Origin of the sequence: Stutzerimonas stutzeri (assembly GCF_000952685.1) — a bacterium.
Taxonomy (GTDB): domain Bacteria; phylum Pseudomonadota; class Gammaproteobacteria; order Pseudomonadales; family Pseudomonadaceae; genus Stutzerimonas; species Stutzerimonas stutzeri_E.
The window spans coordinates 68,979-111,996 of record NZ_JYHV01000024.1 but is presented as its reverse complement, the minus strand read 5'-3'; the positions used below and the strand labels follow the sequence as shown (position 1 = coordinate 111,996).

The following is a 43,018-nucleotide window of genomic DNA, read 5'->3' as shown; positions in this document are numbered from 1 at the left end:
ACCGAGCCGGCGTGATCAGGCGTGCTCAACATCATTCGGCCCGGGGTCGGGCCTCCCACAGAGTGACGCAGGAAGCCGCTTTTGTGGGAGCCGCGCCCCCGCGGCGAATTCGGTTGGCGCGAATTCGAGGCCTGGGGTGATCCGGTCAGGCGTGCTCAACATCATTCGGCCCTAGGTCGGGTTTCCCACAGAGGTGGGCTGAACGCCGCTTTTGGCTGGGCTATTCGCCCATCACTACGCCTTCGCGCCTTGGGTCGGCGCCGCCGAACCAACCGCTGCTGGTGCGCTGTATCGCCTGCAATCCGCTGGTCATCTCGACTTCGTTGACCTGATGCCCGCGGGCCTCAAGCGACTCCACCGTGGCTTCAGGGAAACGTCCGGCTTCGAGCACGGTGGGCCCGTTGAAACTGCCGAAGTTCGGCAGGTCGATCGCCCGCTGCGCATCCAGCCCCCAACCGTACATGCCCAGCAGGGTCTTCGCCGTGAAGTGGATGATCGCCGCACCGCCGGGTGAGCCGACGCTGGCGAGCAGCTGGTCGCCAGCGGCATTGAATACCAGCGTCGGGCTCATGCTCGAACGGGGGCGCTTGTTCGGCTCGACCCGGTTGGCGATCGGCTGACCCTGAGCGTCACGCGGCTCGAAAGAGAAATCCGTGAGCTCGTTGTTCAATAGATAACCGCCAGGCAAGCCGGTACCGCCATCGCTGAGCAGGCGTGAGCCGAAGGCCTGTTCGATGGTGGTGGTCATCGCCAGCGCATTGCCCTGTTCATCGACGATGCTGATGTGGCTGGTGCCGTATTCCGGCTGCGTGGGCTGGGAGGCGAACGTGACGGGCATCTCGCCTGGGTTACCTGGTTCGGCGGTCCCCATGCTGCGTGACTTGATCAGCTCGGCGCGCTGTTTGAGGTACTTGGGCGCGAGCATGCTGTTCCAGGTTCGCCCCGGTACCGGTACGAAATCGGGGTCGGCCAGGTACTTGGCGCGGTCCGCGTAGGCCAGCCGCGACGCTTCGGTGTAGTGGTGCAGGAATTCGGCCGATGGTACGCCCTGGTCTAGCGCCGGCAGCGGCGACAGCTGCTCGAGGATGCCGAGGATCTGCATCTGCGTGATGTGTCCGGAAGAGGGCGGCGGAAAACCGCATACCTGATAGCGCTGCTGCCAGAGGTTGCAGAGCGGATCGCGCTGACGCGGCTTGTAGACCTCCAGATCGCTGAGGGTTATTGCGCCGGCGTTGTAGTGCTCGTTTACCTGGCGGACCAACGCCTGGGCGTTGGCGCCTCGGTAGAAGGCATCGCTGCCGCGCTCGGCGATGTTGCGCAGCAGCTGGGCCAGGGCCGGGTTGCGCAGACGATGGCCCACCGGCCACGGCGACCCATCGGGCTGGTAGTAGAACGCGGCCGCCGGCGGGTTGTCGCGCAGCGCCGGATCGCTCTCGAGCAGTCCATGCAATCGCGGGCTGATTTCGAAACCGTCCTCGGCGAGACGGATGGCCGGCTGCATCAGCTCCCGCCAGGGGAGTTTGCCGTACTGCTGGTGGGCCTGTTCGAGCATTTTCACGGTGCCCGGAACGCCCACCGAGCGGCCGCCGACGACGGCCTGCTGGAAGTCCATCGGTTTGCCGTCAGGCTTCAGGAAGAGTGTTTCGTCGACCGCCGCCGGGGCGGTTTCGCGCCCGTCCAATGCCGTCACATGCGCGCCATCCCAATACAGCAGAAAGGCGCCGCCGCCGAGGCCGCTGGACTGCGGCTCTACCAGGCTCAGCACCATCTGGACGGCAACGGCCGCATCCATCGCGCTGCCGCCGGCCTTGAGGATCCTGTAGCCCGCCTCGGTGGCCAGCGGGTTGGCGGCAGCGACGGCGAAGCGCTCGGTGGCCCAGCCCGGCTTGGCGGTGTAACCGCTGGCGCGCTCCGGGGCTGGCGGCGTCTGGCTGGACGTGTCCGGGTTGGTGCAGGCGGTCAGGCTGGTGAGGAGAAACGTGAAGACCAGGGCGTCAGGTCTGACGGACATGGGGAATTCCTTGTGGGAAACGCTGTTTAGAAGTGCTGCTTATAGACCTAGACCACTGGTAACTATCTGCCAAGCCCGATCGTTGCGTTTCTTCAGCGTTTCGTCCGCTGAGTCCACGGTGCTAACGGAGCTGGCTGTGGGCAATTGCCGATCGAGGCCAAGCGGTCTGCCCGTGTCCGATAGTTGCCGGTATCATGTGCGCCTTCCCAAATGCCGCTCGGTTCATCGACGCCATGACAATTCAGTACCCGACCATCGCCGATTGCGTCGGCAACACCCCACTGGTTCGCCTGCAGCGTCTGCCCGGCGAAACCAGCAATACCATTCTGGTCAAGCTCGAAGGCAACAATCCTGCCGGCTCGGTGAAGGATCGCCCGGCTCTGTCGATGATTGCGCGCGCCGAGGCACGCGGCGACATCAAGCCCGGCGACACGCTGATCGAGGCTACTTCCGGCAATACCGGCATCGCCCTGGCCATGGCCGCGGCAATCAAAGGCTACAAATTCATTCTGATCATGCCCGATAACTCCAGTGCTGAACGCAAGGCGGCGATGACCGCCTACGGCGCCGAGCTGATTCTGGTGAGCAAGGACGAAGGCATGGAAGGCGCCCGTGACCTTGCCGTGAAAATGGCCGCTGAGGGCCGTGGCAAAGTGCTCGATCAGTTTGCCAACGGCGACAACCCCGAGGCGCATTACAGCAGCACCGGGCCCGAGCTCTGGCAGCAGACCCAGGGCGGCATCACTCACTTCGTCAGTTCCATGGGTACCACCGGCACCATCATGGGCGTTTCGCGCTACCTCAAAGAGCAGAACCCGGAGATCCAGATCATCGGCCTGCAGCCCATGGAGGGCGCGTCGATCCCCGGTATCCGCCGCTGGCCGCAGGAATACCTGCCGAAGATCTACCAGGCCGAGCGCGTTGACCGCATCGTCGACATGGCCCAGGAAGAGGCTGAGCGCGTGATGCGCCGCCTGGCCCGCGAAGAAGGCATCTTTTGCGGTGTGTCGTCTGGCGGCGCGGTGGCGGCTGCACTGCGGTTGTCGCAGGAAGTCGAGAATGCGGTGATCGTCGCGATCATCTGCGATCGTGGCGACCGCTATCTGTCGACGGGCGTTTATGACCAGCCCAACTGATCGCACCGCGCGGGCCCAAGGCGGAACCTGCTGATGGCCAAACGCAGTGGCGGCTTGCGCTTCCAGCCCAGCGGTGGCCAGAAGAAGCAGCAGATCCCGACCGGCAAGAAGCAGCGGCTGAGCGTGCAACGGCTGGCCAACGACGGTCGCGGTATCGCTTTCGTCGACGGCCGCACCTGGTTCGTCGAGGGAGCCTTGCCCGGCGAAGACGTCGAAGCGCGTGTCCTGACGGCGCGCAGCCAGATCGTCGAAGCGCGCAGCGAGCGGGTGCTGACCGCCAGCACGCAGCGCCGTATCGAGCCCTGCGCACATGCGCGCGTCTGCGGCGGTTGCACGCTGCAGCACCTGCCGGCGTCCGAGCAGCTGGCGCTGAAGCAGCGCAGCCTCGCCGAGCAGTTGTCGCGGCTGGCAGGAATCGAACCGCAGGAATGGGCGGCACCGCTGAGCGGGCCCGAGTTCTGTTATCGCCGGCGCGCCAGGCTGGCCGTGCGCTGGGACAACAAGGCCCGGCGGCTGGACGTTGGTTTCCGTGCCAGCGCCAGTCAGGACATCGTCGCCATTCATGAATGCCCTGTGCTGGTACAGGCCTTGCAGACGCTGTTGCCGGCTTTGCTGGCCGTGTTGCATGCGCTGGACAAGCCGCAGGCGATCGGCCATGTGGAACTGTTCAGCGGCACCGCCGAAGCCGTGCTGGTGCGCCATACGGTTGCGCTGGCCGAAGCGGATCTGCAGCGCCTGACCGCCTTCGCACACGAACAGAGCGTACAGCTCTGGCTGCAAGGCGAGGGCGCGCCGCAACCGTTGGACACCGCGTATGCCCTGGGCTACAGGCTGCCGGCGTGGGACCTGGAACTGGCCTGGCGGCCCGGTGATTTCGTTCAGGTCAACGCCCCGGTGAATGAGGCGATGGTGGCGCAGGCACTGGAATGGCTGGCGCCCGAAGCGGGCGAGCGGGTACTGGATCTGTTCTGTGGGCTCGGCAACTTCGCCCTGCCTCTGGCCCGTGCCGGGGCGCAGGTGGTCGCGGTGGAGGGGGGCGAGGAGATGGTCGAGCGCGCACGCACCAATGCAGCGCACAACGGCCTGAACGGTATGCACTTTTATCAAGCGGACCTGTCGAAGCCGCTTGTCGAGGCGCAGTGGGCCGAAGGCGGCTTTGCCGGGGTGCTGCTCGACCCGCCGCGCGACGGCGCGTTGGAAATGGTGCGGCAGATGACGACTTTAGGCGCAAGGCGTGTGGTCTATGTTTCATGCAACCCTGCGACGCTGGCGCGCGACGCAGCCGAGTTGATCGGCCAGGGTTATCGGCTGAAACGGGCCGGCGTGCTGGACATGTTCCCGCAAACCGCACACGTCGAGGCCATGGCGTTGTTCGAGCGACCGGAATAACAGCGGATTTTTTTCGACAGGCAAGCGGCCTGTGGTTCAACCGACCGACTCCCAGAAAGTCGGCGTATTCGACGCAGAAACTGCGTAGAGGAAAGTAGAAAGATGGTCCAGGTCAGAGCGCTTCAGCCGATCAACACCGACGGCAGTATCAATCTCGATGGCTGGCTCGATCATGTGTTGGGGATGGACCCGGCACTCGACCGCGACGCACTCAAGCAAGCCTGCGAGTTCGCTCGCGCAGCCGAACAGCAGGCCAACGCGGCACAGAATCTGTGGAGCGAAGGCACCTCCAGCTACCAGACCGGCCTCGAGATCGCTGAAATACTTGCCGACCTCAAGCTCGACCAGGACAGTCTGGTGGCCGCGGTGATCTACCGCGGCGTACGCGAGGGCAAGATTCAGCTGGCGGAGGTGCACCAGAAGTTCGGCCCGGTGGTGGCCAAGCTGATCGAAGGCGTGCTGCGCATGGCTGCCATCAGCGCCAGTCTCAACCCGCGTGAGTCGTTGGTGCTGGGGACCCAGACCCAGGTAGAAAACCTGCGCAAGATGCTGGTGGCCATGGTCGATGACGTTCGCGTCGCGCTGATCAAGCTGGCCGAGCGCACCTGCGCCATTCGCGCGGTGAAGAACGCCGATGACGACAAGCGCCACCGCGTTGCTCGTGAAGTCTTCGATATCTATGCGCCGCTGGCTCATCGCCTGGGCATCGGGCATATCAAGTGGGAGCTGGAGGATCTGTCCTTCCGCTACCTCGAGCCCGAGCAATACAAGCAGATCGCCCAGCTGCTGCATGAGCGCCGGCTGGATCGAGAGCAGTACATCCAGAACGTTGTCCAGCAACTCAAGGATGAACTGACCGCTACCGGTATTCACCCCGAAATCGACGGTCGCGCCAAGCACATCTATTCGATCTGGCGGAAGATGCAGAAAAAGGGCCTGCAGTTCAGCCAGATCTATGACGTTCGCGCCGTGCGCGTGCTGGTGCCGGAAGTCCGCGACTGCTACACCGCGCTGGGTATCGTGCATACCCTGTGGCGACACATTCCCAGGGAGTTCGACGACTATATCGCCAATCCGAAGGAAAATGGCTACCGTTCGCTGCATACCGCCGTGCTCGGCCCGGAAGGTAAGGTGCTTGAGGTGCAAATCCGTACCCAGGCCATGCACGAGGAAGCCGAACTGGGCGTATGTGCGCACTGGCGCTACAAGGGCACTGACGTCAATTCCGGCTCCAACCACTACGAAGAGAAAATTTCCTGGTTGCGTCAGGTGCTCGAGTGGCACGAGGAACTGGGCGATATCGGTGGTCTGGCCGATCAGTTGCGAGTGGATATCGAGCCGGACCGGGTCTATGTATTTACCCCGGATGGCCATGCGATCGACCTGCCCAAGGGCGCGACGCCGCTGGATTTCGCTTACCGCGTGCACACCGAGATCGGCCATAACTGCCGTGGCGCCAAGATCAACGGGCGCATCGTACCGCTGACCTACAGCCTGCAAACCGGCGAACAGGTCGAAATCATTACCAGCAAGCACGGCTCGCCGAGTCGTGACTGGCTGAACCCGAACCTGGGCTACATCACTACCTCGCGCTCGCGGGCGAAGATCGTCCATTGGTTCAAGTTGCAGGCCCGTGATCAGAACGTCGCGGCCGGCAAGGCGCTGCTCGAGCGTGAGCTCGGACGCCTGGATCTACCCCCGGTGGACTTCGACAAGCTGGCGGAAAAAGCCAACCTGAAGACCGCCGAGGACATGTTCGCCGCGCTCGGTGCAGGCGACCTGCGTCTGTCCCAACTGGTCAATCATGCGCAGCAATTGGTGGAGCCGGATGGCCACGTCGCCGATCAGCTCGAACTGATTCCCCGGCGCCCGACCAGCACCCGACCGGGCAAGCGTGGTGATGTACAGATCCAGGGCGTCGGCAATCTGCTCACGCAGATGGCAGGTTGCTGCCAGCCGCTGCCGGGCGACCCCATCGTCGGCTATATCACGCTGGGCCGTGGTGTCAGCATCCACCGCCAGGATTGCGCCTCGGTGCTGCAACTGGCTGGGCGCGAGCCGGAGCGGATCATCCAGGTCAGCTGGGGGCCGATCCCGGAGAAAACCTACCCGGTCGATATCGTCATCCGTGCTTACGATCGTTCTGGCCTGCTGCGAGATGTGTCGCAGATTCTGCTCAACGAGCGGATCAACGTGCTCGCCGTCAATACGCGTTCGAACAAGGAAGACAGCACCGCGCAGATGACCCTGACCATTGAAATACCGGGGCTGGATGCGCTGGGAAGGCTGCTGAGCCGTATTTCTCAGCTGCCCAATATCATCGAAGCCAAGCGCCAAAGAGCTGCGTAAGGTACAAGGCCGGCGGAATCGCCGGTCGCGTCACGGTGGATGGGTGAAGCGTCAGCTACGCGCCCCGATCCACCCTACAATCGGCTTGACTCCGTAGGGTGGATGTCGCTTTTTACATCCACCGAATTGCCGCAACGGCTGCCGCTTGCCCGAGGACTCCCATGTACCAGCTCAATGACCTACTGCACCTGATGGCCCGGCTGCGCGATCCGCAGCACGGCTGCCCATGGGACTTGCAGCAGGATTACGCCAGCATCGTGCCGCATACCCTCGAAGAGGCCTACGAGGTGGCGGATGCCATCGAGAGCGGTGACTTCGATCATTTGCCCGGTGAGCTGGGTGATCTGCTGTTCCAGGTCGTCTATTACAGCCAGCTGGCGAAAGAAGAAGGACGTTTCGAGTTCGATGCGGTGGTCGACGGGATCACCCGCAAGCTGCTGCGTCGGCATCCGCATGTCTTCCCTGACGGCGATCTCTACGGCTCGCCCGAGCTGCCCCGTCTCGATGAGGCAGCCATCAAAGCGCGCTGGGAAGAAATCAAGGCCGAGGAACGCGCGGAGAAATCCGCCGCGCCGGAGCAGTTGTCGCTACTCGACGATGTGCCGAACGCGCTGCCTGCCTTGAGCCGCGCTGCCAAGCTGCAGAAGCGCACCGCCCAGGTCGGTTTCGACTGGCCGGACGCACTGCCGGTAGTGGACAAGGTCCGCGAGGAGCTGGACGAAGTGCTCGAAGCCATGAGCGAGAACGATCCCGAGGCGATCGCCGAGGAGATTGGCGACCTGCTGTTCGTCGTGGTGAATCTGGCGCGGCACCTGAAGGTCGATCCGGAAAACGCCCTGCGTGCGGCCAACGGCAAGTTCGAACGTCGCTTCCGTTTCATCGAGCAAGCCTTGCGAGACAGCGGACGGGCCATCGAAAATTGCGACCTTGAAACACTCGACGCGCTGTGGGGCGAGGCCAAGAAAGCCGAGCGCTCATCGTCCTGCGGCTAGCCGCGAGGGTGGATGTCGCTTTTCACATCCACCACAATGCGCTCCAGCGCCATTACGCATGTTTACCTGCGTCCATTTTGAATTCATCACGAGACGAGCCGACACATGAGTCTTTCCCTTCGCGATCAGCTGCTCAAAGCCGGGCTGGTCAATGAGAAGCAGGCCAAGCAGGCCGGCAAGCAGCAGCAGAAACAGCAACGCCTGGTGAAGAAAGGCCAGATCGAAAAGGATGACTCTCAGCGTGAAGCGGCACTCAAGGCCCAGGCTGAAAAGCTCGCCCGCGATCAAGAGCTGAACCGTCAGCAGCAGGAAAAAGCCGCGCAGAAAGCCCGTACCGCGCAGATCAAGCAACTGATCGAAACCAGCCGCCTGCCCAAGCTGACCACCGAGGATTACTACAACTTCGTCGACGACAAGAAGGTCAAACGCCTCTCGGTGAACAAACTGATGCGTGACAAGCTGTCCAGCGGCTCGCTGGCCATCGTCCGCCACGGAGGTGGTTACGAGGTGATCCCGCGCGAGGCGGCGCTGAAGATTCAAGAACGCGACCCGCGCCGCATCGTGCAGCTCAATACCCAGACCGAAGCCCCGGATGCGGACGATCCTTACGCCGCCTACCAGATCCCTGATGATCTGATGTGGTAATACCTGGCCATCACGTCCGACAGATGGACGGATCGAACCCGATGACGCGCCCTCTACTGATATAGACCAGCCGGAACTGCCGGCCAAATGTAGTGGAGGGCAACGACATGGGAAATGCATCCATCCGTTATGCGGACCCGTTGGACGGGTTCGACCTGCAGGCCAATGGCGTGCCAGGCGATCCGGAAGAGCCCGGTGTACCGGATCTACCGAGTGAGCCGGGCGAGCCGACCATTCCGGATCAGCCGCCGCCCGCTCCGGTGGCTTGACTTCCCGTACTTGCCTCCGGCGTGTCGGTAGCGAAGGCCTGAGCGCGCGCGAGCAGGTCGACGACCTGCTCGTCACTCGTCTGATCGAAGTCACCGTAATGGCGGCCGACACCGATGAATGGTTCGGGCATCGCCAGGCAGACCAATTCGTCCACCTCCGTTCTCAGCATCTCGATTTCCTCACGCGGCCCCACGGGCACGGCGAGCACGATTTTGCTGGGGCTCGATTGCTTCAGTCCCTTCAGCGCAGCTCTCACGGTCGCGCCCGTGGCGACGCCGTCGTCGATGACTATCACGCAGCGGCCGTTAAGCGCAGGTGCGGCTCGCTCGCCACAGTAACGTTGGCGACGGCGCTCCAGTTCCGCGAGTTGGTGCTGCATTTCCTTCTCGAACCAGTTGGGGGGTGGTGCGATCTGGTTGAACAACTCCTGATTGATGACCCATTTCGGTTCTGCGCCGTCGACCACGGCGCCCAGTGCCAACTCCTCATTGCCGGGCGCACCAATCTTTCGCACCAGCACCAGATCGAGCGGTGCCTGTAGGATACGCGCCACCTCGAAGGCAACTGGGACGCCGCCTCGGGGTAGGGCGAGCACCAGCGGTTTCAGGTCGGCCAAGTGCTGCAGTGCTTCGGCCAGTTCCTGGCCGGCATGGCTGCGGTCGCGAAATAGATGGGATTCAGACATGTACGCACGCATGACTCACTCTCCGAATGGGTAGGTATCCGGAACGATTTCATCGTCGATCTGCTGAGGGCCGATCGGCGTCACCGCGGTGGTCTGCTCTAGCCAGATCAGGGCGTCGAACTGTTCAGACAGTATGGCCTGGAAATAATGGCTCTGGCGTTCGGTCGCCGGACGGTAGATCACGCCGATGGCTCGCTCCAGACGCGGCCTGGCTAGGGCCTGGCGCAACGGCGCATCGTCGCGCCAGCTGGTCAGTGACGCTGCGATACCGGTGCGCAGGAACAGCTGCTCCCAACTATCCGGGCGCGACGGGCGGACCTGCTTGAGTTGCATCGGCTCGTCCCAGTTGTCCGCAGCCGCCACCTCGCCGCGATCGGTGGCCATGCCGATCAGCAACGCGTCGCGCCCGAAGGCCGTACGGCACAGCTCACCGATATTGAACTCGCCGCCCCAGCCCATGGATGTTGCGGCGGCATTGCCTATATGCGAGTTGTGCGCCCAGACCACAGCCTTGGCATCGGCGCCACGGTGCTCCAGCAATGCGCGGAGGGTGTCGAACATGTGCCGGTCGCGCAGGTTCCAGGATTCTGCCGAGCCCTGGTACATGGCCCGGTAGTACTGCTCCGCAGCGAGTACCACGCGGGCGTTGCGCTCGGCATTGAAGAAGCTGGCGCCGTCCCGTTCAAGGTATTGCAGCCGCTGATCGAGCAGCGCACGCAATTGCTCGACCACCGCGTCCTCACAGGACGGCTCGCCGAGCATCACCTGATGGCCGTAGATGGCCGGCTCTTCATGCCAGGGGCTGAGGCAACCATAGCGGCGGCGCGCAGCGCTGGCAGCCTGCGGATCGACGCGGTCGAGGTAGTCCAGCACTTCCCGGATCGAGGAGCCGAGGCTGTAAACGTCCAGGCCGCGAAACTCCACGCGTCGCTCGAGTGCCAGGGCTTCGTTGTGACTGCGCAACCAACCGGCGAAATCGGCGACTTCCTGGTTGCGCCACATCCAGGTTGGGAAGCGCTTGAAACCTTCCTCGACCCAGCTCGGTGGCTGTTGGTGGCGTACGTAGCGGTCGATCTTCGCCGCATCCGGCCAGTCCGCTTCGGCGGCGATGATGTTGAAACCGTGGTGCTCGACCAGCCGTCGGGTAATGGCGGCTCGGGCGCGGTAAAACTCCGAAGTGCCGTGGCTGGCCTCACCGATCAGTACGACCCGGGCGTCGGCGAACGCGTCGAAGTGCGCCGCAAACGCCGGGTCGTCGATCGCAGGCAGCGGCGTCGCATGGTGACGCAGCAGTTCAACCAGTTGTTCCTCGGTCGTCTCGGTAGACCTTGGGCGTGATCGAATCATGGCCTCGTCTCCTGTTCTCCTCTCTACCGATGACCTACGCTCTAAGGCCCTGTTCAGACCGTTCGGCAGGTCGTCCGAATCAAGCATAAGCGGCAGAACCGAACACGACGGGCTAGTCTCTAAACAAAGCGACGCCGATATCGGCGAACGAATTGCCGAAGGCGCTAGAAGAGGGGGCATCCATGACAACTTGGATCATCGCGTACAGCAAAGACGGCAACACTTCCATCCTCCGAACCGAATCCGATCACCAGCCGGATATCGACGAGGCGGTAGCGCTGGTTACGCAAAAGGCCGAATTGGACTATGCCGGAGAGGACGATGCTTACGAGCATGATCCGGATATAGAGGAAACACCGGCCACACGCTTGGCCGAGCGCTTTGGTATCACCGTAACCGGTATTTCGCAGGCCTGATTGCCGGTCAAGCCACTCGCCACACGCTGTTATCCCCAACCACAAACAGACGCCGACCCGCGTTTGCGCCGACTTCCATCATTCCGGTGAAATCGCCAAACGCGGGAAGCAGGCTCACCCGCTCGCCGATGCAGAAGCAGGGCAGGCGCAGGTGCTGGCGCCCACGCCCAGTGAGGCGGAAAGCCGGGTGCAGATGACCGGCCAGCACGTGGTGAGTGGCGTGCGGGTCGGGCTCATGCTGCAGCGCGAAAGGGCCGAGCAGCAGCGGTTCGGGGACGACGGTCAGGTCGAGATACGCTGGCGGATCACCGGCACGCCGATCATGGTTGCCGCGAATCAGCGTGATAGCGAGTTCAGGATGACTGGCGCGCCAATGCTGGAGTTGCGCCAGGACGGCGGGCGTCTGGGATTCCGGCGCGTGCAGGAAGTCGCCGAGAAATATCAGCTGATGGCATGGGTAGCGCGCCAGCAGCGCGTCGAGCCGCAGCAGATTGGTTTGTGTGGTGCCATGCGGCACTGGCTGTCCGAGACGACGATACGCGGCGGCCTTGCCGAAGTGGATGTCGGCGATCAGCAGCGTCTGGCGTTCTGGCCAGTAGATGGCCTTGTCGGCGAGCAACCAGAGCTCGGTCTGTTCCAGCTCAATGGGCAGGTGTGGGGTCATGCAAGCAAGTCTATCGCGGGCTTGCGCGTGTTCCCATGCATCTGCGGCACGGGCGCGCCTCCCACCAATCCGGGTGCAGGGCTGTTTTTCGCGGCAGGCTATGGTTTCGCCTTTTTCAATCGGGGCGTTCCGTCCTTGGTCTTGCGCGGCTTGCGCTTCGGGTTGGTTTCGCGTTCAACCGCGATCTGGGCATTCGCTTCCGGCTGATAGCCGCCTGGCCCTGCGGCCTTGTCCAGCTCGGCGACCATCCGCCGAATGCGATCGGCCAGCTTCTCCGAGCTCATGCTTTCGCGGAACCGCTCGACCATCAGCGGGAACGCCAAAGGTGTGGTGCGCCTGACCGGATGAATATCCAGCCGGCGCTGCTGCAGCCGCGTTAGTGTGTGTTCCAGTCGCTCGACTTCCAGTTCCTGGCGCAGCACTTCTTCCTCGGCCTGGGTCAGTAGCAGATTGCTTGGGTCGTACTGACGGAACACATCGAAGAACAGTCCGCTGGAAGCCTGCAGTTGCCGCGCGCTTTTCTGCGCGCCGGGATAACCGGAAAACACCAGCCCGGCGATGCGGGCGATTTCGCGAAAACGCCGGCGCGCCAGTTCGCCGGCGTTGAGGCTGGCGAGTACGTCATGCAGCAGATCGTCCCGACTGAACAAGGTCGGGGTCAGCCAGTGCTGCCAGTCCACTTCGGTCGCCGAGAGCAACTCGAAGCCATAGTCGTTCACCGCGATGGAAAAGGTCACGGGCTGCCGCTGACCCATGCGCCAGGCCAGCAAACTGGCAAGCCCCAGATGCACGTGACGTCCCGCGAACGGGTAAAGAAACAGGTGCCAGCCCTCGCGGGACTTCATTACCTCAGCCAGCAGCGTGGTTTCGGTCGGCAGGGTTGACCAGCCCATCTGAACCCGCAGCAACGGCTCTACCAGACGCATCTCGTCGTTCGCGAACTCCCCACGCGAGGCGGCGCCGAGCTGCTCGACCACGGCATCGGCGAGTTCGCTGGATAGCGGCATGCGGCCACCATTCCAGCGCGGCACGGCGGCTTTCCTGCCCGTGGCGCGGCTGACGTAGGCGGTCATGTTCTCGACCCGCACCAACTCCAACAGCCGGCCGGCAAACAGGAAGTTGTCGCCGGGGCGCAGGCGGGCAATGAAGCCCTCTTCGATGGTCCCCAAGGCGCGGCCGCTGCCACCCTTGGCCCAGAATTTCACCGTCAGGCTGGCATCGCTGACGATGGTGCCGATGCTCATCCGATGGCGGAGCGCGACACGCCGACTGGGGACCTTCCATAGGCCCGTTTCGTCCGGTTCGACCCGTTGATAGTCCGGGTAAGCCGTTAGCGAGTGCCCGCCGTGGCGGACGAAGGCCAGTGCCCATTGCCATTGCGAGTCGTCCAGTTCGCGATAGGACCAGGCTTGTCGGACTTCGGCGAATAAGTCGTCGGGACGAAAACCGCCGCCCAGCGCCATGCTGACCAGGTGTTGCACCAGCACGTCCAGCGGCCGATGCGGCGCGCTGCGTGCCTCGATCCGTCGTTCGGCAACCGCGACCTTGGCCGCAGCGGCCTCCACCACCTCGAAGCTGTGGGTCGGCACCAGGGTGACTCGAGAGGCCCGTCCCGGCGCGTGACCGGAACGGCCGGCGCGTTGCATCAGCCGCGCTACTCCTTTGGGAGAGCCGATCTGCAGCACTCGCTCGACCGGCAAGAAATCCACGCCCAAATCCAAGCTGGAGGTGCAGACCACGGCCTTCAACGCGCCCTGCTTGAGGCCCTGCTCGACCCAGTCGCGTACCTCGCGTGCCAGCGAGCCGTGGTGCAGGGCGATCAACCCGGCCCAGTCCGGGCGCGCATCGAGAATTGCCTGGTACCAGAGCTCCGACTGCGAACGGGTGTTAGTGAAGACCAAAGAGGTGGCGGCCGAGTCAATCTCCTCAACCACCTGCGGTAGCATGCGCAGGCCGAGATGGCCGGCCCAGGGGAAGCGCTCGATGCTCGGCGGAAGCAGGGTGTCGACGTGCAGCTCCTTGTCGACCTTGCCCTGCACCAGCCGACCCTTCCCGGGGTGCAGCAGGACGTCCAGCGCGTGCGGCTGATTGCCCAGCGTCGCGGAGAGGCCCCAGACGATCAGCTCTGGCATCCAGCGGCGCAGCCGGGCCAGCGCCAGTTGCAGCTGGACGCCGCGTTTGTTGCCGAGTAGCTCGTGCCACTCGTCTACCACCAGCATGCGCAAGCCGGCAAAGGCCTGACGGGCATCAGCGCGGGTGAGCAACAGCGTCAGGCTTTCCGGGGTGGTGACCAGTGCACTGGGTAGCCGTCGGCTCTGGCGGGCACGCTCGGTGCTGGCGGTATCACCGGTGCGCAGGCCCACGCGCCAATTGATGCCCAGATCGTCCAGCGGCGCTTGCAGCGCGCGGGCGGTGTCGGCCGCCAGCGCCCGCATTGGCGTGATCCAAAGCACGGTCAGGGGCGCGGGCTGGTCCGAAGGTGCGGTCTTCTTCAGCGGTTCGTTTTTAGCATTCGGCGCGGCGGCGAATCTATTCAGCGCACCGAGCCAGACCGCGTAGGTTTTTCCGGACCCGGTCGTGGCGTGGAGCAGACCGGATTCGCCGTTCTGCACGGCCTGCCATACCTCCTGCTGGAACGCGAAAGGCTGCCAGCCTCGGCTGCCGAACCAGAATTCGGGCAGGGTTGGTGCTTTTAACGGCATGGGTGGCGCCGCGCAAAGGGTACGGTTGGTAATTGCTCCCGTACGGGAGCGTGGGGACGCTCAATTGGCGCGCGGCGATGGGTGAAACCCATCGAAGCACGGTTCGCAGACCTAGGCGAGCATTGCCGGCAGTTGCTCATCCGAGCAATTCCTTCAACGTCTCCAGGCTATCCGCCTCGTCCACCGGCTTGTCCAGGCGCCAGCGCAGCATGCGTGGAAAGCGGACGGCGATGCCGCTCTTATGACGGCTGCTGGCGGCAATGCCTTCGAAGCCGAGTTCGAACACCAAGGTCGGCGTCACGCTGCGTACCGGGCCGAATTTCTCCACGGTGGTCTTGCGCACGATGGCGTCGACCTTGCGCATCTCTTCGTCGGTGAGACCCGAATAGGCCTTGGCGAACGGTACCAGCTTGCGCTCGGGATCGCCCGGCTCGCCGTCCCACACGGCAAAGGTGTAATCGGTATAAAGGCTGGCGCGACGCCCATGACCGCGCTGGGCGTAGATCAACACGGCATCGATGGAATAGGGATCGATCTTCCATTTCAACCAGACGCCGACGTCCTTGGTACGGCCGACACCGTACTGCGCCGCGAGCGCCTTGATCATCATGCCTTCGACGCCCAGGGCGCGTGAGGCCTCGCGCTGGCGGGCCAGGTCAGGCCAGTCGCTACCTTCTACCCGTGGTGAGGTCATCAGCCGCGGGTTGGGGCATTGCTCGACCACCGCCTCGAGTCGCTGTCGGCGCTCGCGCAGCGGGCGTTGTCGCCAGTCATCGCCCTGCCATTCCAGCAGGTCGTAGGCGAGCACGGCGACCGGCGCGTCTTGCAGCACCTTGGCGGTGAGGTTCTTGCGGCCGATGCGTTGTTGCAGCAGGGCGAACGGCTGCACGCCGAATCGCTCTGAGCCACCTGCCGGCTGGCCTTGGTGGACGTCGAACAACTCGTTCGGCGACGCGTCGGGGACATGCTTCCAGACCAGGATTTCCCCGTCGATCACCGTGCCGTCCGGCAGGCCGTCGGCCAGCTCGCACAGTTCCGGAAAGCGATCGCTGACCAGCTCCTCGCCGCGCGACCAGATCCATATCTGCCCGTCGCGCTTGACCAGCTGGGCGCGGATGCCGTCCCACTTCCACTCGACGAGCCAGTTCTCCGGCGGGCCGAGCAGGGTGTCGAACTCTTCGACCGGTGCCTGCAGCGAATGAGCGAGAAAGAAGGGATAGGGTTGGCCGCCGCGTTGCGCATGTTCGTGTTCGGACTCGTCGGCGATCAGCGCCAGGTAGCCCTCGGCGCTAGGGCGGTGAGACAGGTCGGTGTAGCCCACCAGCCGCTGCGCCACGCGTTTAGGATCGAGATCGACCAGCGAGGCGAGCGCCCGCGTCACCAGCAGTTTGGAAACGCCGACACGGAACGCGCCGGTGATCAGCTTGATGCAGACCATCAAGCTAAGTCGGTCCAGCTGCGCCCAGAGCATTGGCAGGCGTTCCGCCAATTCCTCCGGCGGCAGGCCGCGTAGGGGCAGCAATTTGTCCTGCATCCACACCGCGAGTCCGTCGCCCGAGCTGTGCTGGGTTTCGGGAATCAACAGCGAAATGGTTTCGGCCATGTCGCCGACTGCCTGGTAACTCTCCTCGAACAACCACTCCGGCAACCCCGAGGCCTGCATCGCGGTCTCGCGCAGCACGCGGGTCGGCACCAGCTGACGCGGCCGGCCGCCGGCCAGGAAATAGACGGCCCAGGCCGCATCGGCGGGGTCGGCTTCGCGGAAGTAGTCGCGCATGGCCGCCAGCTTGGCGTTGCTCGAGGTGGTGGCATCGAGACGGCTGTAGAGGGTGGCGAAGGCTTTCATCGGCAGCCGCCTTCAGGGGACGCCTGAGCGGACTCGCTATGCGGATAGCGCGAATAGAGCAGGTGGGTCATTCAGCCTCCTGGGTATTCGCGTCGTCTTCTTCCCCGTATTCGGTCTCGAAGGCCTGGGCATCGAGCCCTCGTATCTCACGCAGATAGCGCACCAGCACCGGCACCGAGCCGTGGGTCACCATCACCCGCTCGGCGCCGGTCTGCTCGATGGCCCAGAGCAGGCCGGGCCAGTCGGCATGGTCGGACAGCACGAAGCCGCGATCCACGCCGCGCCGGCGGCGGGTGCCACGCAGCATCATCCAGCCGCTGGCGAAGGCATCGGCGTAGTCGCCGAAACGGCGCATCCAGGTACTGCCACCGGCAGAGGGCGGGGCGAGGACGAGCGCCTGCTTGAGCCGCGGATCGCCTTTTTTCAGGTCGCCGGCATACACGGTGGATGGCAGATAGACGCCGCCCTCGCGGTATACCTTGTTCAGCGGCTCGACGGCGCCATGGACGACGATGGTGCCGATGGTTTCATCCAGCCCATGAAGGATCCGTTGCGCCTTGCCGAAGGCGTAGCAGAACAGCACGCTCGGCCGGCCCGCGGCGGCGTTGGCGCGCCACCAGTCGTTGATCTCGCGGAATACTTCGGCTTGCGCGGGCCATTTGTAGATCGGCAGGCCGAAGGTCGATTCGGTGATGAACGTATGGCAGCGCACCGGCTCGAAGGGCGCGCAGGTCCCGTCCGGCTCCACCTTGTAATCGCCCGAGGCGACCCAGACTTCGCCCTTGTACTCCAACCGCACCTGGGCCGAGCCGAGCACGTGGCCGGCTGGGTGGAAGCTGAGCTTCACTCCGTGATGCTCGATGGATTCGCCGTAGGCCAGCGTCTGTAGCGGCATGTCGGCGGCGATGCGCGAGCGCAGGATGCCTTCGCTGTCGCTGGAGGCCAGGTAATGGTCCATGCCCCAACGCGCGTGATCGCCGTGGGCATGGGTGATGACGGCGCGCTCTACCGGCCGCCAGGGATCGATGTAGAAATCACCGGGTGGACAGTAGAGACCTTCGGGGCGGGCAACGACGAGATCCATGAATACAGGCACTTGGCGGGCTTGTAGGGTTGGAGCACGGCGCAGCGCTGCGAGTTCGCTCGCGGGGACACTGGTGGGCTAAAGCCCACCTAACGAAGGTGTGCTCACCAAGGTGAGCATCTAAGACGGCTGGGGTACGGGCGATCAGTCCTGCAATTTAAGATGCGAGGTGTCCGGCACGGGCGCGTCGCTGGCGCGGCGCCGTTCGCCCATGTCGCTGCCCACCGGGGCGAGGCTGAACTGTGACAGATCGACAGCCGGAGGCTCGGCAGCGGGGCGGGCATCCTGCAGGTCGGTACCGACGGGCGCGATGCCGAAATCCGGCGCCTCGACATCGGCGAACGCGGCCATGTATTCGTCACGTGGCGCCACTTTCAGCGGACCTGGGGTCGTGCCGGTCTGTGTGGAAGCGGTCGGTTGTGTGGCCGTTGGCGGCGTCTCTGCTGGTGGCGGGGCGAGCTCGATTTCCTCAACCTCCACCGGCATCGGTCTGACCTCGGCGACGGCACCGGCGCGGGCCATGGCCGTGCGGTATTTCTCCACGCTGGCATGGTCGAGGTCCTGCTTGATCACGATGCGGCGACCGGAAAACAGCACGGCGATCCGTTGGGCATCGGCCTGGAACAGACGGGCCAGGTTGGCCTCGACCTGTTCGAGCGTAGCGCCCGGTGCGAGCTCACCGGAAAACGAGATCTCGTAGCGGCTCATGATGGTGGTCCTTTTTCTGGGCGGCGGCGATTCGCTGATCATAGAGGCTGCGGTGGGTGCGTGAAAGTCGATGTGCCCGCTTCGGTAGCGGCGTCACGCCTTTGGATGGAAGGAGATTCAGACACAGCCCCATCGTTCGCTGTCAACTGATGCAATCGCTGTCCGGCGTCAGCTGTCCGGCGGTGAGCTGGGTGATAATGTGGCCCCGGCTGCTGCCTTGCTCAGCCTGCTCAACCAAGGGATCGCGAACATGGTGGTATTCGAAATCAAGCCTCTCAATCCTGAGGCCTATCGGCAGCAGACACGTCGCAGCACGCTGGTGATAGTGGCGACCTTCGCGGTGCTGGCGATGGGGCTGGCCGCATTGGCCGTCGCGCTGTTCGGCGATCCGGGCACGGATAACTTGCGCTGGAACATCGCCGGCGTCGCGCTCGGACTCTTTCTGACCGCCGCTCTGGTGCGTTTCGTCTACTGGAAACAGCCCTGGATGACGGCTGCCGCCTATGGCTGGCGGCTCAAGCGCAGCCTGATGAGCGTGACCAACCTCATGCACCACGTGACCGCAGGCATCGCGGCGGACGATCCGGAGGCGATCAAGCTGCTGCGTTTTTATCACCTCGGCCTGACGCAGATGCATCAGTTGGACGGCAACAGTGCATCGCTTGGTGAAGTCAGGGGCGACATCGAGCGGCACCGCCAGTTGATGGAGGCACGCGGGCTGGATCCCGATCAGCAGGCGCTGGACGACGCCTGGCTCGGCTCGGTGAAGCGTTTCGCCGCGGTGAAATAACAGCTGATCGAATACCGTGCGAGCGGGTTTCCGCTGAGCCGCGCGCTGGGCAAGTCGACCCCGATGCGGGAACGCGGGCGTGTTGCGCTCGTATATCACTGGTTGCGCGCTCGTGGAGTATCCATACTCAGCAGTTGTTCCAGCCGGTCCATACCGGCCCCCAGTGGTTCGTCCATACGCCTCGCAGGCCAAGGAATATCCAAATAATGAAAAGGCTTTATCTGCTCGGTCTGATCGCCGGTCTTTCGTTGCAATCGGCCGCTGCCGAGCCACCATCTTCGTTGTTGGACAACAAGCCGGCATTCATCGCCAGTCTTATCGAGCAGATGACGCTGGAAGAGAAGATCGGTCAATTGCGGTTGATCAGCATCGGCGCAGACATGCCGCGTGAGCGCATCCTCGAAGAGCTGGCAGGCGGCCATATCGGTGGCACCTTCAATACGGTCACGCGTGCCGACAACCGCCCGATGCAGGAAGCAGCCCTGCGCAGCCGGTTGAAGATCCCAATCTTCTTCGCCTACGACGTGGTGCACGGCCATCGGACAATTTTCCCCATCGGGTTGGGACTGGCGTCGAGTTGGGACTTAGATGCCATCGCTACCAGCGGACGCGTATCGGCCATCGAAGCCAGTGCTGACGGGCTGGACATGACTTTCGCGCCCATGGTCGATATTTCCCGCGATCCACGTTGGGGGCGGACGTCCGAAGGCTTTGGCGAAGACCCTTATCTGGTCTCTGAAATTGCTCGCACCCTGGTTCATGCCTATCAAGGCGAATCACCGGCCGCGCCTGATAGCGTGACTGCCAGCGTCAAGCACTTCGCCCTTTACGGTGCGGTCGAAGGCGGACGCGACTACAACGTGGTGGACATGAGTCCGATGCGCATGCATCAGGATTTCCTGCCGCCCTATCACGCCGCCATCGACGCAGGGGCGGGTGGGGTGATGGTTGCGCTGAACTCCATCAACGGCGTGCCAGCCAGCGCCAATACCTGGTTGTTGCAGGATCTGCTGCGGCGCGACTGGGGATTTGATGGCATCGCCATCAGCGACCACGGCGCGATCAGCGAGCTGCTGCGTCATGGCGTGGCGAGCGATGGACGTGAGGCCGCCCGGTTGGCGATCAAGGCTGGCATTGACATGAGCATGGCCGACTCGTTGTATCGCCAGGAGCTGCCGGGCCTGGTTAAGGCAGGTGAGGTCGCGATAGCTGAAATCGACACGGCGGTGCGCGAGGTGCTCGGCGCCAAATACGACATGGGTCTGTTTCACGATCCGTTCCGGCGTATCGGTGCAGCCAAGGACGACCCGAAAGACGTCAATGCGGAAAGCCGGCTGCACCGTCAGGCGGCGAGGGAGGTTGCGCGCCAGTCGATCGTATTGCTGGAAAACCATGCCCAGACGCTGCCGCTGACCAAGCGCAGCACCGTCGCGTTGGTCGGCCCGCTGGCCGATTCGCCTATCGACATGATGGGCAGCTGGTCCGCAGCGGGGGTCGCTAAACAATCGGTGACGCTGCGCCAAGGCCTGCTCGATGCACTGGGAGAGGAGGGGAATTTGCTCCATGCACGGGGCGCTAACATCACGGACGACCCGCATATGGTCGAATATCTGAACTTTCTCAACTGGGATAACCCCGAGGTGGTGCAGGACTCGCGCTCGCCCGAGGCGATGATCGATGAGGCGATAGCGGTCGCGAAGCAGGCCGACGTGATCGTCGCTGCGGTGGGCGAATCGCGTGGCATGTCCCACGAGGCGTCGAGCCGTACCAGCCTGCAGATCCCACCAAGCCAACAGGCGCTCCTGAAGGCACTCAAGGAAACCGGTAAGCCGCTGGTGCTGGTGCTGATGAATGGCCGACCGCTGGACCTCAACTGGGCGAAGGCGAATGCCGATGCAATCCTGGAAAGCTGGTTCACCGGCACCGAAGGCGGCCATGCCATCGCCGACGTACTGTTCGGCGATTACAACCCCTCCGGCAAGCTGCCGATCTCCTTCCCGCGCTCGGTGGGACAGATCCCGACCTATTACAACCACCTGCGAGTCGGCCGACCCTACGTAGAGGGCAAGCCTGGCAACTACACGTCGCAGTATTTCGAAGAGCCCAATGGACCGCTTTATCCCTTCGGTTATGGCCTGAGCTACACCGATTTCGAGCTGTCCGAGGTGCGTTTGTCGAGCCCAACCATGCCACGTGGAGGTAGCCTGGAAGCCAGCGTAACGGTGAAGAACATCGGGCAGCGTGACGGCGCCACCGTGGTGCAGCTGTATATCCGCGATGAGGTGGCTTCGGTGATTCGTCCGGTGAAGGAACTCAAGGCCTTTCGCAAGGTCGCCCTCAAAGCGGGAGAGGCGCGAGAGATCCGTTTCAGCCTGGACGAAGACGACCTGAAATTCGTCAATGCGCAGCTGCAACGTGTCGCCGAACCAGGCGAGTTCGAGGTGCAGGTCGGGCTGGATTCGCAACACGTGACGCAAGGGCGTTTCAGGTTGCAGTGAGGTGTCGCGGTCGCCGTTGGGCGTCGCGCGCCTGGCCCTCTCGGACTGGCGATGCAGAGCTGCTCGGCGACCGCAAAAAGTCTTCTTCAGGTAGCTATCCGGCGCTTGTGCGGCATGGGATGATTCGCCGCTTCGCTTGTTTACGCAGGGAATCATTTCCCGTTGCGGTAGACCAACGAGAGCAAACCGGGCCGGAAAACGGTCGGCGGTAATCGTGATAGCTCAGGAGGCGATGTGTCACGTACCTTTCATTTCGGAACAGGCGCTCGCAAAGGGCGGGCGCTGGGAATGGCGTTGAGTCTGTGCATGAGTCTGTTTGCCAGCCATGGCTGGGCATTCAACCTCGACGATGTAGCGAAAAAAGCTGAAAAACTGGCGGCGCAGGATTACGCGGCGCCGCAGAGCAATCTGCCGCAGGTGTTTCGCGACATGGCGTTCGCCGATTATCAGCAACTTCGCTTTCGGGGCGACAAGGCACTCTGGCACGACGAGCCGACGCCGTTCGAGGTGCAGTTCTACCATCAGGGCATGCACTTCAACGTGCCAGTGAAGATCAACGAGATCACCGCTGCGGGGGTCGAAGAGGTCCGCTACGAGCCGGAAATGTTCGACTTCGGCAAGGTGCAGATCGACCCTGCATCATTGAAGAATCTCGGCTTCGCCGGTTTCAAGGTGCTCTATCCGCTGAACAAGGCGGACAAGGCGGATGAGCTGATGACGCTGCTCGGCGCCAGCTATTTCCGCGTTATCGGCAAGGGGCAGGTGTATGGCCTGTCGGCCCGCGGTCTGGCGATCGACACGGCGCTGCCGAGCGGTGAGGAATTTCCGCGCTTCCGCGAGTTCTGGGTCGAGCGCCCGCAAGCCGATCGGCGCAATCTGGTGATCTATGCGCTGTTGGATTCGCCTCGTGCCACCGGGGCCTACCGAATGGTGGTCACGCCCGGCAAGGACAGCACCGTCGACGTCCAGGCACGGGTCTATCTGCGCGAGCCGGTGCAGAAGCTCGGCATCGCTGCGCTCACCAGCATGTATCTGTTCGGCGCCAACCAACCCAGCGCCTTGCTCAATTACCGTCCGCAGCTGCATGACTCCGAAGGGCTGGCGATCCATACCGGCGCTGACGAGTGGATCTGGCGACCGCTTAATAACCCCAAGCGGCTGTCGATCAGCAGCTACAGCGTTGAAAATCCCCGTGGTTTCGGACTGCTTCAGCGCACTCGGGACTTCGGCCGTTACGAGGATCTGGACGATCGTTACGATCTGCGCCCGAGCGGCTGGGTGGAGCCCCGGGGCGACTGGGGCAAAGGGCGTGTGGAGCTCATAGAGATCCCCACACCGGACGAAACCAACGACAACATCGTTGCCTTCTGGGTGCCCGAACAACGGCCGGAGCCAGGTGAGCCGCTGAACCTCGACTATCGCCTGCACTTCACCATGGACGAGCCGGCGCTGCATGATCCCGCGCTGGCCTGGGTCCACCAGACGCGTCTGTCCACCGGCGATGTGAAGCAATCCAACCTGATCCGCCAACCCGATGGCAGTACCGCCTTGATCGTCGATTTTGTCGGCCCCAACCTGGCCGAGCTGGCGGCGGATGCGCCGGTCAGCACACGGGTGAGCATCGGCGACAATGCCGAGCTGGTGGAGAACAACCTTCGGCATAACCCGGTGACCAAGGGCTGGCGTCTGACATTGCGGTTGAAGGTGCGCGATCCCAAACGGCCGGTCGAGCTGCGCGCCGCGCTGGTGGATGGCGAGAAGACGCTGTCCGAAACCTGGAGCTACCAGATTCCTACTCATGAATAACCCTGGGGAACCTTCGATAGCAGGCCGCTATGTCAGCCAGCTACCGCTCGATGTCGAGCAACGTCAGGTCTTGCTTCACGAGGTGGAGCAGGCCGGCGGTGGGCTGGAGGATGTGCACCGGGTTCTGGCGCGCACGCTGCCTGCCTCCAGTGACGGTGAGGCGCAGGCAGACGAACCGCTGGGCTCGGTCGCCGCACGGTTGAAGCTCGGCTGGGGGAGCGTTCTGGAGCGTGCCAGGGCGCTCGGGCTCGATCATCAAGGGCGTGTCTGCATTCATTCGACGCCGCCGATCGTGCGTACCCGAATGGTGCCAGAGCCCTGGCATACCAACGTGTTGCGTCTGAGCTGGTGGCGTTTTCTACGCAAGAAGAACCGCACGGTTGAGCTGCCCCCCGCTCAGTCCGTTGATCGCTCGGGCTGGCGTCAGGTCGCAGCCTTCCGACGCACGACCTTGCTCGTGTTGATGCTGGTACAGACCGTCATCGCCACCTGGCACATGAAATCAGTGCTGCCGTACCAGGGTTGGGCGCTGGTGGATCTACAGGAAGTGTTCCAGCAGCCATGGCAGGAGTCTGCGAGGCAGATCCTCCCCTACGTGGTTCAAACCAGCATTCTGATGCTGTTCGCGTTGTTGTTCTGCTGGGTATCGGTGGGTTTCTGGACGGCGCTGATGGGCTTCTTCCAGCTGCTTAAAGGTCATGACCGATACAACATCTCGGCCAATACCCTGGGTGACGAACCGATTCCGCGCGAGGCGCGCACCGCGCTGGTGATGCCGATCGCCAACGAAGACGTCCCAAGGGTGTTCGCCGGTTTGCGGGCGACCTACGAGTCGCTCAAGGCGACCGGGCAAATCGAGCATTTCGATATCTTCGTGCTCAGCGACAGCAACGATCCGGACACCTGCGTCGCGGAGCAGAAGGCCTGGCTGGAGGTTTGCCGGGATGTCGGCGGCTTCGGCCACATCTTCTATCGCCGTCGCCGTCGTCGAGTGAAGCGCAAGAGCGGCAACATCGACGACTTCTGCCGTCGCTGGGGCAGCAGCTATCGCTATATGGTGGTGCTCGACGCCGACAGCGTGATGAGCGGCAACTGCCTGACCAGCCTGGTGCGGCTGATGGAAGCCAATCCAGGTGCGGGTATCATCCAGACCGCTCCGAAGGCGTCGGGCATGGATACCCTCTATGCACGGATGCAGCAGTTCGCGACGCGGGTATACGGCCCGCTGTTCACTGCCGGGCTCAATTTCTGGCAGTTGGGCGAGTCCCATTACTGGGGGCACAACGCGATCATTCGGGTCAAACCCTTCATCGAGCATTGCGCCTTGGCGCCGCTGCCGGGCAAAGGCGCCTTCGCCGGCGACATCCTGTCCCACGATTTCGTCGAGGCCGCATTGATGCGGCGGGCTGGCTGGGGGGTATGGATCGCCTACGATCTGCCGGGCAGCTACGAAGAGCTGCCACCGAACCTGCTCGATGAGTTGAAGCGCGACCGCCGTTGGTGCCACGGCAACCTGATGAACTTCCGGCTGTTTCTGGTCAAGGGCATGCACACCGTGCATCGTTTCGTGTTCCTCACGGGTGTCATGTCTTACCTGTCGGCCCCGCTCTGGTTCGTCTTCCTGGCCTTGTCGACCGGGCTGCTGGCGATCCACACGCTGATGGTGCCGGAGTACTTTCTGCAGCCGAACCAACTTTACCCGCTGTGGCCACAATGGCATCCGGAGGAAGCCATTGCGCTGTTCTCGGCGACCTTGACGCTGCTCTTCCTGCCGAAGCTGCTCAGCGTGCTGCTGATTTGGATTCAGGGCGCCCACGAGTATGGCGGGCGCATTCGCCTGTTGCTGTCGATGCTGTTGGAAACCCTGTTTTCGATGCTGGCGGCACCGGTGCGCATGCTGTTTCACACGGTATTCGTCACCGCTGCGTTTCTCGGTTGGTCGGTGCAGTGGAACTCACCGCAGCGCGCCGACAACGCCACGCCCTGGAGCGAGGCCCTACGTCGGCATGGTTCGCAGATGCTCCTGGGCGTGCTCTGGACGGGTCTGGTCGCCTGGCTCGATCCGGCGTTCCTGTGGTGGTTGGCACCGATCGTGGTGTCGCTGATCCTCTCGGCTCCGGTGTCGGTGATCACCAGTCGCACCGGCCTGGGACTCGCAGCCTTTCGCCGCAAGTTGTTTCTGATTCCGGAGGAGTTCAATCCGCCGCAGGAGTTGGCTTCGACCGATCGCTACACTCGGCAGAACCAGGACAACGCCTTGCACGACGGCTTCCTCGCCGCGACGGTTGATCCGATCTACAACGCGCTGGTGTGTGCAATGGCACGGGCGCGTCACGCCAAGGTAGTACCCGGTGCCGAACTGCTGCGAGAGCAGCGCCTGCAGCAGATTCTCGAGGCCGGCCCCAACGGTTTAGTCGAAGCGGCACGCTGGCGCCTGCTCAACGATCCGGACGGTATGGCGCGACTGCACCATCTCGTCTGGCAGGAGCAGCGCTATCAGGGTTGGCGCGATGCCTACCGTCAGCCCAGCCAGAACCAGGCGCTGCCTGAAACCCCGCCGAGCTGACACCGCACAGCCTGCTGCGACGCCTCCAGGCGTCGCAGCAGGCCCGTCAATGCACGTGCTTGGTGCCATCGGCGTGGTGGTGGACATTGCTGCCAGGTGCCGGCACGGACCGCTGACCGTTGGCGTCGTGTGGCAGGTCGCCCTGCCCGTGATCGTTCGAATCAGGCTGCCTGCCATGGTGATCGAGCGTCTCGCCTCCACCATGTTGATGGCCGGCGCTGGTGGTCACCAGCGTGCGGTACTCCATGGCAGTCAGGGACGGCAGTTGCTCCAAAAGCGCGACCAGACCCCAGATGTACGGGTCCTCCATGCTCTTGCCCCAGGCGGGCATGCCGGTGGCCTTGATCCCGTGCTTGATGATCCAGAAATCGCTGGCCGGATCATGCGTCCGATTGGTATCGGTGAGGGCCGGGGGCGCCGGGTTGAGCCCATTGCTCAGTTCGGTGGCCTCTATACCGGGTGCCAGGTGGCAGGCGACGCACATGGCGTCATAGTTGCCAGCGCCCGATCGGATCAGCTCCGCGTCAGTGAGATCCGGCACCTCGATGTTGCGGGCACGAATCGTAATGGCGCGTTCGCGAGCGATTTCCAGCAGTGCGTGAACCGGTGAGGTGTGAGGACTGTCTGCGGCGATATTGATCGCGCCGGAGTACAGCACACCTGCTCCGATCAGAAGGATCGCGAGGGCAGCCAGCAGCAATATTGTCAGGGTTTTAAGCATGGACCGGCAGTCTCAGAACCAGAATCGGATACCCGCCACCAGGCGGGCTTCATTTGCATCCTCACCTTCGGCACGCTGCAGGTCAGCGCTGTTGCCATAAGCACGGTTCCAGCTTACACCCACATATGGTGCGAATTGCCGGCTGATCTCGTAGCGCAGGCGCAATCCAGCGCTGGCTTCGCTGAGGCCCGAACCGACGCCGCGAGATTCGTCATTGCGCCCATGCAGATTGATTTCGACAGTGGGCTGCAGCACCCAGCGCTGAGTCAGCAGCATGTCGTATTCGGCCTCCAGGCGCAGCGCGCTCTGGCCGCCTTCGCCGATGAAAGCGGTGACTTCGGTCTCCAACCCATACAGCGGCATTCCCTGTATGCCGAGAGCCGCCCAGGTTTGCGCCGAGCCGGGCTCGAAGTCCTGGCGAATGCCGGCGACAGTCTCCCACCAAGGGCTGATGGCATGACTCCAGAGCAGCTGCAGTTCAGCCTCGTCGGTGTGGCCTTTGATGCGTTCGCCTTCGGAGCGCCAGGCCATGCGGTCGATGTCGCCGCCGAGCCAGCCGGACAGGTCCCAGGCCAGCGCGCTGCCGTCGCCGGCATCCTGCCATTCCACCTGATCGGCGAGGACAAAAAAATTCGACCCACCTTGGTGCATCTGGTGTGGCGGCAAGTTGGGGAATGCCTCAGCTCGGTCCGTATCGCTAATCGTCGGTACCGGCGAACGGGTTTCCTGTCCTGGCGGAATTCCGGTTGTCGGCGGATGCGCGCCGGCGTCCTGTGATGTGGAGCCGTGGTGCATGGCGCCATGATCCATAGCTTCGTGATTCATCTGGCTGTGGTCCATCGGCGCTCCGTGACCGGCATGGCCCATGGTCTCCTGGGCCTGGCTCGCTCCAGCGACCAGGCCCAGGGCGATGGCAAGCGACAGCCGAACAGGCGACCGGAAGGCCTTTTGCCTCGCCTGGATTATGGTGGTGCGCGGCCTGTCAGTGGTCATGCTGCTGGCCCTGTTCGGCTCCCTTGGGCATGTTCTGGTTCATCTGGCCATTGTCCATGTTGCCGTGGTCCATGTGACCGTCGCCCATGTGCTCGTCATGCATCTGCATCATCTTGTCGTGATCGATGCCCTGACTCATGCCGCCTTGCTGCGACCTGGGTTGGGTTGCTTGCGGTGCATTCTCGGAGTGATGCCCTTCGTGTTCGCGCTGTGCATGGGCGACGCCCAGTTGCAGGGCGGCGAACAGGCCGAAGGCGAGCAGGGTGTTTTGCTTGAACCTGGTCATGGGGTTCTCCTTCATTCTTCAACGCGGACTTCACGGAACATTCCGAGGTCCATGTGCATCAGCATGTGGCAGTGATAGGCCCAGCGACCGAGAGCATCGGCGGTGACGCGGTAGCTGCGCCTGGAACCGGGTGGCATGTCGATGGTGTGTTTGCGCAGCTTGAAGTTGCCGTGCTCGTCTTCCAGGTCGCTCCACATCCCGTGCAAATGGATGGGGTGGTGCATCATGGTGTCGTTGACCAACACGAAGCGCACCCGCTCGCCGTACGTCAGGCGAACCGGTTCGGCATTGGCGAAGGGGACGCCATCGAATGACCAGGCGAAACGCTCCATGTGGCCGGTCAGGTGCAGCTCGATGGTGCGTGTCGGCTCGCGGCCATCCGGGTCGGGGAAGACGCTGCGCAGGTCGGCATAGGTCAATACACGGCGACCGTTGTCGCGCAGTCCGATGCCGGGATCGTCCAGCTTGGCAACGGGCATCATGGTCTGCATATCCACGAGGGGATTGTCGGTTTCGCTGGCCGGGTGGGTCTGCATCTGGCTGCCGCTCATGGGGCGGGCGCTGCCATGGCCCATCGCTGAATGACCCATGCCGGTCATTCCCGCATGATTCATTTGTTCCTGATCCATCTGCCCGTGTTCTATTTCGCCATGATTCATCGCGTCGTGCCTGGTGGCGCCAGGGGACATCGGCTGCTGTGAGCCGCCAGTGCCATGCGAGCCGTGATCGCCATGGCCCATGTCGCTCATGCTCAGTTCGGGGCGAGGATCGGGTTGCGGTACCGGGGCGCTCAGCCCTTGGCGCGTGGCCAGAGTCCCGCGGGCATAACCGCTGCGGTCCATGGATTGGGCGAACAGGGTATAGGCGTCCTGGTGGCCAACCGGGGCGACAATGATGTCGACCGTTTCGGCCACGGCCAGGCGCAGTTCTTCGACTTCCACCGGCGCGACGTTCTGACCGTCCACCGCGACCACGGTAAGCTTGAGCCCCGGAATACGGAAGTCGAAGTAGGTCATCGCCGAGCCGTTGATCAGCCGTAGGCGAATGCGCTCGCCGGTTTCGAACAGACCGGTCCAGTTGCCGTCCGGCGCTTGGCCGTTGAGCAAGTAGGTGTAGGTTTCGCCGCTGACATCGGCGAGATCGGTCGGTGACATGTTCATCTTCGCCCAGGCCCAGCGGTTGCTCAGGGTTTCGCTCCAGCCCTGTTCGGCCACGTCATTGATGAAATCACCCAGCGTGCGCCGCCCGCGATTGTAGTAATCGGCCTGTTTTTTCAGTTTGGCCAGCACCCGGGCCGGGCTTTCGTCGCTCCAGTCGCTGAGCATCACCACATAGTCGCGATCGTAGGTGAACGGCTCGGGCTCCTTTGGATCGATGATCAACGGGCCATAGACGCCGAGCTGTTCCTGGAAGGCCGAGTGGCTGTGATACCAGTAGGTGCCGCTCTGCTTCACTTTGAAGCGGTATTCGTACAGGCCGTCCGGGGCGATGCCGGCAAAGCTGAAGCCGGGCACGCCGTCCATGTTGGCCGGCAGCAGAATGCCGTGCCAGTGGATCGAGGTGTCCTGTGGCAGCCGATTGCGCACCCGCAGCGTCACGGTGTCGCCTTCGCGCCAGCGCAGCAGCGGGCCGGGGATGCTGCCGTTGATGGCCATGGCGGTGCGGCGTTTGCCGGTGAAGTCGACCGTCATCGAATCGATGGTCAGGTCGAACTCGGTGCCAGCCAGCACACCCTGATCACTCAGCTGATCGGGGCGTGCAACGGCCCACACCGGCTGGCGCCAGATGCCCAGCCCGGCGGTGATGCCGCTGGCGGCCAGGCCTTTGACGAAGGTGCGGCGTGAAGAGGTGCAGCGCATGGTTTTCCATTCCATCAGACGTAGTCGAACGCGCTGCCGACGGCAGGCGTTGGCAGGCTGTCAGGTTTCTGCGGTCGGCCTGCTTCAATCTGCCGGATAGTCCGCCATCACCACGTCCTTGCCGTCTGTGGTCAAGCCAATAACCTGGTAGGCCTGGGCGGGTTGGCCGTAATCCATACCGGGCGAGCCGGCCGGCATGCCCGGCGCCGCTACGCCGCGCAGATCCTGGCGACGTTGCAGCTCGTGAATCTGTGCCACCGGCACGTGACCTTCGACGAACTTCCCGTCGATCACGCCGGTGTGGCAGGAACCCAGCCGGGGCACCACGCCCAGCTTCTGCTTGACCGCGCTCATGTTGGTCTCGACATGATCGCGAACCTCGAAGCCGTTGGCCTGCAGATATTTGACCCAGTCTTTGCAGCAGCCGCAGTTGGCGTCGCGGTGAACGTCAATGACCTGGGCGGCCTGGGCGCTACCGACCATGAACAGGGCGGCGATGACAGCAAGTTTGGATTGGGTGATAGCCATGAAAGCACTCCAGTTAATGGAAATCAGCGACAACCGCAGCCGCTGCCGCAACCCTTGGTGGGTGCTGCGGCGGGGCTTGCCTGGCTGGAAAGTTGCGCCGGGTAGCCGGCGTCATTCAGTGCGGCAAGCAGCGCGGTGCTGTCCGGGTCGCCTTCGACGCGAACCAGGCCGCTCTCGAGGTCGACGTTGATCGCGTCGACACCGGAAATGGGATTCAACGCCTGAGTGACGTGGCGAACACAAGCGCCGCACGTCATGCCCTGTACCTGAATATCGATGGAACTCACGGAAAGTCCTCCCCAGCGGCCGGCCCATCCGGCTTTGGCTGAATCCTCAAGCTTTCCCTTATGGCAAGGTCAAGTAATCTTCACATGGCGTTTGTTCGAAGATAGCGCGCAAAGGCGGTTCCGCCGTCGTGCCTGATCGCGCTCGGCGCCGAGTTATTTTCCTCCGCCGACGCTCAGCACTGTTCAATTACTGCCGAGCATGATTGCATCGTTGTGCTGCCGTCCTGCTCGACAACCTGTCCGGAGATGATGCCGGGCAACCTTACCGCGGCGCAGGGAGGAATCATGAACATCGAACGATGCGAAGACCTTATCGACTGGACCAGCCAGGCCCATGCGCGGCTGTCCACCTGCATGAGCGACGGGGCGAATGAACGCAGCGACTCGTTGGCCAAGATGCTGCTGGTCTATCTGGCGCAACATGAGCAGGGCCTGACCAGCACCATCGCCCGGATCAAGGAGCATGCCGACCCGCGTGCGTTACACACTCGACTGCACGATGCCGTCGAGGGCGACAGGCTGGCGCTTGATCTTGACGGCGAGGCCTACGGACAGATGAGTGTCGACGAGATCTCGCGGGAGATCTTCGCTATCCACAATCAGATCATCGATCTGTACCGTTCGCTGGAAACCCGCCCCGGCCTTGACCGGGCACGCGAGCTGCTGGAGGAAATGCTGCAGTTGGAAGAGCACGAAACCATGCGCCTGGCGCAGCAGGTCAATCGCATGCACGAACTCTGAACGACTGGACGGGGTTTCGGTTGGCCGACCGGGCGTCAGACCACGTAGCGCAAGATCGCCACGAAATGCAGCAGACTGCCGACCATGACGAACAGGTGCCAGATGCCGTGCCAGTGGCGGAAACGCTCATCGTAAGCGAAGAATACGATGCCAGCGGTGTACGACACGCCACCAGCCACCAGCCAACTGAAGCCGGCGGTGCCCAGTGCGGCAAGCAACGGCTTGACTGCCACCAGCACGATCCAGCCCATGACTGCGTAGATGACAATGGACAATACCCGCGCCTCCGAACGCGGTTTGATTTCCTGCAGCATGCCGATCACCGCCAGCGACCAGACGATGCCGAACAGCCACCAGCCCCAGGCGCCACGTAGCGTAACCAGGCAGAAGGGTGTGTAACTGCCCGCAATCAGCAGGTAGATCGACAGGTGATCGAGCTTCTGCATGACCGCTTTGGCGCGGCCCCGGACGCTGTGATAGATCGTCGAGGTGCTGTACAGCAGCACCAGGGTGAATCCGTAAATGGCCACGCTGACGATCTTGGCCAGGTCGCCATCCATGGCAGCCAATACCAACAACCAGACGGTGCCGATCAGAGCCAGCACGCCGCCGGCCAGATGCGTCCAGGCGTTGAATTTTTCTCCGTGATACATCGGTGTTCAGCCCCGACCTGCTCCAGCGGTCAATTGCCCATCAGCACGCCGAAGACCTTCTTCGCCACGCTGGTAGCCGCCTGTGCAGGGTTCTGACGGATGTTCGCTTCCTGTTCGGCAATGACGGTGAACAGTCCATCGAGGGCCTGTTCGGCCACGTAGCCTTCGACCGTGCCGTACTTGGCATCGACCGCTCCGAGGCCGGACGCCTTGCTGGCCAGTGCATTGTATTGCTGGGCGACGCCGACCTTGTCAGTGGCCTGCTTGATGATGGGCAGGAACTTGGCGCGGATCTCCTCGCGACTGGTCTTGTTCAGATACTGAGTTGCCGAGTCATTGCCACCAGCCAGGATCGCCTTGGCGTCGGCCACGGTCATCTTCTTCACCGCATCAAGCAGCAACGCCTGTGCCTGTGGTACGGCAGCTTCGGCGGCCTTGTTCATGCCGTTTTCCAGCTCTTCGACCTGGGCACCCATGCCCATCATCTTCAGCATGCGAGAGGCCTTGCCGATATTCCCCGGCAGCTCGATGCGCACATCCGGATCGTTGCTGAAGCCACCCGGTCGCCCGAGCTGCTGCACCGCCACCTTCGCGCCCTGGCTGAGGGCATCCTTGAGGCCGGCGTTGGCGTCGCCCTGGCTGAGGTCGGATAGCGAAAGGGCGTAAGCGCCAGCGGACAGCATCAGACCGGCGATGAGGGTAGTGGTGCGCAGCATGGGGAATCCTCTGAGTGATGCAACGGGCAGGCCGCAGAGCTTAAAGCGCCAGACGCGGCGTGCCAAACGATGGCCGCAGCTTGTACCGACCGTATCGTTGACGCAAGCCTGCGAAATCGTCGACCGGCGTTGACCGTGGCTGCGTCGAGGCGATGCTCGACGCGTGTTCGATCGCAGTCATGGTGGCATCATCACGGTCCTGCTGATCTACAACTTCTTCAGTGGTGACCTGAAACGTGCCGCGGGATCCGCGAAACTCGCCGAGGCCGCGCAGTCGAACACCAACCTGTGCAGAGAGGATGACCATGCTGAAAACACTCAAGGCGCTGTTCGATCGCAGCGAGGACGATGACCGTACGCCGCCCGGCGTCGAAGTGGCTGCGGCGGCGCTGCTGATCGAGGTCGGCCGTGCGGACTATGAAAGCGAGGCCGAAGAACAGAAAGCTATCATCGAAGCCATTCGCCAGGGCTCGGGGCTGGAAGATGCCGAACTCGCATCCCTGGTCGCCGCCGCGCAGGAATCGGCCAAGCGATCGACATCGCTGTACGAATTCACAACGCTGATCAATGCGCAGTATTCGATGGAGGATAGAGTCGCGCTGATCGAGGCACTGTGGCGCGTCGCTGCCGCCGATGGCGACATTCACAAGTATGAAGACCACCTGATTCGCCGTATCGCCGAGCTGCTGTATGTGCCGCATTCAGAGTTCATACGCACCAAACTGAACGTGCTTGGCAGCTGAGTGCCGCTAGGGGCCTGATGAAAACTCATCTCGCCAGTTCGCGCCGCAGCCTGCACATGACCGACGACGATCTAAATCATGACAAGCCGCCCCATGCCGGTCAGAACTCGAACGCACCCGGATCGCACTGTCGATCATCACGCGGGCTGCCGCGCTGATCGGTGTCAGGGCAAAGCACGCCGCCCATGTCGATGGGGTCGAAGTAGGGGCTGTCTTCGAGCGGTTCACGCAGCGCGACGGTGCGAGTCGGGCCTCCGTTGTCTTGCAGTGCGCCGAGGTACAGGCGTACCCCGGCTTCGTCTGCGGTAGTGGGGGTGAAGCCGCAGCCACCGAGGAAATCGTAAAGTCCGCCTCCGGAGCCACCGATGGCATTGAAGCTGCCGCTGATCAGCGTGCCACTGCAGAACGGCATATCGTTGAAGGCGCGTATTTCGACCAGGCTGTTGGCCAGGCGGAACTCGCCGGTACCGGTATGACTGAACAACTGCGAGTGATTGCTGAACGTCGCGTTGCGGACCGATATCTTGCCGTCGACATTGCCGATCTCTGCGGCTCGGACACCACCGGTGGTGCTGCGATTGTCGATGAAAGTGCTATTCAGGATGTCGACGGTGCCCTGATAGTTCAGCAGCCCGCCCCAGAAGCGCGCGTCATTTCCGGTGATAAGACTGTCGCGCACATACAGCTGCGCCGTCGGGCCCATGTTGGAAATGCCGCCAGCGTGCCCGGACTCGCGTCCGGTCGAGTTCTGTTCGATGGTCGAGCGCGCAACCAGCGCCTGGCCCTCGTTGAACAGGCCCGCGCCACGGTTGCACAGGCGTCGGCTTGGAAAGGCCGCGCAGGAGGTTTCCAGCTCATGATCGATGGTGTTGCCGCGCAACAGCATCCGGTCCATACGCAGGTTGCCGCGATTCCAGATCGCGCCGCCGCCGCTGCCCATGGGCCGGCCGTTTTCCAATCGCAGATAGCTGAGCGTCACCGCCCGCGGCGAGCTGGCATAGATATCGAAGATCCGGTCGATGGCCCCTGCGTCGACGATGACCTGGAGATCGGCGTTCCTCGCCGCACGTCCAAGTCCCGTCAGCGTCAATCCATCAGTGATGTCCAGGTCGCCGATCGCATCGTTCGGTATGTCCGCGGTCTCGCTACCGGTTAACGACAGCACGTAATGCCCCGATGGCACCTCTATCAGATCGTGGCCCTGGTGCGCGTTGCTTTCCATCACCGCCGCTCTGAGCGTGCAGCGATTGGAAACGGATCGGCAAATGCCGTCCCCCGGTTCCGCATCCACCTCATCAGCCGTACTGTTCACGCTTAAGGTCAGGCCAACGGGTGCCGAACAATCGTCCGGCACCGGTTCGCCGGTCACATTCATGACGTAACCGGAGGCTTCCGGGAAGCGCTTCTCATGGACGGTGCTCGAGTAGCCGGAGCCGAGCCAGTTGCGGCGCTGATAACCAACACTGAAGTGATATGGGATGTTGGTTTCGCAGGTGTCGGCGAAATAGCCCACCGCGTGTTGACCACTTGGCAACGGCATCATGGCCCAAGGGGCGCCATGGATGACCGCGTTAACGTGCGCGATGCGGTTGCCACGACCGTCAACCTGTGCTCGCAACGGGTAGAGCGGCACTGGTGAGCGAGCAACGGAGGAGGGCGTGAGGTTGGTCAGGCTGGGGGTGGCGCAGCCCGCCAGTCCAATGACCAGAGACAATGCGATAACGCCGGTGCGTGTCATACAGGCCCCTTTCGGTAGGCGTCCGAAGCATTTTTATTGGACTGCCTGCTGAGTATGGGCGTCGTGCTTGTCGGCGAACGAACGTTTCGGCATTAAGCCTTAGCGTCGTTAGCGTGATTTTCACTGATGGCCTCGCTGCGGGACGCCCGTGCTTGAGCGTCCGCGACAGAAATCAGTTCGTCAGCCGTTCCTCATCGTGCCGCTCCAGCGCCACCTGGCGAATCGAAAGGCGAATCTCTGCCGGCAGCACGCGCTTGGCGACACCCTCGGCCAGTTCTCCGAGCTTGTCGTGGTAGCCGAGCTTGCCGGCCTCGTCCAGGCGCAGAACATCCTGGTCCTGCAAACTTTTGATGAAATGCCGAAACAGGCTTTTGTCGAAGAACTCCGGCGCGTTCAGGCCATGCAGGATCGACAGACGCTGGGCCATGATCGTGCACAGCGTTTCCAATTCCTCGGCGTCGAGCGTGTTCTGTCCGCTGTTGAGCAACAACGAAATCGCCATGTAGAAGCGCTGCAATGTTTGCACGATGACCCGCGCCAGCAGCGTCAACAGCACGAACTGACGCGAGCTGGGCGCCGGTCGCAGGTAAGTCTCACCGTCGAGCTTGAGCAGGCCCTGTTCGACGAAGGCTGCCAGCCACTGATCGATCACCGCTTCCAGTTCTTCCGGCTCCCAGCGCATGAACAGCTCGGCGCGCAGGTAGGGGTAGAGTGCCTCGGTGAAGCGCAGGATCTGATCGCGGCTGATCCTCGAACTGCTCTGGAAGAAGCTCGCCAGCAGTGCCGGAAGGGCGAAGATATGCATCACGTTGTTGCGGTAATAGGTCATCAGGACGGCGTTTTGCTCGTCCAGATAGAGGATGTTGCCCAGCGCGTCCTTCTGTTCGGCCAGCAGGTCGAGGTCTTTTACATAGTCGATCAGCGTGTCGCCGTTGCCGTCTGGCAGGGTGACGTGGGGCGAGTAGGGCACCGCGCGTAGAAGACTTTGGTACAGATCGAGAATGCGCTCCAGCGAGCGCCGGTCCAGCGCCTGGCGGCTGGTGGACAGCATGGCCAGCGCCACCAGGTTGACCGGATTGACCGCGGCGGCTTCGTTGAGGCGCTGGGCGATGCGTTCGGACAGTTTGTTGGTGGTCTCGTTGAGCCATTCCGGGCGATAACCTGGTCCCAGGTTCTGCTGGCGCCAACCGGGTTGCTCGCGGTCGAGGAATTCGTTGAGCTTCAGCGGCTCGCCGAAGTTCACCCAGACCTGGCCGAAGCGCTGCTTCAGCGCGCCGATGACCTTGAAGATGTCGAAGATCGATTCCTTCTTCTTCGCTGCACCGCGTAATTCGCCCAGATAGGTACGCCCTTCGAGTACCCGCTCGTAACCGATGTACACCGGCACGAAGAGAATCGGCAGCCGCGAGGAGCGCAGATAGCTACGCAGGGTAATGGCGAGCATGCCGGTTTTCGGCTGCAGCATCCGCCCGGTCCGCGAGCGGCCGCCCTCGACGAAGTACTCCACCGGAAAGCCGCGGCTGAACAGGGTGTGCAGGTATTCGTTGAACACCGAGGTATAGAGTGGGTTGCCCTTGAACGAGCGACGCATGAAGAAGGCGCCACCGCGGCGCAGCAGGCCACCGATCACCGGCATGTTGAGGTTGATGCCGGCGGCGATGTGCGGCGGTGTCAGACCGTTGCGAAACAGCAGGTAGGACAGCAGCAGATAGTCGATATGGCTGCGATGGCAGGGTACATAGATGACTTCGTAGCCGTGAACCGCATCTTGCAACGGCTCCAGATGATTGATGCGAATGCCGTCGTAGATCTTGTTCCAGAACCAGGACAGCACCACCTCGAGAAAGCGCACGGCGGTGTAGGCGTAATCCGAGGCGATCTCGTTGCCGTAACGCAGGGCGCGGGCTTCGGCCTTCTCCAGAGGAATGTTCTCGCGCTCGGCTTCGTCTTTGATCGCCTGGCGTACTTGCGGTGCGTGCACCAGCCCCTTGACCAGATTGCGACGGTGCGACAGATCTGGGCCGATCACCGCCGTCCTCTGATTACGGAAATGCACCCGCAGCATGCGGTGGGCCATGCGCAGGGTGCGCTCGTGGCCCTTGTTCTGTGCCACCAGTTCGTTGAGTTGGATCGGCGCGGAGAACTGCACGCGGGTCTTGCGGCCGAGGATGACGATGCTCATCAGCTTGCGCAGACGTCCGGTCACGGCCCAGCTGTCAGCGAACAGCAGCTTCCAGGGGCTGGTTTCGCGCGCCGGATTTTGCCCCCAGAACACGCTCACTGGGATGATCTGCGCGTTGTCCACCGCGTTCTGTTCCAGCGCACCGACCAGCCGAACCAGCGGCGCAGGCGCGGCAATCCGCGGCCGCCGACCGAACCAGCTGGCCGCTGGGCTGAGAAAGATGAACGCTGCCGGCTCGATATGATCGCCCACCGCCACCTCGGCCACCGGACGCGGCAGCCCAGCCTTGCTGCACTCGTGATCGAGCACCGCCAGATCGCTAAGCGATGCGCGTTGCAGCACGTAGAACACCGGCTTGCTGCGGTCCAGCTTGAGCGTGAAGGCGGACTGGTTGATGGTTTCGGAGCGCACCCAGAAGTACAGCACGCGGCGCACGAGGGAGAAAATCAGACGGCGGATTGGGGAACGGGTCATACGGCAGATTCGACTGTGAAAGGGGTTAATACCCTCGAAGCACGCAAGTGTGCCGTAAGCGGCTTGTAGGCAAAAGGGTGGGGGATGCTTGCGCCTGTTCGCGGATGAGCTTCGTGTCAATCACCCGGCGTACATCCGCTAGCTCGTTCGGGCTGTTACGGGGCGCCGCCCTCGATGGTATTGGCTCGGTGCGACAGTATTTTCGCCGAGCTGACGACCTTCGCATATTCACCGTCCAGGTTTGCCAGCGACATGTCATGCACCGCTTCAGCACTGCGCATCTGGCCCCGGTAATCGCGTTTGGCAAAGGTGAAACAGGCATCTTCGACCACGTAGGCATCGATGCCTTTGCAGCCCGCCGTTCTTGCCGTTGCCTCGACCGAATTGTTTGTTGCGACGCCGGTAATGACGATCGAGCTAACACCCAACTGCGCCAGAAGCGCTTCGAGATCGGTTCTGGTGAATGCGCAAGGCGTGGATTTTTCGATGACTGTTTCGTTCTCACCTGGCTGAAACGCGGGCTTGAATTCGAAGCCGTCCTGGTGGGGCCAGAACACCGAGTCCGGATCCGAAGACCGATGCCTGATATGAATCACTGGCCGCCCGTGCTCCTGCCAGTGGACGAGCAGGGCGAGCATCACCGCTTCTGCGTGTGGGTTGTTTCGTTGGCCCAACTTGGGATGATCGATGCCTTTCTGCTGATCAATCACCAAGAGCGCGGCGTCTTCCATTCGTTTGTCGATCCAACGTTGAGGTTAAAGCGCGGACAGTAGCCGATCCCAGGGACGAAGCGAATCTTGCTTGGGTTTCGCTACTTGTCGATCCCGTCAGACGCCATCGCATGAGCTTGCCCGGTCGGCCGTTGGTGTTGCGTGTCTCGCGAGCTACGGGCTGGCTCGAGAATAGTAGAACCCACGCGCTGCGCTGTGAGGTACCAGCAACACCCTCCCTTGCTGGTTGCAATGTCCGCCACGCTCTTTTTATAGTCCGGCCCGCATTGGCCCCGTCTTGCCGAGTTCGGCCGTGGGTCCGTCATGGGTGAGAACTATGATCGAACTGAAAAACCTGACAAAAAGATTTGCTCAACACACGGCGGTGGATGCCCTGTCATTCAACGTCCAGCCAGGCGAAGTGCTCGGCTTTCTGGGTCCCAACGGGGCTGGCAAGTCCACCACCATGAAGATGCTGACGGGTTTTCTTGCGCCGACTTCCGGCACGGCGAGCATTTTCGGTTGTGATATTCAAACCCAGACGCTTCAGGCCCAGCGGCAGATCGGCTATCTGCCGGAGGGCGCACCGTGCTACGGCGATATGAGCGTACGCGGCTTTCTTGATTTTATCGCCGAAGTGCGCGGCTACCGGGGCGCTGACAAGCGCGTACGGGTCGATACCGCGGCGGGGCAGGTGGAGCTGGAATCGGTGCTGGACCAGTCGATCGAGACCCTGTCCAAGGGCTTCAAGCGGCGCGTCGGGTTGGCCCAGGCGATCCTTCACGATCCCCGGGTGCTGATCCTCGACGAGCCCACAGATGGCCTGGACCCTAACCAAAAGCATCAGGTACGCGAACTGATAAAGGGACTGGCGTACGACAAGATCGTGATCATTTCCACCCATATTCTCGAGGAGGTCGCCGCGGTGTGCACCCGTGCGGTGGTGATCGCCAGTGGACGATTGGTTGCCGATGACACGCCTTTCGAGTTGGAAAGCCGATCGAAATATCACCAGGCGGTGACGCTGGTCAGCGACGGCCCGCTGGATGACATCGCGTTGGCCGCGCTGTCCGGCGTGGCGGGCGTCGAGCACAACGAATCGGATCACAGCATCACGGTACTGGCCAAACCGGGACAGGTGATCTTTCCGCAGATCAATGCACTGGTTAGCCAACAGGGATGGGCGGTGAAGGAGCTGAACGTGGAGCGCGGCCGACTGGACGAGGTGTTCCGTACATTGACCCGTGGGGAGGCGCTATGAGTCAGTTGCCAGTGATCTTCAAGCGCGAGCTGGGCAGCTATTTCGCGACACCGCTCGCCTATGTGTTCATCCTGATCTTCCTGGTGCTGTCCGGGGTCTTCACCTTCTATCTGGGTGGTTTCTACGAGCGCGGCCAGGCGGATCTCGTTCCGTTCTTCAGCTTCCATACCTGGCTCTATCTGTTCCTGATCCCGGCCATCGCTATGCGGTTGTGGGCCGAGGAGCGCAAATCCGGCTCCATCGAGCTGTTGATGACGTTGCCGATCACCCGTTTCGAGGCGGTCACCGGCAAGTTTCTCGCGGCCTGGGTCTTCGCCGGAATCGCGTTGCTGCTGACGTTCCCGATGGTTATTACCGTCAATTACCTCGGCGAACCGGACAACGGTGCGATCGCCGCCGGCTATTTCGGTAGCTGGCTGTTGGCTGGGGCGTTTCTGGCGATCGGTTCGTGCATGTCGGCGCTGGCGAAGAATCAAGTGATCGCCTTCATCCTCGCGGTGAGCGCGTGCTTCCTGTTCATCGTCAGCGGTTTGCCGATGGTGCTCGATGCCTTCGCCTGGGCGCCGCAGTGGTTGGTCGATGCGGTGGCTTCGCTGAGCTTCCTGATCCGCTTCGATTCTCTTAGCAAGGGGGTTATCGACCTGCGTGACCTGCTTTATTTCGTCACGCTGATCATCGCCTGGCTGGCGGCTACCGCTGTGGTCGTCGATCTGAAGAAAGCGGCGTAAGGAAGCCCACATGAAACGAGTGATGTATTCGGGTGCTGGGCTGCTGCTGATCGCATTGGCCTTCCTGGCATTCAACGTATTTTCCGGCCTGGTGTTCACCGACGCGCGGCTGGACCTGACCGAGCAGAAGCTCTACACCATATCCGAAGGTACCGAGACCATTCTCGAGGGGCTTGAGAAGCCCATCGAACTGAATTTCTTCTATTCGGACGAGGCGACCAAAGATCTCGTAGCGTTGCGCAACTATGCCCGGCGCGTCGAGGAAATGCTGCGGGCGTATGAGCGCGCCGCTGATGGCAAGCTCAAGCTGCATGTGATTGACCCCGAACCGTTCTCCGAAGAGGAGGATCGCGCCGCTGAGCTAGGCCTGCAGGCCGTACCGCTGAATCAGGGTGGCGACAAGGTCTACTTCGGTTTGGCCGGCACCAACGCCGATGGGCAAACGCAGAGCATCCCCTTCTTCCCGCTGGATCAGGAGGAGTTCCTCGAGTACGAAATCAGTCGCCTGGTGCAGAGCCTGGCGTCGGCGCAGATGCCGGTTGTCGGGGTGCTCTCCGGACTGCCGATCACGGGCGGTTTCGATATGCGCACCCAGCAGGCGACACCGCCCTGGATGGTGCTGGAGGACATTCGTCAGCAGTTCCATATCGAGAGTCTCAAGCGCGACGTCGACATGATCCCGGCCAGCGTATCGGTGCTGATGCTGGTGCATCCCAAGGAGCTGCCGGAGCAGACGCTCTATGCGATCGACCAGTTCGTCATGCGCGGCGGCAAGTTGCTGGTGTTCCTCGATCCCTATAGCGAAGCCGATCCGGGCATGGGTATCGGGCCGGGCGAGTTCGGCGAGGGCAAGACCTCGGATCTGGAACCGCTGTTCAAGGCGTGGGGCGTGCGCATGGCGCCCGGCGAGGTTGTCGCCGATGCGTCCTATGCGATGTCGGTCGGGGTGGGTGCCGAGCGCCGGCCGGTCCGCCATCCGGGCTGGCTGAGCCTGCCGCAGCACACCATGGATACCGAGGATGTAACCACTGCCTCGCTGGAAAGCCTGAATATGGCGACCGCCGGCTTCCTCGAACCGCTGGAGGGCGCCACGACCCGTTTTATCCCGTTGCTCCAGAGCTCCAGTTATGCCATGCCGATCGAGGCAGGACGCTTCGCGACGCTGGAAAATCCCGAGGAACTCCTGCGTGATCTGGAGCCCACGGGTGAGCGTTACACGCTTGCGGCGCGTATTCAGGGGCCGGCGCAGTCGGCCTATCCCGATGGCATCGAAGGCCGTAAAGATGGATTGAAGGAAAGTGCCAGCATCAACGTTATCGCCGTCGCGGACACAGATCTGCTGGCCGATCGCATGTGGGTGCAGGTGCAGGATTTCTTCGGGCAGCGTATGCCGCAGCCCTGGGCCGACAACGGCACCTTCGTGGTCAATGCATTGGACAACCTGTCTGGTACCGATGCGCTGATCAGTGTGCGCTCACGCGGTCGCTTCGCCAGGCCGTTCGTGGTGGTCGAGGAATTGCAGCGACAGGCCGAGAATCGCTTCCGGGAGAAGGAAGAGGTGCTACAGCAGCGGCTGGCCGCTACCGAAGCGCAACTCGCCGAATTGCAGGGCCCGAACGCCGAAGGCGCGATAGAGCTTACGGATGAGCAACAAGCCGCTCTGCAGGGTTACTTAAAAGAGAAACTGCGTATTCGCAAGGAACTGCGCGAGGTTCGCTATCAGCTCAACGCCGATATCGATGCGCTGGGCCGCACGTTGAAGTTCTTCAATATCGCCTTGGTGCCGTTGCTGTTGACGGTGGGCGTGCTGCTGCGGTGGTTGTGGCGTCGGCGCAGAGCGGGTTGATCAGTGCTGGCTCGGTGTTGATTTGCGATGGCGGTTCAAGCGTGAGGCGTCATCGCTATGAACGACTGTAAAAACTCAAGACGAGAATTTTTCCTGTTCTATACTCGTCCGTCGATGGCCTGCAACGCGCTTGTCATGCCTGCTCCGGTATATTGCCGCTGGCAGGTGTCCTCAGCGGGGCAGGCCTGAGAGTCCCTTCCCGAACGGGGAATAATAAGAATCGAGTTGGAGAAGTAGTAATGGCTGAGCGCGAAACCGGAACCGTCAAGTGGTTCAATGATGCCAAGGGTTATGGATTCATCCAGCGTGGCAGTGGTGCGGATGTGTTTGTTCACTACCAGGCTATTCGTGGCGAAGGCCACCGCTCTCTGACCGAAGGTCAGCAAGTGGAATTCTCGGTCACCCAAGGCCAGAAGGGCCTGCAGGCCGAGGACGTGGCAGGGCTCTGATAGCCGCTTGCATAAATGCAAGCCTGTCGGTAGGCAGGCCCATTGCTGACAAAGCCCTGGCCATCGGCCGGGGCTTTTGTTTGATGGGCTGTCGCTCGCGAAGACCGTCGATGTCCAGCCTCTTAATCCAGGCTGTGCGTACTGCGAATATGTCGAGCCCCAAAACGCGAACCCCGCCATAGAGGCGGGGTTCGTCGTT

The 43,018-nt window shown here is 62.6% G+C and carries 36 protein-coding genes; 17 read left to right on the top strand and 19 right to left on the bottom strand.

All coding sequences use genetic code 11. The features are described 5' to 3' along the window. Positions 1–220 precede the first annotated feature (220 nt). Entirely contained in the window at positions 221–2,011 is a 1,791-nt protein-coding gene (ggt, locus tag UF78_RS13790; RefSeq protein ID WP_045162788.1) for a gamma-glutamyltransferase, read from the bottom strand. Positions 2,012–2,244: 233 nt separating this feature from the next. On the opposite strand from ggt, the gene cysM reads away from it, so the two are divergent. The 6 genes from cysM (at position 2,245) to UF78_RS23010 (ending at position 8,791) form a co-directional block, all read left to right on the top strand. Further along, positions 2,245–3,147 (top strand): cysteine synthase CysM, encoded by a 903-nt coding sequence (gene cysM, locus UF78_RS13785; protein WP_045162795.1) that lies wholly within the window; start codon positions 2,245–2,247, stop codon positions 3,145–3,147. A gap of 33 nt (positions 3,148–3,180) precedes the next feature. After that, a complete protein-coding gene (gene rlmD, locus UF78_RS13780; RefSeq protein WP_045162787.1) occupies positions 3,181–4,536 on the top strand; it encodes a 23S rRNA (uracil(1939)-C(5))-methyltransferase RlmD in 1,356 nt (451 codons plus the stop codon). A gap of 102 nt (positions 4,537–4,638) precedes the next feature. Next, positions 4,639–6,885, top strand: a complete 2,247-nt coding sequence (relA, locus tag UF78_RS13775; protein ID WP_045162786.1) for a GTP diphosphokinase — start codon at positions 4,639–4,641, stop codon at positions 6,883–6,885. Between the two features lie 161 nt (positions 6,886–7,046). Next, positions 7,047–7,877: a nucleoside triphosphate pyrophosphohydrolase gene (gene mazG / locus UF78_RS13770; RefSeq protein WP_045162785.1), complete on the top strand. Its 831-nt coding sequence runs from the start codon at positions 7,047–7,049 to the stop codon at positions 7,875–7,877. A 105-nt stretch (positions 7,878–7,982) separates the two neighbouring features. Beyond that, positions 7,983–8,522 (top strand): DUF2058 domain-containing protein, encoded by a 540-nt coding sequence (locus UF78_RS13765; RefSeq protein ID WP_021207675.1) that lies wholly within the window; start codon positions 7,983–7,985, stop codon positions 8,520–8,522. 107 nt (positions 8,523–8,629) lie between these two features. After that, entirely contained in the window at positions 8,630–8,791 is a 162-nt protein-coding gene (locus UF78_RS23010) for a hypothetical protein (RefSeq protein WP_196298669.1), read from the top strand. Here UF78_RS23010 and UF78_RS13760 read toward each other — a convergent pair. Both UF78_RS13760 and UF78_RS13755 read right to left on the bottom strand, forming a co-directional pair. Beyond that, positions 8,764–9,477 (bottom strand): phosphoribosyltransferase, encoded by a 714-nt coding sequence (locus UF78_RS13760; protein WP_413044005.1) that lies wholly within the window; start codon positions 9,475–9,477, stop codon positions 8,764–8,766. The genes UF78_RS23010 and UF78_RS13760 overlap by 28 nt on opposite strands. Positions 9,478–9,492: 15 nt before the next feature. Further along, entirely contained in the window at positions 9,493–10,824 is a 1,332-nt protein-coding gene (locus tag UF78_RS13755) for an erythromycin esterase family protein (protein WP_045162783.1), read from the bottom strand. Positions 10,825–11,006: 182 nt separating this feature from the next. Between UF78_RS13755 and UF78_RS13750 the strand changes: the two genes are divergently transcribed. After that, a complete protein-coding gene (locus UF78_RS13750; protein WP_045162782.1) occupies positions 11,007–11,240 on the top strand; it encodes a hypothetical protein in 234 nt (77 codons plus the stop codon). A 7-nt stretch (positions 11,241–11,247) separates the two neighbouring features. Here the strand turns inward: UF78_RS13750 and pdeM are convergent, their stop codons facing one another. The 5 genes from pdeM to UF78_RS13725 all read right to left on the bottom strand — a co-directional run bounded on the left by pdeM (position 11,248) and on the right by UF78_RS13725 (position 18,244). Continuing rightward, the gene (pdeM, locus tag UF78_RS13745) at positions 11,248–11,904 is read right to left on the bottom strand and encodes a ligase-associated DNA damage response endonuclease PdeM (RefSeq protein WP_045162781.1); all 657 of its coding nucleotides are present in this window, start codon (positions 11,902–11,904) and stop codon (positions 11,248–11,250) included. 98 nt (positions 11,905–12,002) lie between these two features. Further along, a complete protein-coding gene (locus tag UF78_RS13740) occupies positions 12,003–14,606 on the bottom strand; it encodes a ligase-associated DNA damage response DEXH box helicase (protein ID WP_045162780.1) in 2,604 nt (867 codons plus the stop codon). 136 nt (positions 14,607–14,742) lie between these two features. Continuing rightward, positions 14,743–16,452: an ATP-dependent DNA ligase gene (locus tag UF78_RS13735; protein ID WP_045162779.1), complete on the bottom strand. Its 1,710-nt coding sequence runs from the start codon at positions 16,450–16,452 to the stop codon at positions 14,743–14,745. Positions 16,453–16,519: 67 nt separating this feature from the next. Next, positions 16,520–17,536: a ligase-associated DNA damage response exonuclease gene (locus UF78_RS13730; protein WP_045162778.1), complete on the bottom strand. Its 1,017-nt coding sequence runs from the start codon at positions 17,534–17,536 to the stop codon at positions 16,520–16,522. A gap of 144 nt (positions 17,537–17,680) precedes the next feature. After that, positions 17,681–18,244 (bottom strand): hypothetical protein, encoded by a 564-nt coding sequence (locus UF78_RS13725; protein WP_045162777.1) that lies wholly within the window; start codon positions 18,242–18,244, stop codon positions 17,681–17,683. A gap of 250 nt (positions 18,245–18,494) precedes the next feature. On the opposite strand from UF78_RS13725, the gene UF78_RS13720 reads away from it, so the two are divergent. The 4 genes from UF78_RS13720 to mdoH all read left to right on the top strand — a co-directional run bounded on the left by UF78_RS13720 (position 18,495) and on the right by mdoH (position 25,904). Further along, positions 18,495–19,034, top strand: coding sequence for a DUF3087 domain-containing protein (locus tag UF78_RS13720; protein ID WP_045162794.1), 540 nt, complete (start codon positions 18,495–18,497; stop codon positions 19,032–19,034). 206 nt (positions 19,035–19,240) lie between these two features. Then, positions 19,241–21,532, top strand: coding sequence for a beta-glucosidase BglX (bglX, locus tag UF78_RS13715; protein ID WP_045162776.1), 2,292 nt, complete (start codon positions 19,241–19,243; stop codon positions 21,530–21,532). A 288-nt stretch (positions 21,533–21,820) separates the two neighbouring features. Beyond that, a complete protein-coding gene (locus tag UF78_RS13710; protein WP_045162775.1) occupies positions 21,821–23,338 on the top strand; it encodes a glucan biosynthesis protein G in 1,518 nt (505 codons plus the stop codon). Next, entirely contained in the window at positions 23,331–25,904 is a 2,574-nt protein-coding gene (mdoH, locus tag UF78_RS13705) for a glucans biosynthesis glucosyltransferase MdoH (RefSeq protein WP_045162774.1), read from the top strand. Before UF78_RS13710 ends, mdoH begins: the two co-directional genes overlap by 8 nt. Positions 25,905–25,950: 46 nt before the next feature. Here the strand turns inward: mdoH and UF78_RS13700 are convergent, their stop codons facing one another. From UF78_RS13700 to UF78_RS13675, 6 genes are all read right to left on the bottom strand, one after another. After that, positions 25,951–26,625, bottom strand: coding sequence for a c-type cytochrome (locus UF78_RS13700; RefSeq protein WP_045162773.1), 675 nt, complete (start codon positions 26,623–26,625; stop codon positions 25,951–25,953). A 12-nt stretch (positions 26,626–26,637) separates the two neighbouring features. Further along, entirely contained in the window at positions 26,638–27,492 is an 855-nt protein-coding gene (locus tag UF78_RS13695) for a copper resistance protein B (protein WP_230623646.1), read from the bottom strand. Between the two features lie 115 nt (positions 27,493–27,607). Further along, positions 27,608–27,904 (bottom strand): hypothetical protein, encoded by a 297-nt coding sequence (locus UF78_RS13690; protein ID WP_045162772.1) that lies wholly within the window; start codon positions 27,902–27,904, stop codon positions 27,608–27,610. An 11-nt stretch (positions 27,905–27,915) separates the two neighbouring features. Continuing rightward, a complete protein-coding gene (locus UF78_RS13685) occupies positions 27,916–29,763 on the bottom strand; it encodes a copper resistance system multicopper oxidase (protein ID WP_045162771.1) in 1,848 nt (615 codons plus the stop codon). An 84-nt stretch (positions 29,764–29,847) separates the two neighbouring features. After that, positions 29,848–30,291: a DUF411 domain-containing protein gene (locus UF78_RS13680; RefSeq protein ID WP_045162770.1), complete on the bottom strand. Its 444-nt coding sequence runs from the start codon at positions 30,289–30,291 to the stop codon at positions 29,848–29,850. 23 nt (positions 30,292–30,314) lie between these two features. After that, a complete protein-coding gene (locus UF78_RS13675; protein WP_045162769.1) occupies positions 30,315–30,578 on the bottom strand; it encodes a heavy-metal-associated domain-containing protein in 264 nt (87 codons plus the stop codon). 285 nt (positions 30,579–30,863) lie between these two features. Between UF78_RS13675 and UF78_RS13670 the strand changes: the two genes are divergently transcribed. Continuing rightward, positions 30,864–31,319 carry a hypothetical protein gene (locus tag UF78_RS13670; protein WP_045162768.1) on the top strand — a complete coding sequence of 152 codons (456 nt, stop codon included), beginning with the start codon at positions 30,864–30,866 and terminating at the stop codon, positions 31,317–31,319. Positions 31,320–31,354: 35 nt separating this feature from the next. Here the strand turns inward: UF78_RS13670 and trhA are convergent, their stop codons facing one another. Next, positions 31,355–31,972 carry a PAQR family membrane homeostasis protein TrhA gene (gene trhA, locus UF78_RS13665; protein WP_045162767.1) on the bottom strand — a complete coding sequence of 206 codons (618 nt, stop codon included), beginning with the start codon at positions 31,970–31,972 and terminating at the stop codon, positions 31,355–31,357. A 29-nt stretch (positions 31,973–32,001) separates the two neighbouring features. After that, a complete protein-coding gene (locus UF78_RS13660) occupies positions 32,002–32,688 on the bottom strand; it encodes a DUF4197 domain-containing protein (RefSeq protein ID WP_045162766.1) in 687 nt (228 codons plus the stop codon). A gap of 305 nt (positions 32,689–32,993) precedes the next feature. On the opposite strand from UF78_RS13660, the gene UF78_RS13650 reads away from it, so the two are divergent. Further along, complete coding sequence (locus UF78_RS13650) at positions 32,994–33,431, top strand: TerB family tellurite resistance protein (protein WP_045162764.1); 438 nt, start codon at positions 32,994–32,996, stop codon at positions 33,429–33,431. A 100-nt stretch (positions 33,432–33,531) separates the two neighbouring features. Here the strand turns inward: UF78_RS13650 and UF78_RS13645 are convergent, their stop codons facing one another. The 3 genes from UF78_RS13645 to UF78_RS13635 form a co-directional block, all read right to left on the bottom strand. Further along, a complete protein-coding gene (locus UF78_RS13645; RefSeq protein ID WP_045162763.1) occupies positions 33,532–35,169 on the bottom strand; it encodes a choice-of-anchor Q domain-containing protein in 1,638 nt (545 codons plus the stop codon). Between the two features lie 172 nt (positions 35,170–35,341). Next, positions 35,342–37,825, bottom strand: coding sequence for a glycerol-3-phosphate 1-O-acyltransferase PlsB (gene plsB / locus UF78_RS13640; RefSeq protein WP_045162762.1), 2,484 nt, complete (start codon positions 37,823–37,825; stop codon positions 35,342–35,344). 155 nt (positions 37,826–37,980) lie between these two features. Then, positions 37,981–38,556 (bottom strand): cysteine hydrolase family protein, encoded by a 576-nt coding sequence (locus tag UF78_RS13635; protein ID WP_045162761.1) that lies wholly within the window; start codon positions 38,554–38,556, stop codon positions 37,981–37,983. Between the two features lie 316 nt (positions 38,557–38,872). On the opposite strand from UF78_RS13635, the gene UF78_RS13630 reads away from it, so the two are divergent. From UF78_RS13630 to UF78_RS13615, 4 genes are all read left to right on the top strand, one after another. Next, the gene (locus tag UF78_RS13630) at positions 38,873–39,796 is read left to right on the top strand and encodes an ABC transporter ATP-binding protein (protein ID WP_045162760.1); all 924 of its coding nucleotides are present in this window, start codon (positions 38,873–38,875) and stop codon (positions 39,794–39,796) included. Beyond that, a complete protein-coding gene (locus tag UF78_RS13625; RefSeq protein ID WP_045162759.1) occupies positions 39,793–40,524 on the top strand; it encodes an ABC transporter permease subunit in 732 nt (243 codons plus the stop codon). The genes UF78_RS13630 and UF78_RS13625 overlap by 4 nt, the downstream gene beginning before the upstream one ends. Positions 40,525–40,534: 10 nt before the next feature. Next, complete coding sequence (locus UF78_RS13620; RefSeq protein WP_045162758.1) at positions 40,535–42,370, top strand: GldG family protein; 1,836 nt, start codon at positions 40,535–40,537, stop codon at positions 42,368–42,370. A gap of 239 nt (positions 42,371–42,609) precedes the next feature. Next, complete coding sequence (locus UF78_RS13615; protein ID WP_045162757.1) at positions 42,610–42,819, top strand: cold-shock protein; 210 nt, start codon at positions 42,610–42,612, stop codon at positions 42,817–42,819. Positions 42,820–43,018: the final 199 nt, after the last annotated feature.

What these genes read in the sequence shown, in the direction of transcription:
- ggt (WP_045162788.1), bottom strand. Translation starts at nt 2,011, where the DNA reads ATGTCCGTCAGACCTGACGCCCTGGTCTTCACGTTTCTCCTCACCAGC.
- cysM (WP_045162795.1), top strand. Translation starts at nt 2,245, where the DNA reads ATGACAATTCAGTACCCGACCATCGCCGATTGCGTCGGCAACACCCCA.
- rlmD (WP_045162787.1), top strand. Translation starts at nt 3,181, where the DNA reads ATGGCCAAACGCAGTGGCGGCTTGCGCTTCCAGCCCAGCGGTGGCCAG.
- relA (WP_045162786.1), top strand. Translation starts at nt 4,639, where the DNA reads ATGGTCCAGGTCAGAGCGCTTCAGCCGATCAACACCGACGGCAGTATC.
- mazG (WP_045162785.1), top strand. Translation starts at nt 7,047, where the DNA reads ATGTACCAGCTCAATGACCTACTGCACCTGATGGCCCGGCTGCGCGAT.
- UF78_RS13765 (WP_021207675.1), top strand. Translation starts at nt 7,983, where the DNA reads ATGAGTCTTTCCCTTCGCGATCAGCTGCTCAAAGCCGGGCTGGTCAAT.
- UF78_RS23010 (WP_196298669.1), top strand. Translation starts at nt 8,630, where the DNA reads ATGGGAAATGCATCCATCCGTTATGCGGACCCGTTGGACGGGTTCGAC.
- UF78_RS13760 (WP_413044005.1), bottom strand. Translation starts at nt 9,477, where the DNA reads ATGTCTGAATCCCATCTATTTCGCGACCGCAGCCATGCCGGCCAGGAA.
- UF78_RS13755 (WP_045162783.1), bottom strand. Translation starts at nt 10,824, where the DNA reads ATGATTCGATCACGCCCAAGGTCTACCGAGACGACCGAGGAACAACTG.
- UF78_RS13750 (WP_045162782.1), top strand. Translation starts at nt 11,007, where the DNA reads ATGACAACTTGGATCATCGCGTACAGCAAAGACGGCAACACTTCCATC.
- pdeM (WP_045162781.1), bottom strand. Translation starts at nt 11,904, where the DNA reads ATGACCCCACACCTGCCCATTGAGCTGGAACAGACCGAGCTCTGGTTG.
- UF78_RS13740 (WP_045162780.1), bottom strand. Translation starts at nt 14,606, where the DNA reads ATGCCGTTAAAAGCACCAACCCTGCCCGAATTCTGGTTCGGCAGCCGA.
- UF78_RS13735 (WP_045162779.1), bottom strand. Translation starts at nt 16,452, where the DNA reads ATGAAAGCCTTCGCCACCCTCTACAGCCGTCTCGATGCCACCACCTCG.
- UF78_RS13730 (WP_045162778.1), bottom strand. Translation starts at nt 17,536, where the DNA reads ATGGATCTCGTCGTTGCCCGCCCCGAAGGTCTCTACTGTCCACCCGGT.
- UF78_RS13725 (WP_045162777.1), bottom strand. Translation starts at nt 18,244, where the DNA reads ATGAGCCGCTACGAGATCTCGTTTTCCGGTGAGCTCGCACCGGGCGCT.
- UF78_RS13720 (WP_045162794.1), top strand. Translation starts at nt 18,495, where the DNA reads ATGGTGGTATTCGAAATCAAGCCTCTCAATCCTGAGGCCTATCGGCAG.
- bglX (WP_045162776.1), top strand. Translation starts at nt 19,241, where the DNA reads ATGAAAAGGCTTTATCTGCTCGGTCTGATCGCCGGTCTTTCGTTGCAA.
- UF78_RS13710 (WP_045162775.1), top strand. Translation starts at nt 21,821, where the DNA reads ATGGCGTTGAGTCTGTGCATGAGTCTGTTTGCCAGCCATGGCTGGGCA.
- mdoH (WP_045162774.1), top strand. Translation starts at nt 23,331, where the DNA reads ATGAATAACCCTGGGGAACCTTCGATAGCAGGCCGCTATGTCAGCCAG.
- UF78_RS13700 (WP_045162773.1), bottom strand. Translation starts at nt 26,625, where the DNA reads ATGCTTAAAACCCTGACAATATTGCTGCTGGCTGCCCTCGCGATCCTT.
- UF78_RS13695 (WP_230623646.1), bottom strand. Translation starts at nt 27,492, where the DNA reads ATGGGCCATGCCGGTCACGGAGCGCCGATGGACCACAGCCAGATGAAT.
- UF78_RS13690 (WP_045162772.1), bottom strand. Translation starts at nt 27,904, where the DNA reads ATGACCAGGTTCAAGCAAAACACCCTGCTCGCCTTCGGCCTGTTCGCC.
- UF78_RS13685 (WP_045162771.1), bottom strand. Translation starts at nt 29,763, where the DNA reads ATGCGCTGCACCTCTTCACGCCGCACCTTCGTCAAAGGCCTGGCCGCC.
- UF78_RS13680 (WP_045162770.1), bottom strand. Translation starts at nt 30,291, where the DNA reads ATGGCTATCACCCAATCCAAACTTGCTGTCATCGCCGCCCTGTTCATG.
- UF78_RS13670 (WP_045162768.1), top strand. Translation starts at nt 30,864, where the DNA reads ATGAACATCGAACGATGCGAAGACCTTATCGACTGGACCAGCCAGGCC.
- trhA (WP_045162767.1), bottom strand. Translation starts at nt 31,972, where the DNA reads ATGTATCACGGAGAAAAATTCAACGCCTGGACGCATCTGGCCGGCGGC.
- UF78_RS13660 (WP_045162766.1), bottom strand. Translation starts at nt 32,688, where the DNA reads ATGCTGCGCACCACTACCCTCATCGCCGGTCTGATGCTGTCCGCTGGC.
- UF78_RS13650 (WP_045162764.1), top strand. Translation starts at nt 32,994, where the DNA reads ATGCTGAAAACACTCAAGGCGCTGTTCGATCGCAGCGAGGACGATGAC.
- UF78_RS13645 (WP_045162763.1), bottom strand. Translation starts at nt 35,169, where the DNA reads ATGACACGCACCGGCGTTATCGCATTGTCTCTGGTCATTGGACTGGCG.
- plsB (WP_045162762.1), bottom strand. Translation starts at nt 37,825, where the DNA reads ATGACCCGTTCCCCAATCCGCCGTCTGATTTTCTCCCTCGTGCGCCGC.
- UF78_RS13635 (WP_045162761.1), bottom strand. Translation starts at nt 38,556, where the DNA reads ATGGAAGACGCCGCGCTCTTGGTGATTGATCAGCAGAAAGGCATCGAT.
- UF78_RS13630 (WP_045162760.1), top strand. Translation starts at nt 38,873, where the DNA reads ATGATCGAACTGAAAAACCTGACAAAAAGATTTGCTCAACACACGGCG.
- UF78_RS13625 (WP_045162759.1), top strand. Translation starts at nt 39,793, where the DNA reads ATGAGTCAGTTGCCAGTGATCTTCAAGCGCGAGCTGGGCAGCTATTTC.
- UF78_RS13620 (WP_045162758.1), top strand. Translation starts at nt 40,535, where the DNA reads ATGAAACGAGTGATGTATTCGGGTGCTGGGCTGCTGCTGATCGCATTG.
- UF78_RS13615 (WP_045162757.1), top strand. Translation starts at nt 42,610, where the DNA reads ATGGCTGAGCGCGAAACCGGAACCGTCAAGTGGTTCAATGATGCCAAG.